The 56,017-nt window shown below is 71.4% G+C and carries 51 protein-coding genes (2 of these 51 only partly in view); 23 read left to right on the forward strand and 28 right to left on the reverse strand.

Annotated elements, in window-relative coordinates:
- On the reverse strand, positions 1–1,358 hold the 5' portion of the coding sequence (locus ABWO84_RS04615) for a M28 family peptidase (protein ID WP_353112998.1). Its footprint begins 64 nt before the window's first position; the window shows 1,358 of its 1,422 coding nt (coding positions 1–1,358); it begins with the start codon at positions 1,356–1,358; its stop codon lies off the left edge, out of view.
- Between the two features lie 87 nt (positions 1,359–1,445).
- On the opposite strand from ABWO84_RS04615, the gene ABWO84_RS04620 reads away from it, so the two are divergent.
- Entirely contained in the window at positions 1,446–2,432 is a 987-nt protein-coding gene (locus ABWO84_RS04620; protein ID WP_353113000.1) for an AsnC family transcriptional regulator, read from the forward strand.
- Between the two features lie 4 nt (positions 2,433–2,436).
- Here ABWO84_RS04620 and ABWO84_RS04625 read toward each other — a convergent pair whose 3' ends face one another.
- From ABWO84_RS04625 to ABWO84_RS04645, 5 genes are all read right to left on the reverse strand, one after another.
- Positions 2,437–3,753 carry an MFS transporter gene (locus tag ABWO84_RS04625; protein WP_353113002.1) on the reverse strand — a complete coding sequence of 439 codons (1,317 nt, stop codon included), beginning with the start codon at positions 3,751–3,753 and terminating at the stop codon, positions 2,437–2,439.
- Positions 3,754–3,915: 162 nt separating this feature from the next.
- Positions 3,916–4,503 carry a nitroreductase family protein gene (locus ABWO84_RS04630; RefSeq protein WP_353113004.1) on the reverse strand — a complete coding sequence of 196 codons (588 nt, stop codon included), beginning with the start codon at positions 4,501–4,503 and terminating at the stop codon, positions 3,916–3,918.
- A 145-nt stretch (positions 4,504–4,648) separates the two neighbouring features.
- Positions 4,649–5,764 carry an ABC transporter permease gene (locus ABWO84_RS04635; protein WP_353113006.1) on the reverse strand — a complete coding sequence of 372 codons (1,116 nt, stop codon included), beginning with the start codon at positions 5,762–5,764 and terminating at the stop codon, positions 4,649–4,651.
- Complete coding sequence (locus tag ABWO84_RS04640) at positions 5,761–6,657, reverse strand: ABC transporter ATP-binding protein (protein ID WP_353113008.1); 897 nt, start codon at positions 6,655–6,657, stop codon at positions 5,761–5,763. Before ABWO84_RS04640 ends, ABWO84_RS04635 begins: the two co-directional genes overlap by 4 nt.
- A 90-nt stretch (positions 6,658–6,747) precedes the next feature.
- Positions 6,748–7,935, reverse strand: a complete 1,188-nt coding sequence (locus ABWO84_RS04645; protein ID WP_353113010.1) for a benzoate/H(+) symporter BenE family transporter — start codon at positions 7,933–7,935, stop codon at positions 6,748–6,750.
- A 142-nt stretch (positions 7,936–8,077) separates the two neighbouring features.
- Between ABWO84_RS04645 and ABWO84_RS04650 the strand changes: the two genes are divergently transcribed.
- A complete protein-coding gene (locus tag ABWO84_RS04650; protein WP_353113012.1) occupies positions 8,078–8,644 on the forward strand; it encodes an NADPH-dependent FMN reductase in 567 nt (188 codons plus the stop codon).
- Between the two features lie 34 nt (positions 8,645–8,678).
- On the opposite strand, the gene ABWO84_RS04655 is transcribed toward ABWO84_RS04650, so the two are convergent.
- The 3 genes from ABWO84_RS04655 to ABWO84_RS04665 are packed head-to-tail and all read right to left on the reverse strand — an operon-like array spanning position 8,679 to position 12,568.
- On the reverse strand, positions 8,679–10,553 hold the full coding sequence (locus ABWO84_RS04655; RefSeq protein ID WP_353113014.1) for an endonuclease/exonuclease/phosphatase family protein: 1,875 nt from the start codon (positions 10,551–10,553) through the stop codon (positions 8,679–8,681).
- A gap of 54 nt (positions 10,554–10,607) precedes the next feature.
- Entirely contained in the window at positions 10,608–11,279 is a 672-nt protein-coding gene (locus ABWO84_RS04660) for a response regulator (protein ID WP_353113016.1), read from the reverse strand.
- On the reverse strand, positions 11,276–12,568 hold the full coding sequence (locus tag ABWO84_RS04665) for a sensor histidine kinase (protein WP_353113018.1): 1,293 nt from the start codon (positions 12,566–12,568) through the stop codon (positions 11,276–11,278). Before ABWO84_RS04665 ends, ABWO84_RS04660 begins: the two co-directional genes overlap by 4 nt.
- Before the next feature lie 191 nt (positions 12,569–12,759).
- Here ABWO84_RS04665 and ABWO84_RS04670 point away from each other — a divergent pair, with 191 nt between their 5' ends.
- From ABWO84_RS04670 to ABWO84_RS04685, 4 genes are all read left to right on the forward strand, one after another.
- The gene (locus ABWO84_RS04670) at positions 12,760–13,944 is read left to right on the forward strand and encodes an MFS transporter (protein ID WP_353113020.1); all 1,185 of its coding nucleotides are present in this window, start codon (positions 12,760–12,762) and stop codon (positions 13,942–13,944) included.
- Between the two features lie 88 nt (positions 13,945–14,032).
- Positions 14,033–14,482, forward strand: a complete 450-nt coding sequence (locus ABWO84_RS04675) for a VOC family protein (protein WP_353113022.1) — start codon at positions 14,033–14,035, stop codon at positions 14,480–14,482.
- Between the two features lies 1 nt (position 14,483).
- Entirely contained in the window at positions 14,484–15,203 is a 720-nt protein-coding gene (locus ABWO84_RS04680) for a winged helix-turn-helix transcriptional regulator (protein ID WP_353113024.1), read from the forward strand.
- Positions 15,204–15,247: 44 nt separating this feature from the next.
- Positions 15,248–15,871 (forward strand): dihydrofolate reductase family protein, encoded by a 624-nt coding sequence (locus tag ABWO84_RS04685; RefSeq protein WP_353113026.1) that lies wholly within the window; start codon positions 15,248–15,250, stop codon positions 15,869–15,871.
- A gap of 35 nt (positions 15,872–15,906) precedes the next feature.
- On the opposite strand, the gene ABWO84_RS04690 is transcribed toward ABWO84_RS04685, so the two are convergent.
- The 5 genes from ABWO84_RS04690 to ABWO84_RS04710 all read right to left on the reverse strand — a co-directional run bounded on the left by ABWO84_RS04690 (position 15,907) and on the right by ABWO84_RS04710 (position 20,960).
- Positions 15,907–16,725, reverse strand: a complete 819-nt coding sequence (locus ABWO84_RS04690) for a Cof-type HAD-IIB family hydrolase (RefSeq protein ID WP_353113028.1) — start codon at positions 16,723–16,725, stop codon at positions 15,907–15,909.
- A gap of 1 nt (position 16,726) precedes the next feature.
- Positions 16,727–17,572, reverse strand: a complete 846-nt coding sequence (locus ABWO84_RS04695) for an exodeoxyribonuclease III (RefSeq protein ID WP_353113030.1) — start codon at positions 17,570–17,572, stop codon at positions 16,727–16,729.
- An 80-nt stretch (positions 17,573–17,652) separates the two neighbouring features.
- Positions 17,653–19,839 (reverse strand): malate synthase G, encoded by a 2,187-nt coding sequence (locus ABWO84_RS04700; RefSeq protein WP_353113032.1) that lies wholly within the window; start codon positions 19,837–19,839, stop codon positions 17,653–17,655.
- The gene (locus tag ABWO84_RS04705) at positions 19,836–20,267 is read right to left on the reverse strand and encodes a GlcG/HbpS family heme-binding protein (RefSeq protein WP_353113034.1); all 432 of its coding nucleotides are present in this window, start codon (positions 20,265–20,267) and stop codon (positions 19,836–19,838) included. The genes ABWO84_RS04700 and ABWO84_RS04705 overlap by 4 nt, the downstream gene beginning before the upstream one ends.
- 156 nt (positions 20,268–20,423) lie before the next feature.
- A complete protein-coding gene (locus ABWO84_RS04710; RefSeq protein WP_353113036.1) occupies positions 20,424–20,960 on the reverse strand; it encodes a YbhB/YbcL family Raf kinase inhibitor-like protein in 537 nt (178 codons plus the stop codon).
- 115 nt (positions 20,961–21,075) lie between these two features.
- Here ABWO84_RS04710 and pyrE point away from each other — a divergent pair, with 115 nt between their 5' ends.
- Complete coding sequence (gene pyrE, locus ABWO84_RS04715; RefSeq protein ID WP_353113038.1) at positions 21,076–21,636, forward strand: orotate phosphoribosyltransferase; 561 nt, start codon at positions 21,076–21,078, stop codon at positions 21,634–21,636.
- Positions 21,633–22,535 (forward strand): ROK family protein, encoded by a 903-nt coding sequence (locus ABWO84_RS04720; RefSeq protein ID WP_353113040.1) that lies wholly within the window; start codon positions 21,633–21,635, stop codon positions 22,533–22,535. The genes pyrE and ABWO84_RS04720 overlap by 4 nt, the downstream gene beginning before the upstream one ends.
- A gap of 319 nt (positions 22,536–22,854) precedes the next feature.
- Here ABWO84_RS04720 and ABWO84_RS04725 read toward each other — a convergent pair whose 3' ends face one another.
- The 7 genes from ABWO84_RS04725 to ABWO84_RS04755 all read right to left on the reverse strand — a co-directional run bounded on the left by ABWO84_RS04725 (position 22,855) and on the right by ABWO84_RS04755 (position 27,621).
- A complete protein-coding gene (locus ABWO84_RS04725; RefSeq protein WP_353113042.1) occupies positions 22,855–23,037 on the reverse strand; it encodes a hypothetical protein in 183 nt (60 codons plus the stop codon).
- Positions 23,034–23,609 carry a YdeI/OmpD-associated family protein gene (locus tag ABWO84_RS04730; protein WP_353113044.1) on the reverse strand — a complete coding sequence of 192 codons (576 nt, stop codon included), beginning with the start codon at positions 23,607–23,609 and terminating at the stop codon, positions 23,034–23,036. The genes ABWO84_RS04725 and ABWO84_RS04730 overlap by 4 nt, the downstream gene beginning before the upstream one ends.
- Complete coding sequence (locus ABWO84_RS04735) at positions 23,609–24,388, reverse strand: HAD-IIA family hydrolase (protein WP_353113046.1); 780 nt, start codon at positions 24,386–24,388, stop codon at positions 23,609–23,611. Before ABWO84_RS04735 ends, ABWO84_RS04730 begins: the two co-directional genes overlap by 1 nt.
- 39 nt (positions 24,389–24,427) lie before the next feature.
- The gene (locus ABWO84_RS04740) at positions 24,428–25,219 is read right to left on the reverse strand and encodes an alpha/beta fold hydrolase (RefSeq protein WP_353113048.1); all 792 of its coding nucleotides are present in this window, start codon (positions 25,217–25,219) and stop codon (positions 24,428–24,430) included.
- 131 nt (positions 25,220–25,350) lie between these two features.
- On the reverse strand, positions 25,351–25,983 hold the full coding sequence (locus ABWO84_RS04745; RefSeq protein ID WP_353113209.1) for a metal-dependent transcriptional regulator: 633 nt from the start codon (positions 25,981–25,983) through the stop codon (positions 25,351–25,353).
- A 2-nt stretch (positions 25,984–25,985) separates the two neighbouring features.
- Complete coding sequence (locus tag ABWO84_RS04750) at positions 25,986–26,291, reverse strand: hypothetical protein (protein ID WP_353113050.1); 306 nt, start codon at positions 26,289–26,291, stop codon at positions 25,986–25,988.
- A 73-nt stretch (positions 26,292–26,364) separates the two neighbouring features.
- Positions 26,365–27,621, reverse strand: a complete 1,257-nt coding sequence (locus ABWO84_RS04755) for an Nramp family divalent metal transporter (RefSeq protein WP_353113052.1) — start codon at positions 27,619–27,621, stop codon at positions 26,365–26,367.
- 69 nt (positions 27,622–27,690) lie between these two features.
- Between ABWO84_RS04755 and ABWO84_RS04760 the strand changes: the two genes are divergently transcribed.
- The gene (locus ABWO84_RS04760) at positions 27,691–28,308 is read left to right on the forward strand and encodes a TrmH family RNA methyltransferase (RefSeq protein ID WP_353113053.1); all 618 of its coding nucleotides are present in this window, start codon (positions 27,691–27,693) and stop codon (positions 28,306–28,308) included.
- 124 nt (positions 28,309–28,432) lie between these two features.
- Here the strand turns inward: ABWO84_RS04760 and ABWO84_RS04765 are convergent, their stop codons facing one another.
- Entirely contained in the window at positions 28,433–29,752 is a 1,320-nt protein-coding gene (locus tag ABWO84_RS04765; RefSeq protein WP_353113055.1) for an MATE family efflux transporter, read from the reverse strand.
- Positions 29,753–29,826: 74 nt separating this feature from the next.
- On the opposite strand from ABWO84_RS04765, the gene ABWO84_RS04770 reads away from it, so the two are divergent.
- The 4 genes from ABWO84_RS04770 (at position 29,827) to ABWO84_RS04785 (ending at position 34,861) form a co-directional block, all read left to right on the forward strand.
- Positions 29,827–30,363, forward strand: coding sequence for a DnaJ family domain-containing protein (locus ABWO84_RS04770; RefSeq protein ID WP_353113057.1), 537 nt, complete (start codon positions 29,827–29,829; stop codon positions 30,361–30,363).
- A gap of 48 nt (positions 30,364–30,411) precedes the next feature.
- Positions 30,412–32,376, forward strand: coding sequence for a M13 family metallopeptidase (locus ABWO84_RS04775; RefSeq protein ID WP_353113059.1), 1,965 nt, complete (start codon positions 30,412–30,414; stop codon positions 32,374–32,376).
- Positions 32,377–32,493: 117 nt separating this feature from the next.
- Complete coding sequence (locus ABWO84_RS04780) at positions 32,494–33,426, forward strand: serine hydrolase (RefSeq protein ID WP_353113061.1); 933 nt, start codon at positions 32,494–32,496, stop codon at positions 33,424–33,426.
- A gap of 115 nt (positions 33,427–33,541) precedes the next feature.
- Positions 33,542–34,861 carry an alpha-hydroxy-acid oxidizing protein gene (locus ABWO84_RS04785; protein WP_353113063.1) on the forward strand — a complete coding sequence of 440 codons (1,320 nt, stop codon included), beginning with the start codon at positions 33,542–33,544 and terminating at the stop codon, positions 34,859–34,861.
- 58 nt (positions 34,862–34,919) lie between these two features.
- On the opposite strand, the gene ABWO84_RS04790 is transcribed toward ABWO84_RS04785, so the two are convergent.
- The 3 genes from ABWO84_RS04790 to ABWO84_RS04800 are packed head-to-tail and all read right to left on the reverse strand — an operon-like array spanning position 34,920 to position 37,349.
- Positions 34,920–35,579, reverse strand: a complete 660-nt coding sequence (locus ABWO84_RS04790; RefSeq protein ID WP_353113065.1) for a response regulator — start codon at positions 35,577–35,579, stop codon at positions 34,920–34,922.
- A complete protein-coding gene (locus ABWO84_RS04795) occupies positions 35,576–36,751 on the reverse strand; it encodes a sensor histidine kinase (protein ID WP_353113067.1) in 1,176 nt (391 codons plus the stop codon). Before ABWO84_RS04795 ends, ABWO84_RS04790 begins: the two co-directional genes overlap by 4 nt.
- A 55-nt stretch (positions 36,752–36,806) precedes the next feature.
- A complete protein-coding gene (locus ABWO84_RS04800; RefSeq protein ID WP_353113069.1) occupies positions 36,807–37,349 on the reverse strand; it encodes a hypothetical protein in 543 nt (180 codons plus the stop codon).
- A 115-nt stretch (positions 37,350–37,464) separates the two neighbouring features.
- On the opposite strand from ABWO84_RS04800, the gene ABWO84_RS04805 reads away from it, so the two are divergent.
- Positions 37,465–38,085 carry a hypothetical protein gene (locus ABWO84_RS04805; RefSeq protein WP_353113071.1) on the forward strand — a complete coding sequence of 207 codons (621 nt, stop codon included), beginning with the start codon at positions 37,465–37,467 and terminating at the stop codon, positions 38,083–38,085.
- A 26-nt stretch (positions 38,086–38,111) separates the two neighbouring features.
- Here the strand turns inward: ABWO84_RS04805 and ABWO84_RS04810 are convergent, their stop codons facing one another.
- Positions 38,112–39,575 carry a peptide MFS transporter gene (locus ABWO84_RS04810; protein ID WP_353113073.1) on the reverse strand — a complete coding sequence of 488 codons (1,464 nt, stop codon included), beginning with the start codon at positions 39,573–39,575 and terminating at the stop codon, positions 38,112–38,114.
- A 239-nt stretch (positions 39,576–39,814) separates the two neighbouring features.
- Here ABWO84_RS04810 and tyrS point away from each other — a divergent pair, with 239 nt between their 5' ends.
- The 4 genes from tyrS (at position 39,815) to ABWO84_RS04830 (ending at position 44,262) form a co-directional block, all read left to right on the forward strand.
- Positions 39,815–41,017 carry a tyrosine--tRNA ligase gene (tyrS, locus tag ABWO84_RS04815; RefSeq protein WP_353113075.1) on the forward strand — a complete coding sequence of 401 codons (1,203 nt, stop codon included), beginning with the start codon at positions 39,815–39,817 and terminating at the stop codon, positions 41,015–41,017.
- 78 nt (positions 41,018–41,095) lie between these two features.
- The gene (locus tag ABWO84_RS04820) at positions 41,096–42,481 is read left to right on the forward strand and encodes a glycine--tRNA ligase (RefSeq protein ID WP_353113211.1); all 1,386 of its coding nucleotides are present in this window, start codon (positions 41,096–41,098) and stop codon (positions 42,479–42,481) included.
- A 373-nt stretch (positions 42,482–42,854) separates the two neighbouring features.
- Entirely contained in the window at positions 42,855–43,496 is a 642-nt protein-coding gene (locus ABWO84_RS04825; protein WP_353113077.1) for a hypothetical protein, read from the forward strand.
- A gap of 4 nt (positions 43,497–43,500) precedes the next feature.
- Entirely contained in the window at positions 43,501–44,262 is a 762-nt protein-coding gene (locus tag ABWO84_RS04830) for a hypothetical protein (protein WP_353113079.1), read from the forward strand.
- 146 nt (positions 44,263–44,408) lie between these two features.
- Here the strand turns inward: ABWO84_RS04830 and ABWO84_RS04835 are convergent, their stop codons facing one another.
- Positions 44,409–47,402 (reverse strand): alpha-mannosidase, encoded by a 2,994-nt coding sequence (locus ABWO84_RS04835; protein ID WP_353113081.1) that lies wholly within the window; start codon positions 47,400–47,402, stop codon positions 44,409–44,411.
- A gap of 84 nt (positions 47,403–47,486) precedes the next feature.
- Here ABWO84_RS04835 and ABWO84_RS04840 point away from each other — a divergent pair, with 84 nt between their 5' ends.
- Positions 47,487–48,512 carry a LacI family DNA-binding transcriptional regulator gene (locus tag ABWO84_RS04840; protein ID WP_353113083.1) on the forward strand — a complete coding sequence of 342 codons (1,026 nt, stop codon included), beginning with the start codon at positions 47,487–47,489 and terminating at the stop codon, positions 48,510–48,512.
- Between the two features lie 266 nt (positions 48,513–48,778).
- A complete protein-coding gene (locus tag ABWO84_RS04845) occupies positions 48,779–51,460 on the forward strand; it encodes a family 20 glycosylhydrolase (protein WP_353113085.1) in 2,682 nt (893 codons plus the stop codon).
- Between the two features lie 74 nt (positions 51,461–51,534).
- Here the strand turns inward: ABWO84_RS04845 and ABWO84_RS04850 are convergent, their stop codons facing one another.
- On the reverse strand, positions 51,535–52,836 hold the full coding sequence (locus ABWO84_RS04850; RefSeq protein WP_353113087.1) for a glycoside hydrolase 5 family protein: 1,302 nt from the start codon (positions 52,834–52,836) through the stop codon (positions 51,535–51,537).
- A 136-nt stretch (positions 52,837–52,972) separates the two neighbouring features.
- Here ABWO84_RS04850 and ABWO84_RS04855 point away from each other — a divergent pair, with 136 nt between their 5' ends.
- The 3 genes in view from ABWO84_RS04855 to ABWO84_RS04865 are tightly spaced (at most 31 nt apart) and all read left to right on the forward strand, a layout consistent with a single transcriptional unit that may run on beyond the window.
- Entirely contained in the window at positions 52,973–54,262 is a 1,290-nt protein-coding gene (locus ABWO84_RS04855) for an extracellular solute-binding protein (RefSeq protein ID WP_353113089.1), read from the forward strand.
- A 31-nt stretch (positions 54,263–54,293) separates the two neighbouring features.
- Positions 54,294–55,241, forward strand: coding sequence for a carbohydrate ABC transporter permease (locus ABWO84_RS04860; protein WP_353113091.1), 948 nt, complete (start codon positions 54,294–54,296; stop codon positions 55,239–55,241).
- Positions 55,238–56,017, forward strand: the 5' portion of a protein-coding gene (locus ABWO84_RS04865) for a carbohydrate ABC transporter permease (RefSeq protein ID WP_353113093.1). It continues 129 nt past the right edge of the window; the window shows 780 of its 909 coding nt (coding positions 1–780); its start codon is at positions 55,238–55,240; its stop codon lies off the right edge, out of view. Before ABWO84_RS04860 ends, ABWO84_RS04865 begins: the two co-directional genes overlap by 4 nt.

Below are 56,017 nucleotides of genomic sequence, written 5' to 3' on the forward strand. Positions count from 1 at the left end.
CGACGCCGTTCCGCGTCGTCGATGACGTCGGCGAAGAAGCGGGCGACCGGGGCGAGCTGCTCCACGTCGATCCGGTCGATGGTGTCCGCATCGTCGTAGAGGTACAGCGGCCCGGAGATCAGGCTCACGGTGGGCACCCCGGCGACGAGCGTGAAGGAGGCGTCGGTGGGGATGCCGCCCGCGAAGAACTCGAGCGGCGCGGCGCCCATGAGCGTGGTGGAGTGCAGGGCGTTGCGACGGATCGCACGGGCGATCCGCACGGTGAACGCCGGGTTCACGTTCAGGAAGATGCCGCGGGGCTCGGTCTCCCCGGTCGACGCGAAGCCGCCGTCCGGTCCTTCCACCGCCCGCAGGCCGACGTGCTCGATGGTCGTGTTCAGCACGATGTTCCACGGAGAGTCCTCCGACAGCACGTACCGTCGGGCGAACTCCTGATGCGCCTGATAGCCGGTGAAGTGGGTGTCGAAGGTCACGAACAGCAGGGTCTTGTCGCGCCGGGCGCCGGCGGCCGCCGCCTTCCCGTAGTGCTCCGCGAGCGCGATCACCTCCGCGGTGCCCGACGCGTCCTCCACGGCGCCGGCGCCGATCGAGTCGTGGTGCGACTGCACCATGACGGTGTCGCTCCCCGCGCCGCGCAGCACGCCGATCACGGTGCGCGACACCACCTCCTCGCGGGCGATGTCGAGGGTCAGCGCAGCGTGCGGCTCCGCGGTGAGCGCTGCGCGCAGCCGCCGCCCGCCGTCGCGGGTGACCCACACGCCGGGCAGGGGGAAGAGCGTGCGGCGGTAGTACTCGTTGTGGTAGCCGAGAGAGTCCGGGTAGTCGCGCAGCACGCCGATCACGGCCAGCGCGCCCGCCGCGGCGGCATCGGTCATGGTGCGGGCGAGCGAGGTGACGTAGGGGTTGCGGCTGCGCAGCACGTCGCGACGCATCACCCGCCGTCCGGGGTCGTGCACGAAGAGGGTGAGCGGAAGGGTGTGCGCGAGCGTCATGTCGAAGGTGAGGTCGAACAGCACGATCGCGCCGCGCACGTCGTGCCCGCGCACCTTCCCCGACCCGATGTCCACGACCGGCGCCTCCACGCGGTGGCGCAGCGCGCCGGTCCACTCGTGCGAGGCGAGCCCGGAGTGCAGGATCGGCGAGCACGCGAACCCCTGGCCGCCGACGTCGAGGGAGTGCTCGCGGGCCTTCCACGCGTAGGACGGCACCTCGAGGATCTCGGTCTCCAGCCCGGCATCCGCGAAGCGCTGCTCGACGTACGCCGCAGCGGCGGCGCCGCCGGGGGTGCCGGTCGCGCGGGGGGAGAGCGCGATCAGGTCCTCGATCGTCGAGAGCATCGACGGCGCTGTCAGGGTCATCTCTCCAGGCTAGGAATCCATATGGCCATGTGTACATGATGCCGAGAATCCGGCATCTCTGATGTTCATGTGCCTAGGATTCGTCACATGGATGCCGCCGCCCGTCCTCTCGACGAGATCGATCTCGCCATCGTCCACGCCCTGCAGGTCGACGCGCGGGCGCCGTGGACCCGTGTGGCAGCCGTCGTCGGCATCGACGCGGCGACCGCCGTGCGGCACTGGAACTCCCTCCGCGAGGAGGGCCTCGCCTGGCTCACGGCCTGGCCGACCCCGCAGCGATGGTCGTCCACGACCGATCTCGGGGTGGTGCTCCTCGACGCCCGGCTCGGCGCGGACGCGCTCGCCGAGGTCATTCGGCGGCCGTGGGTGCTCAGCGTCGACGAGACATCGGCGGGCTACCTGGCGCTCGTCGCCGCCTCCGCCGGACTCGCGCAGCTCGGCGAACGGGTCCGCGCGCTCGCCGCTCTCGGCGCCGAGGTGCTGCGGATGGACGTCGCGGCCGAGATCGTCGCCGAGGACTCCACCTGGCGCCTGTCGGTGCTGTCCGCCGCCCAGCAGCGGATGCTGCGCGAAGGCGCTCCCCGCTCCGGCGGCGCGGCGAGGCCGATCAGGGGCGACGCGGTGTCGGATCTCGCCGCCGCGCTGGACGAGGATCCGCGGATGCCCGCCGCGACGCTCGCGCAGCGGATGGGGGTGTCGGAGGCGACCGCCCGCCGCGCCCTCGAACGGGCCACCGGCGCGGGGCTGCTCCGCTTCGGGTGCGATCTCGCCATGCCCGCGGCGGGCTTCCGGCGCGGGGCCGTGCTCTGGGGGCGCGGCGCCGATCCCGAGGGCGCTGCGGCCCGCGCGGCCCGTCTTCCGGAGGCCCATCGCGCCGGCATCCTCGTCGGTCCCTCGCCGCTGTTCGTCTGCGTGCGCGCCCGCTCCCTCACGGCGGTTCCGGCGATCGAGCGATCGTGGGGCGCCGACGTCGAGATCGTCGACCGCTGGGCGGTGCTGCGCGGCATCAAGCGCAACGGGCACGCGCTCGACGAGGCCGGCCGCTCGATCGCCCGGGTCGCGCCGTCGTGGTGAGCCGTCAGGCGGCGGCCGCGCGCAGCCGGTCGTCGAGGCGGTAGCGTCGCAGCGGCGCCAGGCTGAGGAGGCACAGCGCCGCCGGGATCGCGGACACCCCGATCACGATCGCCCACTGCGCACCCGCACTCTGCGGGACGGTGTTGCCGGTGGAGGCCGCGTAACCGCCGAGCGAGAGCACGAGCCCCAGCAGGGCGGGGCCGAGCGCGAGGCCGAGCAGCTCGAAACCCGACCACACCCCGGCGATCATGCCGATGCGGTTGACTCCGGTGCGCGCGGCGTCGTCGGCGGCGAGGTCGGGGAGCATCGCGAGGGGGAAGAGCTGTCCGCCGGCGTAGCCGACGCCCACCACGGCCGCGGCGACCAGCATCGGCACGGCCTCTCCGGTGCGCGCGGTCAGCAGGCCGAGGAGCCCGATCGTCATCACCACGGTGGCGACCGCGAAGCCGCTCCGCTTGCCGATGCGACGCGAGAGGCGCGACCATGCGGGGGTGAGCACGACGGCCGGGGCCACGAAGCAGACGAACGCGAGCGTCGCGATCGACGGGTCGTGCAGCACATGGCGTGCGACGTACACCACTCCGCCCAGCACCATGCCGATCGCGATCGCCTGCAGCACGAACGCCGCGATCAGCATGCGGGCGTCGGCCTGGCGCAGCACGATCGCGAGCTGCGCGAAGAGCCGTCCGCCGGCCTGCTCGGTGCGGGTGAGCGGCACCGAGCGCGTGCCCCACCAGGCGCCGAAGGTGCCGGCGAGGATCAGCAGCGCCATGGTCCCCGCCATCACGCGGTACCCGGCCACGCCGCCGAAGGCCTCGACGAGGGCGGGCGCCGCTGCGCCCGCGACGAGGATCGCGAGGGTGAACACGATCACGCGCCAGGTGATCATCCGCGTGCGCTCGGTGTAGTCGTCGGTGATCTCCGCCGACATCGCGAGATAGGGCACCTGGAAGAAGGCGTACACGGTCGCGGAGGCGAGGAAGGCGGCGAGCACCCAGAGCGCAGCCGCGACGGGCGGGGCGGTCGGGCCGAAGAACATCGCGGTGAAGGCGAGCGCGAGGAGGATGCCGGCGCGGAGGATGAAGGGCCGGCGGCGTCCGCGCGGATTGCGGGAGCGATCGCTGAGGCGTCCGGCGAGGGGGTTCAGGAAGAAGTCCCAGGCTTTCGGGGCGAACACGATCATGCCGGCGATCGCCGCCTGCACGCCGAGCAGGTCGGTGAGGAACGGCATCAGGATGAGTCCGGGAACCGTGCCGTACGTGCCCGAGGAGATGCCGCCGAGGGCATAGCCCAGCCGGGTGCGGCGTGACAACGCAGTCATGGGCCGATGCTAGAGGGAACAGCAAGTCGTGAGACCCCGGATGCCTGCGATCCGTCACTCTGGCTCTTCGCATCAGCGGCATTCGTCATCATTGCCGACCACGCCGCCGGTCGGGGAGACGACGATGCCGCGACGTCTCCGCCGCGGCATCGTCGCGCGGGGTCAGGCGCTCGCGATGACGGTCTCGGCGATCGGGCGACGAACGCGCGGGGCGACCTCGCGCTGCTGGAGCGGCTCGGGCAGCGCCTCGACGTCGCCGAGGTCGCCGAGGGCGATCACGGTCATCGGGGCGAAGCGCTCGCCCAGGCCCACGAGCTCCCGGATCTGCTCGGGCGCGAATCCGCTCATCTGGTGCACGACGAGACCGTCGTGGTGGGCCTGCACCGAGAGGTGCGCAGCGGCCTGGCCCAGGTCGTAGACGGCGTGGGTGATGGGGGTCCCGTCCTCGGCGGCGGTCTCGGCCACGGCGACGATGAGCACCGCCGCGTTGCCGGCCCACGCCTGGTTGAAGCCCATCAGCGCCGCATGGATGCCGTCGTGCAGGGCGGTGCCGCGACGCGCGACGATGAAGCGCCACGGCTGGGAGTTGTTGGCGGAGGGCGACCAGCGGGCGGCCTCGAGCGCCGAGGCGAGCTTCTCCTCGTCGATGGGGGTGGCCGCGTCGTAGGCGCGCGGGCTCCAGCGGTCGGCGAGGACGTCGAGCACGGGGTGCGCGGTGGGGGCGGTGCGGTCGAGGACGGGAGTGCTCATGCGCGAGCCTTTCTGATGGTGTCGGTTGCCCGGACACCGTCGTCCACGCGCTACCACCGGCACAACCCATGCGTGCGCATGGAAATTCCCGCATCCTCCGACTTTTTCTCCCCAGAGTCGGAGGATGCGGGAAGCGGATGCGGGTTCAGCCCTTGAGCGCCTCGGAGAGCTTCACCCGGGCGCCCATGCGCAGCAGCGAGTTCTCGTAGATCTTCGCGCCGATGAGGATCGCGCCGACGCAGCTGACCAGCAGGATGACGAGCGACACGAGCGGCTCCCACCACTGCGCCTCGCCGACGAACAGCCGCACCGGCATCCCGACCGGCGCCGAGAACGGCACGTACGAAAGGATCGTCATCACCACGGGGTTGTCGTTGAAGAAGATCACCAGGAAGTACGGCAGCATCACGAGGAACACGAGCGGCGTGGTCGTGGAGCCGATGTCCTCCTGGCGGGAGACCATCGCGGCCGCCGCCGAGTACAGCGCGGCCAGCAGCACGAAGCCGAAGAGGAAGAACACCGCGAACCAGATGATCGGTCCGCCGAGCCCTTCGAGCACGGTCGTCTGCCCCGTGACGGTGAGGCCGACCATGGCGATCGCCACGAGGGCGACGATCTGCGCCATGGCGAGTACCGTGTTGCCGAGCACCTTGCCGGCGAGCAGCGTGCGCGGTGAGATGGCCGAAAGCAGCAGCTCGACCACGCGGGTCTGCTTCTCCTCGACCACGCTCTGCGCGATCGTGCCGCCGAAGGTCGACGCCGCCATCAGGAACACGATCCCGAAGCCGATCGCCACCAGGTAGCGCAACAGGGGGTTCGTGGTGGGCGGGCTCAGCAGCTCCACCTTCGGCGCCTTGGACAGTGCGGAGACGAGACCCGACGGGGCATCCTCCATCGCGAGGACGACGAAGTCGAAGCCGTCGCCCTGGCCGGGCACGATGGCCGCCTTGACGTCGCCGTCGCGGACGAGCTTCTCCGCGGCGGAGCGGTCGGCGACGTCCGTCGGCGTGTAGCCGGGGAGGTTCTGCACGAGCGATGCGGTCTCGGCGGTGACGGCGATCTTGTCCGGTGCGGGCGACTTGGTGGTGAAGCCGCCGATGAGCACGCCGGCGAGCGCGATCAGCAGCAGGATGCCGGTCGAGATCATGAACGCCTTGCTGCGCAGCTTGGACGAGATCTCGCGCTCGGCGACGAGCCACACGCCGGCGGCGGGGCTCGTGGCGGACGGGGCCGCGACGACCGGGGGAGTCGGAGCGCTCACTGGATGACCTCCTTGAAGATCTGGGCGAGGGACGGATGCTGCGGAGCGAACGAGGTCACGGGTCCGCGTTCGATCGCCGCGCGGAGGACGCGCTGCGCGGTCTCGGGGCCGTCTGCGTCGAACTGCGCGGAGCCGCCCTCGAAGTCGACCACGGTCACACCGGGCTCTGATCGCAGCCAGCCCGCGTCTCCCGCGGTGACCAGCTCATAGCGGCTGCCCGCGTGCTGGGCGCGCAGCGCCTCGCGGGATCCCGTGGCACGGATGGTGCCCGCGGCGATGATGACCAGGTCGTCGCAGAGCCGCTCCACCACGTCGAGCTGATGCGAGGAGAACAGGATCGCGGTGCCCTGCGCGGCGCGCGACTGGAGCACCGAGGCCACGACGTCGACGGCGAGGGGGTCGAGGCCGGAGAACGGCTCGTCGAGGATCAGCACCTCCGGGTCGTGTACGAGCGCTGCGGCGATCTGCGCGCGCTGCTGGTTGCCGAGGGACAGCGACTCGATCGCGTCGCCGAGCCGTTCTCCGAGGCCGAGCTCGGTGAGCAGCGCGGTGGCGCGGGTGGTGGCGTCCGCCTTCTCGAAGCCGTGCAGCCGGGCGAGGTAGACCACCTGCTCGAGCACCTTCATCTTGGGGTAGAGGCCGCGCTCCTCGGGCATGTAGCCGAACCGGCGGCGGTCGGCGGCGGTCACCGGCGCGCCGTTCAGCGTGACGGAGCCCCCGTCGGAGGCGAGCACGCCGAGGATGATGCGCATGGTGGTCGTCTTGCCCGCGCCGTTGCCGCCGACGAATCCGGTCAGCCGTCCCGGGGCGACTCCGAAGCCGATGTCGTCGAGCACGCGCCGCGAGCCGTAGCTCTTGGTGACGCCGCTGAGAAGCAGGTTTCCTGAGGTCATGTCCTCAGGCTAGGGATGCCGGGTGCGGGCGGACATCCCCCGCACGGCGGATTGCCGGCGAGGGGTGGTCCGCCTCGCGCCGGAGAGGGGTCAGCGGCGGCCGAGGCGCAGCGCGGCGCGCACGGCCAGCCCGGCCACGAGCGCCCAGAACGCGGCGCTGATGCTGAGCAGCGACACCCCCGACGCGGCGGTGAGGAAGGTCACGACGGCGGGGATGCGCTCGGCGGGGTCGTCGATCGCCTGGTGTACCGCGGAACCGAACGCCGCGAACAGGGCGAGGCCGGCCACTGCCGGGATGACGCCCGCCGGAGCGAGCAGCACCAGGGTCGCGAACACCGCCGAGCACGCCCCGAGCGCGAGGTAGGAGAAGCCGGTGGAGACGCCGGCGACCCATCGCCGTCTCGGATCGGGGTCGGCGTCGGGCGCCGCGGCCAGCGCGGCGCTGATGGCGGCCAGGTTGATCGTGTGACCTCCGGCGGGGGCGCCGAGCGCCGTGCCCAGCCCGGTGACGAGCATCGCGGGCCGCCACGGCACCTCGTAGCCGAAGCTGCGCATGATGGCGATCCCCGGCACGTTCTGCGACGCCATGGTGACGATGAACAGCGGCAGCGCGATGCCGATCACCCCGCCGACCGTGAAGACCGGAGCGGTGAGCTCGACCCGGGGCAGCAACAGGGCGGGGTCGACGGTGGCGCCGCGCCGGAGGATGCCGACCACGACGACGACCGCGGCGGTCACGAAGGCGAGGGGCACGGCCCAGCGCGGCGCGAGTCGCGCGAAGACCAGCCAAGTGAGCACCACCGGCGCGACGCCCCAGGGGTTCGTCACCAGGCCGCTGATCGGCGCGAGGCAGAGCGGCAGCAGCACGCCGGCGAGCATCGCCTGGGCGATCGAGGGCGGAATCGAGGCGATCAGAGCGCCGAGCCGCGGCACCAGCGCGGTCAGCAGGATGAGCGCGGCGACCACGAGGAACGCGCCGACCGCTGCGCGCCATCCGCCCTCCACGGCGCTCGTCGCGGCGAGCAGCGCGGCGCCGGGGGTGGACCAGGCGACGGTGATCGGCATCCGGTAGCGCCAGGCCAGCACGATGCACGCGAGGCCCATCGTCACACTCGCCGCGAGCAGGCCGCTCGCGGCCTGGGCGGCGTCCGCGCCCACCGCGGAGAGCCCGGTGAGCACGACCGCGAACGAGCTGGTGAACCCGACGAGCGCGGTGACGACTCCCGCGATGACGGGACGTGACAGGGGAGCGGTCTCGGAGGCCGTGGAAGCGGTCATCGTGTTCCTCGGGGAGCGGGGGAGCGGATGCTACGAGGGTAGTGCTCCCGTAATGTATGCGTTGGAATAGGAATTGGAGAGGTGTCGTTGCACCGCTCAGGCCCGGCGCGAGCGCGCCGGGCGCGAACCGGAAGGAACCCCCGTGACCCACAGGATCGGCTACATCGTCGGCAGCATCTCGAGCACCTCGATCAACCGCCGTCTCGCGAGCGCCCTGGTGAAGCTCGCACCGGAAGGCGTGGAGCTCGTGGAGATCCCGATCTCCGGGCTCGGCTTCTACTCGCCCGACCACGACGCGGCCTACCCGCCCGAGGCGATCGCGTTCAAGAAGGCGATCGACGACGTCGACGGCGTGCTGATCGTCACCCCCGAGTACAGCCGCTCCATCCCCGGCGTGCTGAAGAACGCGCTCGACTGGGCGGCGCGCCCCTACGGTCAGGGATCGTTCAACGGCAAGCCGACCGCGATCATCGGCGGCTCGGGCGGCGGCGTCGGCACCGCGGCCGCGCAGCAGCACCTCCGCGCGATCCTGGGGCATTACAACGCCGTGACGATGGGGCAGCCCGAGGGGTTCATCCAGATCACCCCGGGCCTCATCGCCGATGACGGCACGGTCACCGTGCCGAGCACCGCGGAGTTCCTCGCCGGCTTCCTCCAGGCCTTCGACCTGATGATCTCCCGCGTGGAGGCCGCTCGTCGTCACGCCTGAGGCGCCGGCCCCTCTGTGGAGGAGGGCCGCGTCCTCAGCGCAGCGTGGTGACGATCATCAGGTGGTCGGAGAGCAGCGAGTCGACCACGTGCGCACCGGTGACGCGGAGTCCCGAGACGAACAGATGGTCGATCTGCTCGTCCGCGGGCCCGTCCGACGGCGAGGTGTAGGCGGGCCGGATGCCGGCGAGCGCATCCTCCGCGCCTGACGCGACCAGTGTGCGCCACGCCGTGGAGCCGGGCGTCGTGTTGAGGTCGCCGCCGCCGATCACCGGGCCGTCCGAGGTGCGCAGCGCGGTGGCGAAGACCTCCGCCGCGCGCCCCGTCGCGTCGAGCTCGTCCCCGTCCGGCTGGAAGTGCGTCGAGAGCACCCGCACCGGACTCCCCTTCCACTCCACGACGGCGGTCGTGATGCCCGCGCCGGTGAGCGCGTCGAAGCGCGGATACCGCACGGACGACCCGTCGCGCACCGGCAGGCTCGTCAGCACGGCGTCTCCCCAGACGGGGTCGGAGGCGGGGCCGAAGACCGCGGTCATGCCGAGCATCCGGGCGAGGATCGCGAGCTCGTCCTGACCGCCGTTGAGCAGCCATCCTCGGTCGACCTCGCTGAGCAGCACGACCTGCGCCCCCGAGCCCCTGATCTGCGCGGCGACCGCCGCGGGGTCGAAGCGCCCGTCGATGCCATAGCCCATCCGCAGGTTGTACGCGGCGACCGTCAGCTCCTCCTCGTTCGTCCGCGTGGACGTCTGCGGGATCGTGACCAGCGGGCCGAGGAGCGCGAGCACCGCCGCCGCGACCGCCGCGAGGCCGACGCCCGCGACCGCGCGGGCCCCGGAGTCGTCCATCCTGCGCTCGGAGGACCGCACCGCCGCATCCGTGCCGGCGCCGCGCGGGCGGGAGGCGAGCGTCCAGAGCGCGATCAGCGCGGAGGTCGCGACCAGCACCGCGTCGGCACGGTAGCCCATGTCGTAGCCCGCGTAGTAGGCGAAGAACAGCGCCGTCCACACGACCGCACCGCCGCCGGCGGCGACCGCCGTACGCCGCGCCGACGAGCCGGGGCCGGCGAAGAGCAGCAGCCGGGCCGCGGCGGAGGGACCGACGGCGAAGGCGAGCAGCGTCCACGGCGTGAGCGAGCCCGCGAACCCGTCGCGGTCGACCTCGACGAGCAGGGACACGGCGATCGACGCGACGAACAGCAGGGCGGATGCCCAGGGGCGGCGCCGCGGTGAGGGGAGCAGGGCGACCACGGCGGCCGCCCCGCAGCCGGCGACCGCCACTGCCGGCCCCCAGAACACGTCGACCGTCGATGCGCGACCGACGTTGCCGAGCGCGAGCAGGACGAGCAGGAGCACGGGAAGGAGCAGCAGAGCGGGGCGGGCCGCGATCGGCGCCGCCGGGGCGTCGGCGGCGCCGCGGACGGCGAACGCGAGCAGCGCTGCCTGTACGACGAGGAGGACGACGTCCCAGCCGTCGGCCCGCCAGACGGCGCCCCAGCCTCCGAGCATCGCGTGCGTCCCGGTGCTGAGCAGGAGCCCGAGGAACACGCTCGGCACCAGGGCGCGTCCGAGCGTCCCGGTGAGCAGGCAGAGCGCAGCGACCGCCAGGGCCACTCCGATCGAGCTGCCGTAGAGCTGCACATCGCCGCCGCCGGGGTTCATGCGCACGGCGATCCGCATCGCGAACGCGGCGACCAGCAACCACGCCGCCAGGCGGGGAGCCGGTCGGCGGATGCACGCCAGCAGCACGAGCGGCACGGCCATGACGGCGAGCGCAAAAGCGCCCATGACCTCGGGCGGCGTCTCGGCCGCCCGTCCGAAGAGGGTGATGAGCGATGGCGTCCACAGCCGCCACAGGTCGATGAGCAGCCAGGCGGCGACGATGCCGGTCAGGCCGAGGGAGAGCCTTCGCATGCCCCCGAGTCTGGCCTTCCCCGTGCGCCCGCGGGAGAGGACGCGCGGACGGTGCTAGGACAGGCCGTGCCGGTGGGCGAGCACCACGGCCTGCACCCGGTCCCGGGCGCCCAGCTTCTGCAGCACGCGCGACACATGCGTCTTCACGGTCGCCTCGCCGATGAACAGTGCTCCGGCGATCTCGGCATTGCTGCGGGCATCCGCCATGAGGGCCAGCACCTCGGCCTCCCGTTCGGTGAGCGGCTCCGCGAGCACGCCGGCGCCGCCGGGCGCGGAGGGTGAGGCGGATGCGGGCGCCGCGGTCCTCGCGAATCGGCTCAGCACCCGGCGGGTCACCTCCGGCGCCAGCATCCCGTCGCCCGACGCGAGGGCGCGCACGGCGGCGATCAGCTCCTCGGGGCCGGCGTTCTTCAGCAGGAAGCCGCTCGCACCGGCGTCCAGCGCCTCGAAGAGGTAGTCGTCGCGATCGAACGTCGTCACGATCGCCACGGCCGCCGCGACGTCGGGATCCGAGACGATGCGGCGGGTGGCCTCGAGCCCGTCCATGTCGGGCATCTGCACGTCCATGGTGATCACGTCGGGACGCAGCGCGAGCGCGGTATCGACCGCCTGTGCGCCGGTCGCGGCCTCGCCGACCACCTCGATGTCGGGCTGCGAGCCGAGGATCGTGCGGAAACCCGCACGCAGCATCGCGTGGTCGTCGACGAGCAGCACTCGGATCGTCATCGCATCCCCCTCGCCCGCGGCCGGGCGCTCTGCGCCGCGGGTGCGGCGGTCTCGGTGTGCAGCGGCACGGTCGCCCGCACCCGGAATCCTCCCTGCGGGCGCGGGGCGAGCTCGATCGTCCCCCCGGACGCCGCGATCCGCTCCCGCATCCCGAGCTGTCCGAGCCCGGGGCGCAGCGCGGTGACCGCGCGTCCGGTGTTGACGACCTCGAGCTCGACCGTGCCGCTTCCGTAGCGCACGCGCACGTCGGCGCGGGCACCGGGCCCGGCATGGCGGCGCGCGTTCGTGAGGGCCTCCTGCGCGACACGGTAGAGGTTCACGGCGATGATGCTCGGCACCGTGACCGGATCGCCGATCACGGTGTAGGCGGTGGAGAGGCCGGCGTCGGCGGACGACGACGCGAGCTGCTCGATGTCGTCGAGGGTGAAGGTCGATCCCGGCTCGTCGGTCTCGCCGCCCGGAGCGCGCAGGGTCTCGAGCAGCTGGCGGAAGTCGCCGATCGCCTCGCGGGCCGCGCCTTCGATGCCCTCGAGCATCCGCTTCGCCTGCGCGGGGTCGCTGTCGACGACGAGGCGCGCGGCGCCGGCCTGCACGCCCATCACGGAGACGTGGTGGGCGACCACGTCGTGCAGCTCGCGCGCGATGCGCACCCGGTCGAGCGCCACCGCCTGCGCGGCGTTGACCTCGCGCTCGGCCTCGAGGTCGGCGGTGCGCTGCTCGAGCACGGCCCGCTCCATCGCCGCGTTCCAGGCGCGGTCGCCGAAGTAGTAGGCGCCGCCGAAGTAGAGCCCGTTGAGCAGCAGCTGCAGCATCAGGTAGGCGAGATACGGCGAGAGCAGCCCGGCCGCGACGTCGGCCTTGTGCGCCTGGTCGATCACGTCGCGGTACATCACGATCAGCAGCCACACGAGCATCCCGACGATCACGCCGATCCGCACGAGGAACGCGCGGCGCCGGTCGTTCATCCATGCGCCGACGGTGTAGAGACCGGCGAACATGACGATGTTGCCCACGAAGAGCTCAGGGATGTGCAGCGTGACCGCGGTGAAGTACCCGAGGGCGAGCAGCACCGACACCGTGCCGGGGAAGCGTCGCCGGAAGGCGAGGGGGATCGCCATGAGGGTCACGTAGACCATCGCCGTCCAGAGGGGTCGCTGCTCGTCGCCGTAGAGCTGCGAGAGCGACGAGAGCCCCGAGCTGATCACGCCGCTGACGAGCGCGACCGCGGCGAGCAGCAGGTCGTTGCGACGATCGCGCTCGGTGGGCTCGCGGCGGAAGGGGACGGGCATGCCCTCCACCGTATTGCGGATGCCCCGGCCGGACATCCCCCACGTGGCGGATGGTCCGGGAAGGGCCCGGGGCGGGTGACGTTTCGCATCCGGTGCGACGTTCTGCATCCGGTTGCTCGAGGAGACGGATGCGGGATGTCGTTTTGGATGCGGAGTGTCCGGGGTTCCGGGGCCGGATGCGACAATCGAGCGTGCCCACCGCGCGTCCGCGTCTCGCTCCGTTGTATCTGGCCGGCTTCACCACGGCCTTCGGCGCCCACGGCATCGCCGCGGCGCTCGGCGCCGAGACCGAGGACATCGGGTGGACGCTGCTCGCCTTCGGCTTCACCCTCGCGCTCTACGACCTCGCCGAGGTGCTGCTCAAGCCGGTGTTCGGCGTGCTCAGCGATCGGATCGGGGTCCGGCCCGTGATCGTCGGCGGTCTGCTGGCCTTCGCGGCCTTCTCCCTCATCGGCGCCCTCGTCCCCGGGATGGCGGGCATCGTCGTCGCGAGGTTCGGGCAGGGCGCCGCGGCATCCGCGTTCTCTCCGGCATCGTCGGCCGCCGTCGCGCGACTCGCCGGTGAAGGCTCGCGGGGGAGGTACTTCGGCCGCTACGGATCGTGGAAGAGCCTCGGCTACGCGCTGGGACCGCTGCTCGGCGCCCTGCTCGTCGTCGCGGGCGGGATGCCGGCGCTCTTCTGGGCGCTCGCCGCGCTGGGGATCGCCGCTGCCCTCTGGGTCGCGGTTGCCGTGCCCGCCGTGCCCGTGCTCCCGCGCAAGAGGGTCACGCTGCTCGACCTCGGACGCGAGCTCGTCGCCCCCGGCTTCCTCGTGCCGACCCTCGTGCTCGCCGCGACCACCGGGGCCCTCGCGGTCGCCGTCGGCTTCCTTCCCCTGCTCGCTCGCCAGGCCGGTCTCGGCACGGTCGGCAGCATGGCGATCGTGACCGTGCTCGCCGTGGTGTCCAGTGTGGTGCAGCCGCTCATCGGTGCGGCGCACGATCGGGGACGGCTGAGCGTTCGCGCCGGGGCGTTCGGCGGCCTGGGCCTGATCGCCGTCGGGATCGCGCTCGCCGCAGCCGTCGCCGGCGTCGCCCTCGCAGGCCCTCTGCTGCCGGCGATCCTGCTCGTCGTCACGGCGACGCTGGTGGGTGCCGGCGTGGGGATCGCGACGCCGCTCGCGTTCTCGCACCTCGCCGCCTCGACCCCCGCGGATCGGATGGGGCGCACGATGGGGAGCGCGGAGCTCGGTCGTGAGCTCGGCGACGCCGGCGGCCCGCTCGTGGCGGGGGCGATCGGGGCGGCGTCCTTCGCCGCGTTCGGCCTCGCCGTCGTCGCGGCGCTCACGGCCGGTGCTGGGGTGCTCGCCGTACTCGGCCTCCGCCGCTCGCGTTGAGACTTGCTATTGACAAGCAAGGTTGTTTTTAGCAAGTATGGTCGCATCGGGACCGGAGGAAGCGTCCCACCACGACACGGGAGTCATCATGACCAAGATCTTCGTCAACCTGCAGACCACCGACCTCGAGCGCAGCAAGGCGTTCTACACCGCGCTGGGATGTGGCATCAGCCCCGAGTTCACGGATGAGAACGCCGCCTGCATCGTGTGGAGCGAGGACATCTACTTCATGGTGCTGATGCGCGACTTCTTCGCGACCTTCACCGAGAAGACGGTCGTCGACCCGCGCGAGGGCGCGCAGGCGCTCATCGCCCTGAGCCGCGAGTCCCGCGAGGACGTCGACGACGTGCTCGCCAAGGGGCTCGCATCGGGCGGCACCGAGCCGGGCGAGCCGCAGGACTACGGCTTCATGTACTCCCGCGACCTGGAGGACCCCGACGGCAACATCCTCGAGTTCCTCTACATGACCCCCGAGGCGGTCGAGAAGGGCCCCGCGGCGTACATGGCCGAGCAGGGCGGCGCGCCGGCGACGGCCTGACATGGCGGCGCGGAGCTACGGCCAGTACTGCGGCGTCACCACCGCGGTCGAGCTGATCGGGGAACGGTGGGCGCTGCTCATCGTCCGTGATCTCCTCGTCGGACCGCGGCGGTACACCGACCTCAAACAGGGCCTTCCGCGCATCCCCACCAACATCCTGTCCACCCGCCTCAAGGAGCTGCAGGAGGGTGGGGTCGTACGCCGCGTGCCGCTCATGGGCTGCGGGCTGGTGTACGAGCTCACCCCCTACGGGCGGGCTCTCGAGCCGGTCGTCCTGGCGCTCGGGCGCTGGGGGTTCCAGACGATGGGCGACCCCTCGCCCGACGACGTGGTCACCCCCGACTCGCTGACGATGGCGCTCCGCACGTCGTTCCAGCCGGATGCCGCGGAGCACCTCGACATCGAGCTCCACGTCGGCGACGTCGCACTGCGCGTGCAGGTCGCCGAGCGCACGCTGCGCATCGCGCAGCTGGCGCCCCCCGCACCCCCGGTCGGCGGCGCCCTGCCCGCCGGGGATCCGGATGCCGTGATCGTCGCAGGTCCCGGCATCCGTCATCTCATCGGCGGCGAGGTGTCGCCGCAGGAGGCGATCGCCCAGGACCTCGTCGCCGTCGTGCGCGGCGACGAGTCCGTGCTCGACGTCTTCGCCCGTACGTTCCACATCGCGCCGCTCATCCCGGTCGGCGCGACCCCGCAGTCCCGCTCCGAGGCGTCGGGTTAGCCCCGGCATCCGGATGCGGGCAGGCCTTCTCGAAGGAGAACATCATGGCCGGACGCATCATCATCGATCTCTTCACGACCCTCGACGGCGTCGCCCAGGCGCCCGGCGGGCAGGAGGAGGACACCAGCGGCGGCTTCCGCTTCGGCGGGTGGCAGGCGGGTGTCGCCAGCGAGTCGGTGGGCGGTGAGGTGATGGAGGGCATGTCGACGCTCGACGCCCTGCTGCTGGGCCGGCGCACCTACGACATCTTCGCCGGCTACTGGCCGCAGCACACGACCGGTCCCGAGGGGGCGATCGGACAGCTCTTCAACCGCGTGCCGAAGTACGTCGCCTCCCGCGACGCGGGCATCGCACTCGACTGGGAGGGCAGCAGCCGCGTCGGTGACGACCTCGCCGCGGAGATCGCCCGCCTGCGGGAGACGCACCGCGACGTGCACGTGATCGGCAGCGTCGATTTCGTGCAGACCCTCCTCGCCGAGCAGCTCTTCGATGAGTTGCAGCTCTGGGTCTACCCCATCGTGCTGGGCCAGGGGAAGCGGGTCTTCCCGGAGGGTGCGACCCCCGCGAACCTCCGGCTGCTCCGCTCGGCGCAGGGCGACAACGGCACGATCAGTCTGCGGTACGCGCCGCTGCCCGGTGAGCCGGAGACCGGGACCGTCGGAAGCTGAACGAACGGGCCGGCAGCGACGCCGGCCCCGCCGGGTCAGGCGTCGCCGTGCAGCATCCGCTCGATGACGCGGGCCACGCCGTCGTCGGCGTTGGAGTCGGCGACCTCGTCGGCGGCGTCGCGCACCACGTCGATCGCGTTCGCGACGGCCACCCCGCGGCCGGCCCAGGCCAGCAGCTCCAGGTCGTTCAGCGCGTCGCCGAAGGCGAGCACCTCGTGCTGCGCGATGCCGAGGCGCGCGCAGAGCTGCGCGACGCCGGTGGCCTTCGTCACGCCCGCGGCCATCACCTCGACGAACGGCGCTCCCGACATCGTGGCCTCGAAGCCCTCGAGCCCGAGGGACTGCAGGGCGGAGAAGACGTCGGGGACGGGGACGGAGGGGTGCCGGATCACGAGCTTCAGGCTCGGGGCGGCGAGCACGGTGTCGAGCGGCACGCCGCCCATGGTCCCGGGATCGCGCTTGTGATCGCTCAGCCGTGCCACGGCGGCATAGCCGTGCTGCGCCACGAATCCCTCGCCCGCGTTCCGCACGCTGGCGAAGAGCAGATCGGGGACCACGGCGTTCAGCGCCTCGGCGAGCGTGCGCTGCACCGCCACCGGGATCTCCTCGGCGAACAGCTGCTCGCCGGTCGTCAGGTGCACGCCGTACGCGCCGTTGCCGCACAGCGCCCACTGCGTGAAGCCGGCGTCGCCGGCGATGGCCCGGAGCCCGATCGGCTGACGGGCGGTCACCGGGACGACGGCGATCCCGGCTTCCCGCGCGGCATCGAGGGCCGCCCTGGTGCGCGCGGTCACCGCGCCGGCGTCGTCGAGGAGCGTGCCGTCGAGGTCGGTCGCGATGAGACGGATCGTCATGTCAGGAGAAGATCATCGGCATGTCGTCATCGTCCGCGGCCGCGCCGAAGTCGAGGTCGACCACGACGGGCACGTGGTCGCTCGGCTGCTCCCCTTTGCGCTCGTCGCGCTGGATCGACGCACCGGTCACCGCATCGGCGAGCGGCTTCGATCCGAGGATGAAGTCGATGCGGATGCCCTCGTTGCGGGGGAACTTGAGGCGCTGGTAGTCCCAGTAGGTGTACCCCTCCGGCAGCAGAGGGCGCACCACGTCGCTGACGCCCGCCGACTCGAGGGCGAAGAACGCCTCGCGCTCGAGGGGGGAGACGTGCGTGGAGCGGCCGACGACGATGTCGGGGTCGCCGTTGTCGGCGTCGAAGGGGATGATGTTGAAGTCGCCGACCAGTGCCAGGGGGAGTGCGGGGCTCGCGGCGGTCTCGGCCGCGGTCGCCTGCCGCAGCGCCTCGAGCCAGTGCAGCTTGTACCGGTAGTGCGGATCGTCGAGCGCTCGCCCGTTCGGCACGTAGAGACTCCACACCCGCACGCCGCCGACCGTCGCGCCGAGGGCGCGGGCCTCGAGGGGCGCGTCGGGCCCCTCATGGCCCTTCGCGAAACCGGGCATCCCGGCGAACGCGGTCGACACGTCGGTGATCGGCTCGCGGCTGGCGATCGCCACCCCGTTCCACTGGTTCAGGCCGTGCGCCTCGACGTGATAGCCGGCACGCTCGAACGGCTCATAGGGGAACTGCTCGGGCTTGCACTTGATCTCCTGCAGCGCGAGCACGTCGACGTCCTCCCGCACGGCGAAGTCGACGGCGCGGTCGACGCGGGCGCGGATCGAGTTGATGTTCCAGGTGGCCAAGCGCATGCGTCCAGCCTATTGGGGGCCTCCGACCTCCCCGGTCGTCGAGCGCGCCCAGCGGGTCGGAACGGCCGCGCCGGACTCCCTCAACGACCGGCGCGAGCGGCCTGCTCCGCCTTCTTCTCGCGGCGGAGCCCGTGCAGCAGAGGCTCGGTGTATCCGCTCGGCTGGGACGCGCCCTCGACGATCAAGCGCCGCGCGGCGGTGAACGCGATTCCCGGCTCCTCGCCGTCGGCGAACGCGAGGGCCTCGTAGTGCGGGTCGCCGGCGTTCTGCTCGTCGACCACGACGGCGAGGCGTCGCAGGCTCTCGTCGATCTGCTCCTCGGTGATCACGCCGTGCGTCAGCCAGTTGGCCAGCAGCTGGCTCGAGATGCGCAGCGTCGCACGGTCCTCCATGAGTCCGACGCCGTGGATGTCCGGAACCTTCGAGACCCCGATGCCCTGATCGATCCAGCGCACCACGTAGCCGAGGATCGACTGCACGTTGTTGTCGATCTCGTTCGCGACGACCTCGGGGGTGAGGTCGCCCTCGCCGGCGAGCGGCGGCGTGAGCAGCACGTCGAGGGAGTCTTCGCCGACCGGAGGCAGCGTCGCCCGCACGGCGAAGGGGTCGACCTGGTGGTAGTGCAGGGCGTGCAGCGTGGCGGCGGTGGGCGAGGGGACCCAGGCGGTGGACGCCCCCGACCGCACGTGCGCGATCTTCTTCTCGAGCATGTCGTGCATGAGGTCGGGCTCCGCCCACATGCCCTTGCCGATCTGCGCCCGTCCGTCGAGGCCGGCGGCGAGGCCGATCGCGACGTTGCGGTCCTCATAGGCCTTCATGAACGGCTGCGCCTTGATCGCCGCCTTCGGCAGGAAGGGGCCGGCGTGCAGGGAGGTGTGGATCTCGTCGCCGGTGCGGTCGAGGAACCCGGTGTTGATGAACACCACGCGGTCGGAGGCCGCGGCGATCGAGGCGGCGAGGTTCGCCGAGGTGCGGCGCTCCTCGTCCATGATGCCGATCTTCATGGTGCGCGCGGGCAGGCCGAGCAGCTGCTCGGCGCGAGCGAACAGCTCGGCGGCGAAGGCGACCTCTTCCGGTCCGTGCATCTTCGGCTTCACGATGTACATCGATCCGGTGCGGGAGTTCCTGCCCGCGGTCGGCCCCTCCAGCTCGGGGAGGGAGCCGAGCGCGGTCATGATCGCGTCGAGCACGCCCTCGAACACCGGGGCGCCGTCGCGATCGAGCACGGCGTCGGTGCGCATGAGGTGGCCGACGTTGCGGATGAACAGGACGGCGCGCCCGGGGAGGGTGATCTCGCCTCCGTCGGCGGTGCGGTAGGTGCGATCCGGATTCAGGGAGCGCAGGAACGTGTGTCCGTCCTTCGTGACCGACTCCGTGAGGGTGCCGTCCATGAAACCGCGCCAGTTGCGGTAGCCGAGGGCCTTGTCCTCGCCGTCGACCGCGGCGACGGAGTCTTCGAGGTCGAGGATGGTGGTGATCGCGGACTCCAGGACGATGTCCTGCACGCCCGCGGCATCCGTCCGGCCGATCGTGCCATCGTGGTCGATCGCGATCTCGGCGTGCAGGCCGTTGTGACGCAGCAGCACAGCGGCCGGGGCATCCGACTCTCCGGTGAAGCCGGTGAAGGCGTCGGGATCGACGAGGCGCCGAACGCCGCCGTCGGTGTCGATCGCGAGGCCCTCCGCGTCGACGCGATAGCCGGTGGCGTGGCGATGCGAGGCGCCGTCGAGCGGCGCGATCTCGTCGAGCAGCTCGCGACCCCGCGCGACCACCGCGGCGGCTCGGGTGAGGTTGAACGCGGAACCCGGCGCGAGCTCGCCGCCGCGGTCGATGGCGTCGGTGCCGTAGAGCGCGTCGTAGAGCGAGCCCCAGCGGGCGTTGGCGGCGTTGATCGCGAAACGGGCGTTCAGCAGGGGGACGACGAGCTGCGGGCCGGCGGTGGTGGCGATCTCGGGATCGACGTCCTCGGACGACACGGCGACCTTCGCCGGGGCCGGCGCCAGGTAGCCGATGCCGGTCAGCAGGGCACGGTAGGCGTCGCGGTCGGGAGCCCCGGGGTTCGCGCGGTGGAACTCGTCGATGCGCTGCTGGATCTCCTCGCGTCGCTGCAGCAGCGCGGCGTTGCGCGGTCCGAGCTCGTGGAAGATCGCACTCGCCCCGGTCCAGAACGCGTCGACGTCGCGCCCGGCGGCGGCGAGGGACGACTCGGCGAACTCGACGATCGGCGCAGACACCGAGAGGTCGGCACGGGAGAGGTACGAGGTCATGATTCCATTCCTTCTCCCCGGGCGCCCAGGCGCCGCAGGGTCTCGAGTGCGATCTCGGCGTCCTGCGCCGGGCTGCCGCCCGCCACACCGAGTCCGCCGACGTGGTCGTCGCCGAAGAGGATCGGCACGCCTCCGTCGATCGTGGTGAGCGCGCCGCCGGTGCCGAGGGCGAGCGCGGTGGCGAGAGGCTCCGGGATCCGTCCCGTGCGGCGGCGAGTGGACGCGGATGTCGCGGCCTTGCGGCGGCTGGTCTCCGCGCTGTGCGGAGTGGCGCCGTCGGCCATGCCGTAGGCGATGAGGGTCATCGAGGGGTCTGCGACCGAGACGACGGCTTTCACGCCGACGGCCTCGCCCACCTCCATCGCGATCGACACCGCGCGCGCGGCCGTCTCGTACGTGATGGCGACGGTCTGGCGGTGGGTCGGCATCGACGTCTCCTCGGTCAAACGATTCAGTCCGGTATTAATTCATATTGCGAATATCTAATCTCGCATAGTGGAACTATATGACAACACTGCCGGACCTGTCCACACGCACGGCGGAACACCGCCGCAGCCGGGGCGCGGCGGTTCCGACGGGATCCGTCAGTGCTCGGCGGGATCGGCGGTGCCGATGAGCACGCCGCGGGCCAGCGTGTGGAAGTGGCGGTGGAACCCGAGGGTCCCCGGCGTCTCGTCCCCGTCGAGGTCGAGCGCGTCGACGTCGAGCGCGTCGACCACGAAGAAGTAGCGGTGCACGCCGGTGCCCGCGGGTGGGGCGGCGCCGATATAGCGCGGCAGCCGCGCCTCGTTCGGCATCACCTTCGCTCCGGCGGGGAGGCTCGCCGCCGAACCGTCGATCTGGCCGATCCCGGTCAGATCCGCCGGAAGGTCGAACGCGGCCCAGTGCCAGAAGCCGGAGCCCGTCGGGGCGTCCGGATCGAAGCAGGAGATCGCGAGGCTCTTCGTGCCCGTGGGCGGGGCGGACCACGTCAGCCGGGGAGTCAGATCCGCGCCGCCGCGACCCTCCGACCAGGCGGTCAGGGGCAGCGCACCGCCGGCCTCGAAGTCGGGGCTGGTCAGCTGCAGCGCGGGAACCGGACGGAGCTCGGCGAGAGCGGCGTAGGGGTCGTACGAGAACACGGATCCTCCTTCGGGACGGTCATCGGCCACGATAGGCGGATGCCGGCGGCGAATCCAGAGCCGGTGCCGTCACGCGCCGGGTGCGACCGGAGGCGGGCGCTCTAAGCTGGTCTCCGTGACCGACCTCGCCGCAGACCGCCAGCACCTGCTCGACCTGATCACCGCCGAGGCGGTGTTCCACGGAGACTTCACGCTCTCGAGCGGCAAGAAGGCGACGTACTACGTCGACATGCGCAAGCTGACCCTCGACCATCGCGCCGCACCGGCCATCGGGCGGATCATGCTCGACCTCATCGGCGACCTCGATGTCGCCGCCGCAGGAGGGCTGACGCTCGGCGCCGACCCGATCGCGAACTCCGTCATGCACGCGTCCGCGGCATCCGCGCGCCCGCTCGACGCGTTCGTCGTGCGCAAGGAGCCCAAGGACCACGGCCGGGGACGTCAGGTCGAAGGGGCGGACGTCGCGGGCAAGCGCGTCGTCGTCCTCGAGGACACCTCCACCACCGGCCAGTCCGCGCTGAAGGCCGTCGAGGTGCTGCGCCGTGAGGGCGCCGAGGTGGTCGCCGTCGCGGTGATCGTCGACCGCAAGACCGGGGCGCAGGCCGCGATCGAGGCGGAGGGGCTGCAGTGGCTGGCCGCCTTCGATCTCGACGACCTCGGACTCGACCCGCAGTGACCCGCTACGCGCTCGCCGTCGACGTCGGCGGCACCAAGCTCGAGGCGGCCCTCGTGTCGGAGGAGGGCGTGCTCGTGGACGGCAGTCGCACCCGCCGCCCCACCGGCCGGGACGCCGACGCCGCGACCCTGCGCACGTCGATCGAGGAGGCCGTCGCGCACGCCCTCGCCGCGCTCCCCGCGGGGGCCGAGCTGGTCGGCTCCGGGATCGGCAGCGCCGGACCGGTCGACCGCGAAGCCGGCGAGATCATGCCGGTCAACATGCCCCTGGCCCGTGGCTTCCCCCTCGCCCGTACCGTGCAGGATGCCGCATCCCGTGCGCTCGGGCGGGAGGTGCGCACGGTGCTCGGACACGACGGGGGAGCGCTCGCGCTCGCCGAATCGTGGCTCGGGGCGACCCGCGGCGCCCGCGCCTCCCTGTCGATCGTGGTGTCGACCGGGGTCGGCGGAGGGTTCGTGCTCGGCGGCGCATATGCGCCGGGCGCGAGCGGCAACGCCGGGCACCTCGGACAGGTGCGCCGCGAGGGCGGTCTGACGCTCGAGGAGATCGCCTCGGGGCCGGCGAGTGCCGCCTGGGCGCAGTCGCAGGGCTGGCAGGGCAGGACCGGAGAGGACCTCGCCCGCGACGCCGCGGCGGGATCGGGCATCGCCCGTGCGGCGATCGAGCGGTCGGCGACGGCCGTGGGCGAGGCGCTCGCCGACGCCGCGACCCTCGTCGACCTGGACATGGTCGCGATCGGCGGCGGATTCTCCCGGGTGTCGGAGGACTACATCGACCTCGTGCAGCGGGCCTTGACGGCCTCCGCCGTGCACGGATACTCGCAGCGCACCCGCGTGGTGCGCTCGGGCCTCGGCGACGAGGGCCCGCTCATCGGCGCCGCCGCCTTCGTGCTCCGGTAGGCGTGCTCGGAGTTCGGACGGCACCGGACGGATTGCATCCGGTGTGACGGATTGCATCCGGGTAAGTCCGATTCCGGGTGTGGTTCGTGACGGTGAGTGCGGATCGTCCGGACCCCGAGGCCGGCACTGGACGGATTGCATCCGGTGTGACGGATTGCATCCGGGTAAGTCCGATTCCGGGTGTGGTTCGTGACGGTGAGTGCGGATCGTCCGGACCCCGAGGCCGGCACCGGACGGATGGCATCCGGTGTCACGTTCTGCACTCGGGCAAGTCCGATTCCGGGTGCGGTTCGTGACGGTGAGTGCAGACCGTCCGGGGTTACTGACCGCGGGGGTCGCGGGGATCGTGTTGACGCGGACGGTCGTCGTCCTCCCAGGGGCCCTCGTACCAGGCGCCCTTCCCGTCGCGCTTCGGCTTGCGCAGCAGCTGCACGGCGATGACGGTGAGGGTCGTCAGGCCGATCGCGATCATCACCAGGAACAGCAGGTCCTGCTGGCTCATGCGGGTCGTCTCCCTTCCGCGGCATCCGCCACGATCTTCGCAATGCGTCCGGCGCGGGTCTCCGCGCGCTTCGCCATCGCGATCTGCGTGAGACCCATCTTGCGCGATGAAGCAGGGAACGCGTCCCAGCCGGCCCGTGCGGCGGGCGAGGCGTCGAGGGCCGCGGTCAGGTCGTCGGGCTCGATCCCCGCCTCGGGGCCGTCGAGCACCGACCAGGAACCGTTCGCCTTCGCGACCTCGATCGCGCGGAGCCCGGCGGCCTCGAGCAGCCCCTCGGCCTCGAGCAGCGCGATGCGCGCCTTGTTCGTCGCCGCCCAACCGCTCGACGCGCGGCGCGGAGCGAACCACAGGCCGCCGATCCGCTCGTCGAAGCTGCGCACCGGACCGTCGATCCATCCGAAGCACAGCGCCTGGAGGATCGCCTCCTCGTAGCCGACGTGCACGTCGTCGTTCCCGGGTCGAGGCCGCACGAGCCACGCGCCGGTGGACGTTCCGTGGTTCTCGGACAGCCACGAGCGCCACGCCGCGGCATCCGCGGCGATCACCCGTTCGCCCTCGTCGAGCGCTCCCATCAGCCCTCCGGCACGAGGTCGGCGACCGAGCCGACCACCTCGTCCGGGCGGAACGGGTACTTCTCGATCTCCGCGCGGTCGCTGATCCCGGTCATCACGAGCACGGTGTGCAGACCGGCCTCGATGCCCGCGACGATGTCGGTGTCCATCCGGTCGCCGATCATGCCGGTCTTCTTGGAGTGCGCGCCGATCTTGTTCAGGGCCGAGCGGAACATCATCGGATTGGGCTTGCCCACCACGTAGGGCTCCTTGCCGGTCGCCTTCGTGATGAGGGCGGCGATCGCGCCGGTGGCGGGCAGGGGACCGTCGGCGCTCGGGCCGGTGGCGTCGGGGTTGGTCACGATGAACCGCGCCCCGCCGTTGATGAGCCGGATCGCCTTGGTGATCGCCTCGAAGGAGTAGTTGCGGGTCTCGCCGACCACGACGAAGTCGGGTGCGGTCTCGGTCATGATGAACCCCGCGTCGTGCAGGGCGGTGAGGATGCCGGCCTCGCCGACCACGAACGCGGATCCGCCGGGCACCTGCTGCCGGAGGAACTCCGCGGTGGCGAGCGCAGAGGTCCAGATCCGCTCTTCGGGGACGTGTAGCCCGCTCGCCCGGAGCCGCGCGGACAGGTCGCGCGCGGTGAAGATCGAGTTGTTCGTCAGCACGAGGTAGGGCGTTCCCGACGCCTCCCAGCCGGCGAGCAGCTCGGAGGCCCCGGGGATGGCGTCGTTCTCATGGACGAGCACGCCGTCCATGTCGGTGAGCCAGCATTCGATGTCCGAGCGTTCTGCCATGGGTCCAGCGTAGTGAGCGGGGGCGAACGGCTGGTGCGCTCAGCGGTGGGTGGCGAAGAAGGCGGCGGCGCGGGCCGGCCAGGTGCGCACCTGCTCCACGTCCTCGGCGACGACGGCCTCCGAGTCGCGAAGGAGCTCCGACAGCCGCTCCGTGGTGGACACCGGATGCCCGGGGTCGGTGGCCCAGGCCAGCAGCAGCGCCGGCACGTCGATCTGCGCGACGAGCCCCGCATCGGGCATGTCGCTCTTCCCGGCCCCGCGGAACACCGAGGGCAGCAGCGCGGGATCGAGTGTCGGGGGTCCGGGCACCCAGACATCGGCGAAGATCGGCGGGGGAGGCGTGGAGGCGGCCAACGCGGCGAACTCCTCGGCCGGGAGCGACTCGGCCGCGACGGCGGTCTGCTCGTACATCGCCCCCTGAGCGACACGGGTCTCCCAGGCGGTCGGCGGTGCGGCCAGCGCGACCGCACGGAACCGCTCGGGGCGTCGGGTGAGCGCATGGATGATCGTGGCGGTGCCCATCGAGGTCCCGATCGCGTACACGGGCTCCTCGGGCGAGAGGTCGTCGACGAGCGCGAGCAGATCGGTCGCGAGGTTCGGCCAGAGATAGTCCTCCGGCACGGGGCGTCCGGTCGAGCGTCCGTGCCCCCGCGCGTCGTACGACACCACGCGGAACCCGGCGTCGGCGAGCTCGTCCCACAGGGCGAGCTTCCCCTCTCTCTCGACCTCGCGACTCGCGCTCAGCCCGTGCGCGACGACGACGGTCGGCCCTTCGCCGACGGAGGAGTATGCGAGGGTCGCGCCCTCGACCTCGAATGTCCGATCTGTCATGAGGTCAGCGTACGCGCGGCCGGGGACAGTCGTCCGCGGAGCGCGGAAACGCGTCCCGCAAGGCCCGCGGAGATGCGTTTCCGCGCACATACCGGGCCGGGCGCGCCGGGCCCGGTCCGGGCCGGGGAAGCTCAGGCGGTCAGCCAGATCGCGGCGAGGGCTCCGGACGGGAGCGAGAGCGGGGCGCCGTCGAGCAGCACGCCGTCGACGGAGACCGTCAGCGTGCGGCCGACGTCCACGCCGAGCGACTCCAGCGCCCGCAGCAGCTCGGGGTCGCGGTCGTCCACGCGCAGCACCCTGCCGGAATGGCCGGGGGCCGCATCCGCCAGCAGCACGAAGGGCTCGCGATCGATCGCGCCCGAGGCGTCCGGGATCGCGTCGCCGTGCGGATCGAACCGCGGGCGTCCGAGCCGGGCGTCGATCCCTTCGAGCAGCCGGTCGCTGATGGTGTGCTCCAGCACCTCGGCCTCGTCGTGCACCTCATCCCAGGCGTAGTCGAACTCCTGCACCAGCCAGGTCTCGATCAGCCGGTGGCGGCGCAGCATCGCGAGGGCGCGCTCGCGTCCGGCATCCGTCAGGCGCACGGCTCCATAGGGGACGTGCGACACGAGACCCGCGGCGGAGAGCTTCTTCACCATCTCGGTCACGCTCGACGGCGCGATGCCGAGCTTCGCGGCGAGCTGCGACGGCGTGATCGGCGCGTCCTGCCACTCGGTGTGCGCGTAGACCGTCTTGAGGTAGTCGTCGGCGGCGGGGGAGGCCATGGTCATCGCCCCAGGGTGGTGAGCACGATGAAGGCGCCCTGGCCCGCGAAGAAGCAGATCGGGAAGCCGGCGAGGGCGGCGAGCAGGGAGAGACGTCCGTCGTAGTCCTCGACCTCGCGCGTGCCGATCGCGCGGGCGCGGAACGCGAAGACGAGCGTCAGGACGCCGAGGGCGAGCTGCACCCACGGGCCGCCCCAGGGCAGCAGCCGCGGCCAGATGAGCAGCACGACGCCGAGCACCGCGGTGCCGAGCGCGATCCAGGTGCACAGACGCACGCGGCGGCGGGCATCGGAATCGTCACGGGCCATGCTCCGAGCCTACCCGTGGCGTGCGCGCGACCGGTTCCGGCGACGGGCGCCCGCGAACCGGTCGCGCGGATCGTCACCCTCCGGTGGCCACGAGCCAGAGGAGCATCGCGTTGAGTGCGATCAGCAGCACGGCGCAGACGATCCCGAGCACGGTGGTCGCCCGACGGTTGGCGTGCTCGCCGAGCGTCTTCTTCTGCGCGGTGAGGGCCACGAGCGGGATCAGGGCGAACGGGATGCCGAAGGACAGCACCACCTGGCTGAGGATCAGCGCGAACGTCGGGTCGATGCCGATGGCGAGGATCGCGAGGGCGGGGATCAGCGTCACCAGGCGGCGGGTGATCAGCGGCACCCGCACCGACAGCAGCCCGTGCATGATCTCCGCGCCGGCGTAGGCGCCGACCGACGTCGAGGCGAGTCCGGACGCGAGCAGCGCGACGGCGAAGAGCACCCCGATCACCGGGCCGAGCGCCGCGGTCAGGGCGGCGTGGGCGCCCTCCAGCGTGTCGGTGCCCTCGACCCCCGGGAGGTTGGCGGCCGCGAGCAGCAGCATCGCGAGGTTCACCGATCCGGCGACGGCCATCGCGATCGTGACGTCCCACCGGGTGGCCGTCAGCAGGCGGCGGATGCCGGAGCCCTTCGCCCCGGGCTCACCCCGCCTCTCGGGGGAGTCGCCGAAGCGGTCGCGGGCGAGTGCGGAGTGCGCGTAGATCGCATGGGGCATGATCGTCGCGCCGAGGATGGATGCGGCGAGCAGCACCGATCCGGAATCGGCGAACCTCGGCAGCAGGCCTCCGGCGACCGCGGCGGGATCGGGCGGGGCGATGAAGAGGCCGGCGACGAAGCCGATCGTGATGACGGCCATGAGCCCGATCACCACGAACTCGAAGTGGCGTGGACCGCGTCGCGACTGCACGGCGAGCAGCAGCATCGACACGACTCCGGTGATCACGCCGCCGAGCAGCAGCGGGATGCCGAAGAGCAGCTGGAGGGCGACCGCGCCGCCGATGATCTCCGCGAGGTCTGTGGCGACGGCGACGAGCTCCGCCTGCAGCCAGTACCCCCTGCGGGCCCATGTCCCCGTCATGCGCTCGCCGAGGATCTCCGGGAGGCTGCGGCCCGTGACGACCCCGAGCTTGGCCGAGAGGTACTGGATCAGCCACGCCATCACGTTGCCGGCGACCACCACCCACACCAGCAGATAGCCGTACTCGGCTCCGGCGGACATGTTGCTCGCGACGTTGCCCGGGTCGAGGTACGCGACGCCGGCGACGAGCGCGGGCCCGAGCAGCCAGACTCCGCGCATCCTGGTCGGTGAAGTGGTTTTAGGCATGCCGAAATCATAGTGAGTTTTCGGTGTACCTAAAAATTGCTCCCGGCGAGTCCCGGATACGCTGGCCGAGTGAACGACGAGACCCCGGAGCGCACCACGCACGGCGTCGGCCCGTACGAGGGCGAGTGGCCGGAGGGCGGGTGGTACGACCCCGAGCTCCTCGCGAACGGCGACACCCGCAACGTGATCGACCGCTACCGCTACTGGCGGATGGAAGCGATCGTCGCCGACCTCGATGAGCGGCGGCATCCGTTCCACGTCGCGATCGAGAACTGGCAGCACGACATGAACATCGGCTCGATCGTGCGCAGCGCCAACGCCTTCCTGGCCGACACGGTGCACATCATCGGCCGGCGCCGCTGGAACAGACGGGGTGCCATGGTCACCGACCGCTATCAGCACGTCGTTCACCATGAGGACGTCGCCGCCTTCGCCGCCTGGGCCGCGGACGCCGGGCTTCCGATCGTCGCGGTCGACAACGTGGGGGAGGCCGTGCCGGTGGACCGCGCCGAGCTCCCCGAGAGGTGTGTCCTGCTCTTCGGGCAGGAGGGGCCCGGGCTGTCGGAGGAGGCGCTCGCCGCCGCGTCGGCGCACATCGAGATCACCCAGTACGGATCGACCAGGTCGATCAACGCGAGCGCCGCCGCGGCCGTCGTCATGTACGAGTGGTGTCGCCGGTACGCGTGACCCCGCCCTTCTGCATCGTCTCCGTCTCCGTCTATTCGTCGCAAAGTGCCGTTATTCGACCCGAATAACGGCACTTTGCGACGAATAGACGGCTCGGGGTGCGGGGTCGGCTCGGGGTGCGGGCTCAGGCCGCGGCGTGCATCCAGCGATCGGAGCGCACCCGCCAGCCGAGCGTGAGGAGCCGGGCGACCAGGTACACGCCGAAGAACGCCACGGCGAGCCAGGTCAGTCCGGCCGCCCCGCCGACGCCCGTCGCCGAGATGATCCAGAGCACGGGGAGGAACGGCACGAGGTTCAGCACGCCGACGACCGCGAGGTAGCGGGCGTCGCCCGCGCCCATCAGCACCCCGTCGAGCACGAACACGATCCCTGCGATCGGCTGCGCCGCGGCGAGCACCAGCAGCGCGGGCTGCACGAGCGCCGCGACCTCCGCATCGCCGGTGAACACCAGCCCCAGCACGCCGGACGCGGCCGCGACGAGCGCGCCGACCACGACCCCGAACCAGGCGCCCCACGCCACCGTGCGGCGCAGCACCCGGACCACCTGGCGCTCGTCGCCCGCACCGAGCCCCTTGCCGATGAGCGCTTGCGCGGCGATCGCCAGCGCGTCGAGGGCGAAGGCCGCCGTGGAGAAGATCGTGTAGACGATCTGCCACCCGGCGAGCTCGGCGGTGCCGATGCCCGTCGCGATGCCCACCGTCGCCAGCAGCGCCACGCGGAGGCTGACCGTGCGCAGGAACAGCCACCCGCCCGACCTCGCCGTGCCGCGGATCCCGTCCCGCTGCGCGCGGAGGGAGGCCCCGTGCCGCCGGGCGAGCCGGCGGACGACGAGCACATAGGCGCCGACCATCCCCCACTGCGCGACGACGGTGCCGAATGCCGAGCCCGCGATGCCCCAGCCGAGCCCGTAGATGAAGAGCAGGTTCAGCAGGGCGTTCGCGCCGAAGCCGAGCCCGGCGATCCACAGCGGTGTGACGGTGTCCTGCATCCCGCGCAGCAGGCCGGTCGCGGCGAACACGATGAGCATGGCAGGCAGGCCCCACATCGAGATCGTCAGATAGGTGCGCGCCTCGGTCGCCACCGCGTCGGATGCGCCGAACAGGGACACCGTCCACGGCGCGGTCACCACTCCGATCACCGCGAGCACGGCCCCGAGCGCGAGGGCCAGCCACATCCCGTCGATCCCGACCGAGACCGCGTCGCCGGGCTTGCCCGCCCCGAAGCGCCGCGCGACCGCGGGCGTGGTCGAGTAGGCGAGGAACACCATGAGCCCGACGATCGTCTGCAGCACCGCTCCGGCGATGCCGAGGCCCGCGAGCGGGGCCGTGCCGAGGTGTCCGACCAGCGCGCCGTCCACGATGAGGAACAGCGGCTCGGCGATCAGCGCGCCGAGCGCGGGCACCGAGAGCCGCAGGATCTCGCGGTTCAGGGACGGGGTGGACACCCGATGAGCCTAGGGCCTCGTGCCGACATCCCGCGGCGGCGCCGGGCGTAGGGTGGGAGGACGGAGGTGCCGAGATGCCCGACCCGGAAGACGCGAGAGAGGCGGAGGCCGCGGAGCAGCGGTCCGCGCCGAGCGTGCTGAACGCGCAGAACAAGGCCGAGATCGTCGAGGCGGCGATCCAGGTCGCGATCCGTCGCGGCGAGTTCGACGACCTGCCCGGCGCCGGCAAGCCGATCGAGGGGCTCGGGACGCACCACGACCCGGACTGGTGGATCCGCCGGAAGATCGAGACCGAGAACCTCACGGGACTCGGCCCGCCGGCGATCATGCTGCGCAACGAGGATCGCACCCTCGAGAGGGAGCTCGACCGACTGCCCCGCGAGGAGGATGTGCGCGAGGCGCTCGAGGACTTCAACCGCCGGGTGGTCGACGCCCGCCGGCAGCTCCTCGGCGGGCCGCCGGTCGTCACGAGGACCCGTGACGTGGACGCCGAGGTGCGCGCCTGGCGCGAGCGGCGTCGCGGCCCTGCCGCCCCGGACGCCGCGGGAACGGAGCCGGAGCCCTCGGACGCGCCGTCCGAGGAGCGCCGGCGCTGGTGGCGCCGCGCCTGAGCGCATCCGGGCCCCCGGTCCGAGACCCGTCGGCATAGGCTGTGGTGCATGACTGACGCTCTGCCCTCAGGCCTCGCCGTTTCCGAGTTCAGCTCCGGCATCCGCCCCCAGGACGACCTGTACCGCCATGTCAACGGCGCCTGGCTCGACCGCACCGAGATCCCCGACGACAAGGCGCGATGGGGCTCCTTCCATCAGCTCGCCGAGCAGGCCGAGAAGGACGTCCGCGCGATCATCGTGGAGTCCCAGGACGCCGCGGAGGGCACCCTCGCCCGCAAGGTCGGCGACCTCTACACGAGCTTCATGGACGAGGCGCGCATCGCCGCGGCGGGCGTCACCCCGCTCGCCGAGCTGCTCGCCGACGTCGAGCGGATCGACGGCATCCCGGCGTTCCTGGCCACCGTCGGCCGGTTCGACCGGGAGGGCGTCGCCGCGCTGCTCGGCGTCTTCGTCGAGCCCGACCCCGGCAACCCCGAGCGCTACGTGCCGTTCCTCGTGCAGGCCGGGATCTCCCTGCCGGACGAGAGCTACTACCGGCTCGAGAGCTTCGAGAAGACCCGCGACGCCTACCGCGCCCACCTCGAGCGGCTGCTCGGGCTCGCCGGCGTCGCCGACGTCGCGGGCACCGTCGAGCGCTCGATCTCCCTCGAGCACGAGATCGCCGCGAGCCACTGGGACAACGTCGAGTCCCGCGACGCCGTGAAGACCTACAACCTGAAGACCTGGGACGAGCTGCAGCAGCTCGTGGGCGTCGACCTCTCGCCGTGGCGCGACGCGGTGGCGCCCTCCGCTCCCGACGCGTTCGCCGACGTGGTCGTCTATCAGCCCAGCTTCGTCGAGGGCCTCGGCGCCCTGCTCGTCGAGGACCGCCTCGACGACTGGAAGGCCTGGCTGCGGGCCAAGGTCGTGCACGGGCTCGCCCCGTACCTCACCGACGACCTGGTGCAGGAGAACTTCGCGTTCTACGGCACCGAGCTCAGCGGGGTCCCGTCGATCCGCGAGCGCTGGAAGCGCGCCGTCTCGCTCGTCGAGGGATCGCTGGGCGACGCGGTCGGCAAGATCTACGTCGAGCGGCACTTCCCGCCGGCGGCGAAGGCCGCGATGGACGAGCTCGTCGGGAACCTCATCGAGGCGTATCGCCAGAGCATCACGACGCTCGAGTGGATGAGCCCCGAGACCCGTGAGCGTGCGCTCGCGAAGCTCGCCACGTTCCGCCCGAAGATCGGACACCCCGAGACCTGGCGCGACTACGAGGGCGTCGAGATCTCGGCATCCGACCTCATCGGCAACGTCCGGCGCGCGACGATCTTCGAGCACGACCGCCAGATCGGGAAGGTCGGGCAGCCGATCGACCGCGACGAGTGGTTCATGCCGCCCCAGATGGTCAACGCGTACTACAACCCGCTGATGAACGAGATCGTCTTCCCCGCCGCGATCCTGCAGTATCCGTTCTTCGACGCCGGACGCGACGCCGCGGCGAACTACGGCGGCATCGGCTCGGTGATCGGGCACGAGATCGGCCACGGCTTCGACGATCAGGGCAGCCGCTACGACGGCGACGGACGTCTGCAGGACTGGTGGACGGATGCCGACCGCGCGGCCTTCGAGGAGCGCACCAAGGCGCTGATCGCGCAGTACGACGCCCTGGTCCCGCTCGGGCTGTCCGAGGAGAACCACGTCAACGGGGCGCTGACGATCGGCGAGAACATCGGCGACCTGGGCGGCCTCGGCATCGCACTCAAGGCCTACGAGCTGTCGCTCCAGGGCGAGGACGCGCCCGAGATCGACGGGTACACGGGAGTCCAGCGGCTGCTGCTGTCCTGGGCGCAGGTCTGGCAGCAGAAGAGCCGTGAGGCGGAGACCATCCGCCTGCTGACCATCGACCCGCACTCGCCGAACGAGTTCCGCTGCAACCAGATCGTGCGCAACATCGGCGCGTTCTACGACGCGTTCGACGTCGCCGAGGGCGATGCCCTGTTCCTCCCTGCCGCAGAGCGCGTCACCATCTGGTGACCCGCACAGGCGGCTGACGGGCGCCGGGGTTACGATATCCCCGGCGCCCGGAGGCGTCCCCCCGCGTCTCCGTACACCGATCTCCTCCTCAACTCCCCCTTGGTGGAAGGAATCAGCGTGGGCTCGAACTCATCGGTCCCTGAGCCCGTCGAAGGGCCGCCCGCGACTCTGCGACGTTCACAGCGCAGCAGCCGCCGGCTGCCGCGCCGCGCGGCCGTCGGACGAAGGTCCTTCACCGCGACGCTGCGCGCGCTGGAGGAGCTGGCCGACGCCGGCGCCCAGGTGTCCGTGCACGTCGCCGACCTCGACACCGGTGAGGCGGTGCTGCGCGGCGACGACCACGTCACGCTCCCGATCGCGGGCCTGGGCGTGGTCCCGCTGCTGATCGAGGTGGCCGCCGGCATCGAGGACGGCACGCTGGATCCGCTCGAGATCGTCGATCGCGCGGACCTCGACCAGGTGTCGACCTCCGGTCTGTGGCGGCACCTGCGGGCTCCGGCACTGCCTGTCGCGGACCTGGCGGTGCTCGCGGCGACGGCCGGTGACCCGAACGCGGTGAACGCGCTGCTCGAACGGGTCGGACACGAGCGGGTGCGTGCGCGGATCGCGGCGCTCGGCATGTCCCAGACCGCTCTGCTCGACCGTTTCCGGGACAGCCGGGGCCCGGACGACGCCCCGCAGGTGGCCGTCGGCACCACCCGGGAGCTCGCCGAGCTGTTCGCGGCGCTCGTGAACTCCGCGGTGATCGACGCCGCCGTCAGCGCGCAGGTGTCTGAGTGGCTCAGCCTCAATCACGACCTCAGCCTCGTGGCGGCGTCGACGGGGCTCGATCCGTTCGCGCACGAGCAGGACGCCCACGGCCTGCTCTTCATCAACAAGACCGGTCGCGATCGCGGGGTGCGCGTGGAGGCCGGGGTGCTCGGCGGTCCGCGTGCGGGGGTGGTCTACGCCCTGACGGCGTGCTTCGACGACCTCTCGATCAGTCACCGGCTGCGCGTGCACGACGCCTTCCGCGTGCTCGGCGTGGAGCTGATGGAATACGCCCACTGACGCCGCTTTCCGCGCCGCTTCCCCGCCGCTGGCGTGTGAAAACGTCGCGGGGGAGGTCCCCGGGGATGCGTCCCCGCGCTCTCGCCGGCGCGCGGGGCGGGGATAGGGTGAGGGCATGAGCAGCGTCGCTCCGAACGATCCGGCGGCTGCGCGGGGGATCTCGCGTCGCACGCAGTCCGACGTCTACCGCGCGGGGATCAGCGGTGCGCGCCCGGCGGTGCCCGTGCTGCCCGCCGCGCTCGAGTCCGCGGCCGCGAAGGCCATGAGCGCCGAGGCGTACGCCTATGTCGCCGGCGGTGCGGGCAGTGGCGCGACCATGGCCCAGAACCGCGCGGCGTTCGCCCGGTGGCAGGTGTGGCCGCGGCCCCTGCGCGACGTGTCCTCCCGTGACCTCTCCGTCGACTTCCTCGGGCGCGCCCGCCCCTCGCCGCTGCTGCTCGCCCCGCTCGGGGTGATGGAGATGGTGCATCCGGAGGCCGACCTCGCCGTGGCCCGCGCGGCGGCGGCGATGGGGGTGCCCTGCACGCTCAGCAACCAGGCGTCCTTTCCGATGGAGCGCATCGCGCAGTCGGCCCCCGGCGCTCCCCGCCTGTTCCAGCTCTACTGGTCGTCCTCCGACGAGCTCAACGCGTCGCTGCTGGCGCGCGCCGAGGCGTCCGGCTGTGAGGCCGTCGTCATCACCCTCGACACACACCTGCTCGGCTGGCGGACGCAGGACCTCGATCTCGCGTTCCTCCCCTTCACCCGGGGAATGGGCATCGCGCAGTACACCTCGGACCCCGTGTTCCAACAGCTCGTGCGGGAGCGCGCGGCGGGGGCCTCCGGGGAGCCGTCGAAGGTCCGGGTGACCGCGAAGACCATCGCCGCAGGAGTGTCGATCGCGCGCAGCGGCGCGGCGGTCACCGGCTCGCGGAGTCTGCGCGGCAATCTGCGTTCTCCGCTGCCGCGCACGGCGGTCGAGACCTTCCTCGACGTGTTCTCCACCCCCGCCCTCACCTGGGGCGACCTGACCAGGGCGCGGGAGTGGACGTCGCTGCCGATCATCCTGAAGGGGATCGTCCACCCCGACGACGCGGAGCGGGCCGTGGACGCGGGCGCGGACGGCATCTGGATCTCGAACCACGGGGGACGGCAGATCGACCGCTCGGTCGCCACCCTCGACGTGCTGCCCGAGATCGCGGAGCGCGTGGCCGGGCGGACTCCGATCGTGTTCGACTCCGGCGTGCGCAGCGGCGCCGATGCGGCCGTCGCGCTCGCGCTCGGGGCGACGACCGTCGCGCTCGGGCGCCCCGTGGCCTACGGGCTCGCGGTCGCGGGGGAGGAAGGGGTGCGCGAGGTGATCCGCAACGTGCTCGCCGAACTGGACATCACGCTCGGGCTGGCCGGGCTCACTGCGGTGCGCGACCTGTCGCGCGACGTCCTGCGCGCCGCCTGAGCCGGTCGGGAGCGCGGAAGGAGCCTGCCGGGCTGCGGTTTCGCTCACCGCAGTGCCCTCAGCGCAGGAGCGCGATCGCCTCGGCCCGCGTCGCCGCTCCGAGCTTCGCGAACAGCGCGTTGATGTGCGACTTCACGGTCGCCGTCGAGACGTAGAGCTCGCGCGCGATGTCCGCGTTCGCGGCATCCCGCGCCACCAGCACGGCCACCTCCGCCTCCCGCCGGGTCAGCGCCGGGAAGCGCTCGCGCAGCGCGCCGATCGGATCGGCGGGGGCACGGTGCACGAGGCGGTCCATCAGACGACGCCCGACCGCTTCGCCGAGCACCTGCTGTCCCTCGGCGACCGCCCGGATCGCCGCCGCGAGCTGCGTCCGTCCCGCGTCCTTGGTGAGGTAGCCGCGGGCGCCCGCGCGGAGCGCGTCGGTGATCGATGCCTCGTCGTCGAAGGTCGTGAGCACCAGTACCGCGGTGGCGGGGAAGTCCCGGACGATCCGCTCCGTCGCCTCGACGCCGCTCGTCCCGGGCATCCGCAGGTCCATCAGCGCCACGTCGGGACGATGCATCCCCACCGCCCGCACGGCCTGCTCACCATCGGCGGCCTCCGCGACCACCTCGATGTCAGGCACGAGTCCGAGCACCGTGACGAGACCGTCGCGGACGATGTCCTGGTCGTCGGCGACGACGATCCGGATGATCCTCTCCGCCGGCTCCGCACTCATCCGATCACCGCCCCGGCCCGCACGACGAAGGAGCCGTCGGCGGTCCCGGCGTGCGCCTCACCGCCGGGCAGCGCCGAGAACCGCTGGCGCATGCCGTCGAGACCCCGCCCCGACCCGGACGCCGACAGCGCGGACGCGGCGCCGAGCGGATTCGACACCCGCAGCGACAGCACCCCGTCGCGGGCCGTCATCGTCAGCCGCACCGGCCGGCCGGAGGCGTGCTTGCGCGCGTTCGTGAGCGCCTCGGCGGCCGCTCCGCGGAACGCGTCGACGAGGGCGGGTGCGGCCGGGCCCTCGAGCTCGTCCACCTCGGCCTCGACGTCCACGCCCAGATCGCGTTCGGTCGCGACCAGGCGCCGCACCTGGTCGGCGAGGTCGGCGAGGTCGAGGCTGCGGGTTCCGTCGAGAACGCCCACCGCGACCCGGGCGTCGCGCAGTCCGTCCGCCGCGAGCCGCCGTGCCGTGCGTGCGCGGGTCGCGGCGTCCTCGGCGCGCCCCGCCTCGGCGAGGGCCTCCACGGCGTCGAGCTGCAGCACCAGACCTCCGAGGGTGTGCGCGAGCACGTCGTGCAGGTCGCGGGCGATCCGTGCCCTCTCGTCGCGGGCCGCCGATGCCGCGAGCGCGCGGTGCGCCTCGACGAGCTCGAGCGCGGTGCGCCGTTCGCGCTCCTGGGCGAGGCGCGTCTGCCGTCGCGCGAGGCCGAGCATCACCGACGCCCCGAGCGCCGCGAGCGAGAGCAGGAGCCGCAGGGGGGAGGCCTCGAGGAGGGCGGGGATCGCCGTGCAGACCAGCGCGGCGGCGGTGACGACGATCCCCGCGGCCAGGGGAGCGGCGGTGGCGCCGAACGCGGTCACCACCGCGACGACCATCGGCACGAGGGCGAGGCCGCTCGTGGCCGCCGAGGAGGCCGCGCCGCCGAGCGCCATCACCCCCAGGGTGATCCAGCGCAGCGGTGCGGGGGCGCGCTCGGGCATCGCGGTGAGCGCGGCCCACGACAGCAGGGCCGCCGCCGCGACGACGACGGCCCAGAGGGGGAGGGACCGGGCGCTGCCCCAGAGGGAGACGGCGGTGACCGCGAGCCCCACGGCCGAGACCAGTCGCGCGGTGCCGGACGGCCCCGGCTGATGGGCCGAGGCCGGGGAGAGACCCGATGCGGCGGGCGCGGTCGTCATGGGGACATCATGCCGCACGGCCCCGGCCGGGCGGCGGACGCGGGCGAGCGTCGGGTCACGCGACGCGCGCCCTCTGCGGCATCCGGGCGTTCACGCGGGCGAGGATCACCCCGGTGCGCACCAGTCGGTTCACGCCGACGAGCAGGAGGATCGCCGCCGGGGCGGTCACCGCTGCGATGCCCATCGAGGCGAAGAGCACGCCGAGCCCCACGCGCAGCGCGATCATCCCGAGCCACAGCACCATTCCCCAGGCGCCGTTGCGCGCCTCGAACGTCGGCGCCTCGCGATCGGCGCGGCGACCCGCCGCATGGGCGGCGAGGGCCTGACCGCTCACCGGACGCAGCTTCGCCGTGAACCCGATGCCCGCGCCGACGGCGGCGCCGATCACCAGCTCGAGCACGAGCACGCCCAGCTCCGGGCCGGTGGGGATGAGCGTCGGGCGGCCGTTCACCATCATGATCGCCCCGACGGCGAGCAGCACGATCGGGCCGCGCCAGGCGCGTCCCGGGCTCATCGGGGTCCAGGTGGTCTGTCGGATGCTCAGCCAGACGATCGCCGCGAGGGCGATGACGATGGTGAGGATGGTCTGCGGGGTCATGGTCTCTCCTTGTGCGAAGCGTCTGTTCCACTGTCGCTCCCGGGCGCGTGGCGCGGAGGCGGATGCGGGTGGAGATCGGGTGGAGAAGCGGGTGGAGAGCGGACAGACTGGCGGGATGAGCGACGACTTCGAGCAGCATCCCGCCGACACCGCCTGGCACCGCTGGGCGCCGATCGGGCAGACCCTCGATGCGAGCGGCGTGCCGGACAGCGGCCCGGCGCCGAGCATCGCGGCTTTCGAGCTGCGGCCCCTCGCGCCGATGCTCGTGCCCGAGAAGCCGCGGCAGGGCGAGCTCGACCCCGCGGAGTGCGGGATCTGCCGCCCCTCGGAGAACACGATCTGGCACGACGACGAGTGGCAGGTCGCCTCCGGGTTCGAAGGAGGCGTCGGCCTGCCCTTCGTCGGGGCGGTCGCGCCGCGCCGTCATGTGCGGCTGGAGGACGCGCCGATCGAGGTGCTCGCGGGGCTCGGGCCGGTGCTGCAGCGGCTGTCCGAGGCGACGAAGACGATCCCCGCGGTCGCGCGCTGCCACTTCTCGCGGTGGAACGACGGTTCGGCGCACCTGCACATCTGGGCCTACGCCCGGCCGGCGGGGATGATGCAGGGGCGCGGCGCGATCCTGCCCTTCTGGGAGCAGTGCCTGCCGGCGTCGCCCGACGAGATGGCGGCGGAGAACATCGAGACCGTCGCGCGGGTGCTCGCGGCGGGCGGCGGCACGGCCTTCCCGCATCGCTGAGGCGCGTCCTCCGGGTCAGTGCAACCTCAGCGCACGCCCTTCATGAGAGCGAGCACGGGCTTCACCAGCAGGAGCAGCCCGATGCCGATCACGATCGCGATCCCGCCGAGCACCGTGAAGTAGGGGATCTCGTCCTCGGGGTCGTAGAACTGCACCAGCCACCCCGACACCGCGCTGCCGAGGGAGATCGACAGGAAGAACAGCGCGACCATCTGCGTGCGGAACGCCTTCGGCGCCAGCTTCGTCGTCACCGAGAGCCCCACCGGCGAGAGGAGGAGCTCGGCGACGGTGAAGAGGAAGAGGATGCCGACGATCGCGAGCAGCGGCGTGGAGTTCGGGCCGCCGCCGGCGAAGGGCAGGAACAGGAGGAAGGCGCCGCCCATGACGATGGCGCCGAGGGCGAACTTGACCGGGGTCGACGGCTGGCGGCGGCCGAGCGCGGTCCAGATCGCGGCGAAGGCGCCCGACAGCACGATGATGAACACCGGGTTGATCGACTGCACCCAGGACACCGGCATCTCGAGACCGAAGATGTGCCGGTCGAGGCGCTTGTCGGAGTAGACGGTCAGCACCGTGAACTGCTGCTGGTAGAGCGACCAGAAGGCGACGCTGGTGATGAAGAGCGGGAGGAAGGCCCAGACCCGCGACCGCTCCTCGCGATCGATCCGGCGGCTGGAGAGGATCACGGCGAAGTAGGCGATCGTCGCCGTGAGGGCGCAGACGATGACGAGCGTCGAGAGGTTGTCGGCGCGGATCACGCCGATGAGCACGAGCACGACGACGAGCGCGATCGCCGCCACCGCCACGAGCCCGACGAGCGGATAGCGTGCGGCGGGCAGCGGGTTGGGCACTCGGCGGGCCTCCGCCGGGAGGCGGCGCCGGCCGAAGGAGTACTGCACGAGCCCGAGGGTCATGCCGACCGCGGCGACGCCGAAGCCGAAGTGGAAGCCGAGGGTCTCCGGGAACAGGCCGGTGAGGATCGGTCCGAGGAAACCGCCGAGGTTGATGCCCAGGTAGAACAGGGAGAAGCCGGCGTCGCGGCGCTCGTCCTCCGGGGAGTAGAGCGTGCCCACCACGGAGGTGGCGTTGGCCTTGAGCCCGCCGGAGCCCAGCGCGACGAGGATCAGGCCGACCCCCACGCCCCAGGCGCCGGGCAGCAGCGCGAGTGCGAGGTGGCCGGCGACGATGACGATGGCGCTGCCGAAGAGCGTGCGCTCCGAGCCCAGCAGCCGGTCGGCGACCCAGGCGCCGAGGATCGTCGACAGGTACACCGAGCCGCCATAGGCGCCGACGATGCCTCCGGCGACGGCCTCGGGGAGCCCCAGTCCGCCTCGGGTGACCGAGTAGTAGAGGTAGATGAGCAGGATGCCCTGCATGCCGTAGAAGCTGAAGCGCTCCCACATCTCGACGCCGAAGACGTGGACGAGCGACCAGGGCTGTCCGAAGAAACGTCGCTCGGTTCCGGCGTCGGTCTGCTGCGGAGTGCCCATCATTCGACCGTATCCCCTGCCGCGGGGGCCGTGCCAACGCGTCCCGCGGATGGGGGTAGCATGTGCGGATGATCATCGCGTCCCTGTATGCCGGCGGCTCTGGTTCGAGCCGCCCGCGTCGGAGACGCTGAACGACTGACCCAGAGCCCTGAGGTGAGGACCATCCGGTCCTCACCTTTTTCGTTCGCCGGAGAACGGGGCCCGGGTGTCTCGTCCTCCGCCCGCACAGGAGAGAGACCATGGCCACTCCGGAACAGATCCTCGATCACCTCGGACGCACGACGGACGACGTCCTCGGGGCGGACGACCTCGTCGCGCGGCTGCGCTCGGGGCGGCCGCTGCGCGTCAAGTTCGGCGTCGACTGCACGGCCCCCGACCTGCACCTCGGCCACGCGGTGAACCTGTGGATGATGCGATACCTGCAGGACCTCGGCCACACGGTGCTGTTCCTGCTCGGCGACACCACCACCCGCATCGGCGACCCCACCGGGCGCAGCAGCACCAGGCCGGCGCTCTCGCCCGCGCAGATCGACGCCAACGCGGCGTCGTTCCTCACCCAGGTCGGCAGCGTGCTGCGCACCGATGAGGGCGCGCTCGAGGTGCGGCGCAACTCCGAGTGGTACGACCGGATGGCCATCACCGACCTGCTCGGCGAGCTCAGCGCGGTCACGCTCGCCCAGCTGCGCGCCCGTGACATGTTCCAGAGCCGCGATGCGAAGGCGCAGGAGATCGCGATGCACGAGCTGATCTACCCCGTGCTGCAGGGCTACGACAGCGTCGCACTGCGTTCCGACGTGACGATCGTCGGATCGGATCAGCTGTTCAATGAGGCGATGGCGCGGCAGATGCAGTCGCGGCACGGGCAGGTGCCGCAGACCGTCATCACGAGCACGATCACGCCGGGCCTCGACGGCGGGGCGAAGCAGTCGAAGTCGCTGGGCAACTACGTGGGGCTCGCGCAGTCCCCGGAGGAGAAGCTCGGCCGGCTGATGACCCTCCGCGACGATCTCGTGGAGACCTGGGCGCGCGTCTACACCGACCTGCCGCTCGCGCGCGCGGCGGAGCTGGGCGCGGCCGCGCGAGGCGGGGGCGCGGGCGCCCGCGACGCCAAGCTCGCGCTCGCCGAGAGCGTCGTCAGCCGCTACCACGGCGCGGAGGAGGCGGCGCGCGCCCGCGATGCCTTCCTGGCGGTGTTCTCGCAGCGCGGCGTGCCCGACGACATCCCGGAGGTGCGGCTGAGCCCCGGGGGCGCGCTGCTCGACGCGGTGCTCGCCGCGCGGCCGGAGCTGTCGCGCTCCGCCGCCCGCCGCCTCATCTCCGGCGGGGCCGTGCGGATCGACGGTGCCGCCCGCACCGATCCTGCCGCGTCCCTCGACGCAGGAGGGGGCGAGGTGCTGCAGGCGGGGAGGCGCCGCTGGTTCCGCATCGGCATCCTCGGCTGATCGGTGGCGCGGATAGGATTGAGGGTGCCCGCGATCGCGGGCTTCCTCACTCCGCAGCATCCGACCATTGGAGCCACCGTGGCCGAACAGTCCCGTCTTGACAAGGTCATCGCCCTCGCCCGCCACCGCGGGTTCGTGTTCCAAGCGGGTGAGATCTACGGCGGGTCCCGGTCGGCCTGGGACTACGGTCCCCTCGGCACCGAGCTCAAGGAGAACATCCGTCGGCAGTGGTGGCAGACCTTCGTCCGCGGCCGGGGCGACATGGTCGGCCTCGACTCGTCGATCATCCTGCCCAAGCGGGTGTGGGAGGCCTCCGGCCACGTCGCGACCTTCACCGACCCCCTGGTCGAGTGCCTCAGCTGCCACAAGCGCTTCCGCGCCGACAACCTCATCGAGGACTTCGAGGCGCGCAAGGGCCGCAAGGCCGAGAACGGTCTCGCCGACGTGCCCTGCCCGAACTGCGGCAACAAGGGCCAGTACACCGAGCCGAAGGCGTTCTCCGGCCTGGTGAAGACCTACCTCGGCGTCGTGGACGACGAGTCGGGCCTGCACTACATGCGCCCCGAGACCGCGCAGGGCATCTTCGTGAACTTCTCGAACGTGCTCACCGCCAGCCGCAAGAAGCCGCCGTTCGGCATCGGCCAGGTCGGCAAGGCCTTCCGCAACGAGATCACCCCCGGCAACTTCATCTTCCGCACCCGCGAGTTCGAGCAGATGGAGATCGAGTACTTCACCCCGCCGGCCGAGGCGCAGCAGTGGTTCGAGCACTGGGTCGAGGCATGCTGGGACTGGTTCATCGACCTGGGCATCGATGCAGAGAACATCCGACGGTTCGACGTGCCCGAGGACGACAGGGCGCACTACTCGGCGGGCACGATCGACGTCGAGTACCGCTTCGGCTTCCCGGGCAAGGAGTGGGGCGAGCTCATGGGCATCGCCAACCGCACCGATTACGACCTGTCGAGCCACTCCGAGGCGTCCGGGCAGAGCCTGACCTACTTCGACCAGGCCTCCGGCGAGCGGTACACGCCGTACGTGATCGAGCCCTCGTTCGGCCTCACCCGCGCGATGATGGCCTTCCTCGTCGACGCCTATCGTGAGGAGGAGGTGCCGAACGCGAAGGGCGGCACCGACACCCGCACGGTGCTCAAGCTCGACCCGCGTCTCGCCCCGGTGAAGGTGGCCGTGCTGCCGCTGAGCCGCAACGAGAACCTCTCGCCGCTCGCGCGCGAGGTGGCGGACGGGCTGCGCGGACAGTGGACGGTCGACTTCGACGACGCCGGCGCGATCGGCCGCCGCTACCGCCGTCAGGACGAGGTCGGCACGCCGTTCTGCGTGACCGTCGACTTCGACTCGCTCGACGACCGCGCCGTCACGGTGCGCGACCGGGACACGATGGCGCAGGAGCGCGTGCCGCTCGACGCGCTGCACGGCTACCTCGCGGAGCGTCTCCGGGGCGCCTGAGACGGATCGGCCGTCCGCCGCGGCGGGGGCTACTTCTTCTCGGTGGGCGTCGGCGAGGGGGATTCCTTCGCCGACGCCTTCGCCTTCTCCGGTGCGGTGCCGCGGATGAGCTCGGCGGGCCGTGCGGAGGACTTTTGCGTCATCGTCGAGGAACTTCGCGGAGGGCTTCGGCGACTCGGTCACCGTGTCCTGGTAGGCCTAGGGCCGCGCCGGCCGTGACCGCCTCGGCGTCGGGGCCCGCCGTGCAGGCGGTCAGCAGGGCGGGTGCGACGAACAGCGTCGCCCATCCGGCCAGTGCTCTCCTCATCGGGACCCCCGGCGATGGAACGAGCAGAGTTCCGGATGCGGCGGAGCACACCGGTATCGTATGGGCATGGTCGACGTGGATCCCGCCGGGCGCCCGGAGCAGGCGCAGCGGGTCACGTGGATCGCGGGCGGCGCGCTGCTGCTCGCGTCGGTGCTGTCCTCCGGATTTCTGCAGGCGGCCTGGATCCCCTCGCTCGGCGCGCTCCCGATGGCTCTCTTCGCGGTGGCCGCGGCGCTGTTCGCGATCGGTGTCGGGCGGGCGGGGAGCATCACGGCACGGAAGCCCCTCGGAACCGCCGCGCTGATCCTCTGCGGCGTCTGGCCGCTGATCGCATGGCTCCTGATCGATCCGCTGCTCCTGCGGTGGGCGCCCGACGGAGGGTGGCCGCTGCAGGCGACGCCGGTGCTCGGGCTGATGATCTCGATCGTCGCCGTCGCACAGATCGCCCGGGCGGGGGTCGTGCCCGCGCCGTGGCATCTGGCGCCCGCGTGGGCGCTCGGGACCGTCGCGCTCCGGTACGCGCTGATGTTCGCGCCGCTCGGAGGAGCGTTCGGCAACGACCAGGAGGCGCTGCTCGCGTTCATCGCGGCGCTCGGGATGGTCGACGCCGTCGCGCTCTGCTTCCTCGGCGTGGTCGCGATCGTGCTCGGTGCCCGCAGCGCGCGCCCCGACGCGGTGCCGGTGTTCGGATCGCAGCCTCTATCGTGAAGGCGTGACCGAACCTTCGGAGCCCCCCGACGAGCCCCCCGGGCCGGTGCCGATCGACCCCGCCGCCGCGAGGGCGATCATGCGGGTCTCGGCGATCGTGTCGCTGCTGTCGATCACCGCCGCGTGGCTGCTCGTCTCGGTCGACCCCCGCGCGAACGACGGGTTCTCCGGCATCTTCATGCTGGTCGGCATTCCGGCGCTCTGCATCGCCGTGATGCTGACGGTCTTCGGATTCTTCGCCGTCCGGGGCGCCGAGACCGGCGGGCGGTGGCTGTGGTGGCCGCTGCTCGTGATGCCGCTCGGGGTGCTGGGCGCGCTCGCCGTGCTCGTGTTGCGCGTGCCGGACTACTTCATCGGCGACGACTCTCCGTGGGCCCTGCTCGCGATGCCGGTCTTCGTCGTGATCGGAATGCTGCTCGGCCCGCTGATCTGGTTCTTCACGCTCTTCCCGATCGCGCAGCTCATCCGCGGCGGGATCGCGATGTCGCGCGGAGAGGCGAAGGCGACCGTGCTGATCCTCCCGCTCGTGCTGCTCGCACTCGGCGTGCTGGTGCTCGTCGGCGCGGGGGCGGTGGACACGGGGCTCAGCGGCCGGCTCGCGTACCCGGCGCTGATCGCCGCGTTCTTCGGGCTTCCGGGCGACTATGAGGTGGTCTGGGAGCCGGGGCTGTGGATCGTGCGGGGCATCGTGCTCGCGATCGTGCCGCTCTTCGCGGTGCCGGCGGTGGTCGCCCGCCTCCGCCGCCCTGCCGATCCGCCGGCCTGACCCTCCGCCCCGTTCGCCCCGTTCGCCCCGGCCGTGCTCCAGCGCGTCTATTCGTCACAAAGTGCCGTTATCCGACCCGGATAACGGCACTTTGTGACGAATAGACGGTGTTTCCGCGGGCCCTGGAAGCCCGAGGCCTCCGTGCCTCAGCCGCGGGCGATCCGGAGGGTGCGCACCTCGAAGGGGCGCAGTGCGAGGGCGCCGCCCGTGCGCGGATCGGCGAGCTCGTCCTCGATCAGGCTCACCTCGCGGATGCCCTCGTGCGGGAAGCCCACCGACAGCTCACCGGTCGCGCGACGCCCGAGCGCCTCGTAGACGCGCACGATCACGTCGCCGGAGCGGTCGTCGGCGAGCTTGACCGACGACACGACGATGCCCTCGCCCTCGACGGACACGAGCGGCTCCACCTCGTGCGCACCGCGCACCAGCGTCGGCATCGCGTTCAGCCGGATCCCCTCCGCGGTCGCGATGGCGGCGTCCGCCCCGATGACGAACCCCACGGTGATCTCGTGCGGGCCGTGGTCGGTCTCGGGGTCGGGGAACCGCGGCGCCCGCAGCATCGACAGGCGCACGGTGGTCGTGACGTCGTCGCCGTCGGAGTCCCGGCTGGTGTCGTAGCCGTAGATCGAGTCGTTGACGAGCGCGGCGCCGAAGCCGTCCTCCTCGACGAGCACGAAGCGGTGCATCGACGTCTCGAACTTCGCCGCCTCCCAGCTGGTGTTCACATGGGTGACGCGCCGCTGGAAGCCGAACTGCGTCTCGGCCGCGGTCTCGCGGGCGAAGACGTCGAGCGGGAAGGCGAGCTTGAGCAGCTTCTCCGACTCGTGCCAGTCGATCTCGTTGTGCAGCAGCACGGTGCGCGACCCCGGGGCGAGGTCGATGGTCTGCCGCAGACGGGACTGCGAGAACTCGCGCTCGACGACGATGCGGGCCGTGCCGTCTTCGAGCGATGCCGTGACCGAGGTCGCCGCGGAGAGGTCGTCGACGCTGTTGCGGTAGTACTTGTCGATGTCCCAGGCGTCCCACATGTTCGGGAAGTCCTGGTGCAGCTGGAACAGGTTGGCGGGCGCGTCCGCGGGGATCGCCTCCCGGCCGCTCGCCCGGTCGACCGCGGAGGTGATGAGCCCCTCGGCGGAGACGACGATCGAGACGAGGTCGTTCTCCAGACGATGTCCTCCCTCGTGCGCGGTGAGCGAGACGGGATGCTGCTCGGCGTCGTCCTCCGCGGCGGAGGCGCCGAGGGGGGAGCGCCCGTCGACCGAGGTTGGCGTGAAGCGCAGTATCCGCTCGCCCTCGCCGGCGAGCGCGGCGCGCGCCGACGTCGCGAGCGCACGGGCGTCCTCGACGACCTGCGAGAGCACGGCGACCGCCTCGCGGTGCACCCAGGCGATCGAGGTGCCGGGAAGGATGTCGTGGAACTCGTGCAGCAGCACCGCCCGCCACAGACGGTCGAGCTCGTCGTGCGGGTAGGCGGCGCCGAGTCGCACGGCCGCGGTGGACGCCCACAGCTCGGCCTCGATGAGCGCCTGCTCCGCCCAGCGGTGCGTCGCCTTCGTGGAGTGCTGGCTGGTGAGGGTCCCGCGGTGCAGTTCGAGGTAGAGCTCGCCCACCCACACGGCGGGCTCTGCGAGCTCGGCCCTCGCCTCGGCGAAGAAGTCGTCGGGATGCTTCCACTCCACCTTCGCGCTGCCCTCGAGATCGGAGAGGCGCCGTGCGCGTCCGGTCATCTCGCGGGTGGTCCCGCCGCCGCCGTCGCCCCAGCCGACCGGGGCGAGGGAGGTGGATGCGACGCGGTTCTCCTTGAACTGCCGGGAGGCCTTCGCCACCTCCATCCCGCTCAGCTGGGAGTTGTAGGTGTCCATCGGCGGGAAGTGCGTGAACATCCGCGAGCCGTCGATCCCCTCCCAGTCGAAGGTGTGGTGCGGGAAGACGTTGCGCTGGTTCCAGGAGATCTTCTGGGTGAAGAACCACTCGAAGCCCGCGCGGCGCATGAGCTGGGGGAGCGCGGGTGAGTATCCGAAGCTGTCCGGCAGCCAGACGCCCTTCGAACGGATGCCGAACTCCCGCTCGAAGAACCGCTGCCCGTGCGAGAACTGGCGAACCAGCGATTCGCCGGTCGGCATCACCGTGTCGGACTCCACCCACATGCCGCCCAGCGGCAGGAAACGTCCGGCGGCGACCGCGTCCTTGATGCGGGCGTAGACCTCGGGGCGGTGCTCCTTCATCCAGGCGTACTGCTGCGCGCTGGACATGCCGTAGAGGAACTCGGGCTGCTCGTCGATGAGGGTCGTCATCGACGACGTCGTGCGGGCGACCTTGCGGACCGTCTCGCGCACGGGCCACAGCCAGGCCGAGTCGATGTGCGCGTGCCCGATCGCCGCGATGCGGTGCGCGCTGGCATCGGCGGGGGAGGCGAGCACCTCGGCGAGGCGGGCGCGGGCGTCCGCGGCCGTCTCGGCGATGCGCTGGAGGTCGAGCACGTCGAGCGCGTCGTCGAGTGCCTGCAGCACCCGCATGCGGCGGGGCGAGGTCTCGGGCAGCTCGGCCTGCAGCTCGAGGAGCACGTCGAGGTCGAGCGAGAGCTCGAAGACCTCGGGCTCGAACACCGCGAGGTCCATGTGGCGCACACGGTACAGCGGGTCGGGCGACGAGGTGAGCACGTCGCCCTCCTGTGTGGGGAGGAAGGGGTGGTAGTCGAGCAGCACCGGGTTGGAGGCACCCTCGAGGTAGAACTCGACCGCGCCTCCCGCCTCGGCCTCCACCGGGAGCCACTGGTTGCGCGGGTTGAGGCTCTTCACCGGGGTGCCGTCGGCGCGGTAGGCGAGGGCCTCGCACTGGAAGCCGGTCATGTTGACGTCGAAGCCGAGGTCGACGAGCGCCTCGACCTTGCGGCCCGCCCACTCGGCGGGCACGGTGCCCCGCACCCGGAACCAGGTGGTGCCCCAGGCCGGACCCCACTGCTCGCCGGCGCGGAAGGGCGCGTAGTCGAGCGCGATGCCCTCGGCGGGGGCGATCGGCTCCCCGGGCAGCTCGTGCGCGGCGATCTCCAGCGGCACGCGGGCGGAGTGGATCGCGGGGGTCACCCGCTCGGTCAGCACGCGCTTCACGCGTCCCACGGTCAGGGAGGTCTCTTCGTGCACGGCGGCGCTCCTTCGCAGTGTCAGAATGGGGAAAACGTCCAAGCGGGGCAACGGACGACTAAAACGATCTAGTACGGTGAGTCTATGTCACGGGCCAAGCGTGTCACGATCGCGGACATCGCGCGACTGGCGGGGGTCTCCCCCGGAGCGGTGTCCTTCGCGCTCAACGGCAGGCCCGGCGTGAGCGATCAGACCCGGCAGCGCATCCTCGAGATCGCCGATCGGCACCAGTGGCAGCCGAGCTCGGCCGCGCGTGCTCTCGTCGGCTCGCGCGCGGGCGTCGTCGGCTTCGCGGTGAACCGTCCCGCACGCACGCTGGGCACCGAGGCGTTCTTCACCGACCTCATCGCCGGCGCGCAGTCGTCGCTCGCCGCTCGTCGCATCGGCCTGCAGCTCGTGGTGGTCCCCACCATCGAGGAGGAGATCGCGACCTACCGTCGCTGGCGCAGTGCGAACCAGGTCGACGGCGTGATCGTGCTCGACCCCCGCGACGAAGACCCCCGCTTCGAGGCGCTGAGGGAGCTGCCGCTGTCGGCCGTCGTGATCGGCAGCCAGGAGTCGGCGGACGACGATCCGGCATCCATCTGGCTCGACGACGCCGACGCCGCGCATACGCTGTTCGACTATCTGGCCGGTCTCGGCCATCGCCGGATCGTCTACGTGTCCGGTCCCGGGGAGTTCCAGCACACCCGCATCCGCAGCGAGGTGCTGGCGGGGTTGGCCTCCCGCGGGGTCGTCGGCGAGACCGTGGTGACCGACTTCTCCCCGGCGCAGGCGTCCGCCGCATTGCGCACGCTCCTCAGCCGCGCCGAGCGGCCGACCGCCATCGTCTTCGACAACGACGTGATGACCATCGCGGGCCTCCGCGTCGCCCAGGAGATGGGCGTGGCCGTGCCCGCGGAGCTGTCGCTCGCCTCGTTCGACGACTCGATCGTGGCCGATCTGGTGCACCCCTCGATCACCTGCCTCACGCGCGACACGTTCGGACTGGGCGAGCGCGCCGCCGAGTTCCTGCTCGACCAGGTGGATGCCCCGGAGGTGCTTCCCGACCGGGCGGGGCCCCGTCCGGTGCTCACCGTGCGTGAGAGCACCGCGCGACCCGGTGCCTGAGTCCTCGTCGGAGCCGGCGCGTTCAGCGATGGACGAGCTGCGCCGCAGAGGGGCCGAGGCGCACCGACTCGAGACGTGATCGTCGCGGGCATCGCAGGCCTTCCCGGAAGCTCGTCGCTGTAGCGATTTATTGCGGTGAAGGCCCGCACAGCTCAGTGATTGACGAGGAAACTCGTTCCCACTATGCTCCGAACTGAAACGCTTTAGTATCCGCACATCGCCGTGCAGCCTCTCAGCGGCATCGCGGCCACGATCAGGAGAGAAAGATGCGACGAGCAAGATCCCGGCGCCTCGCCGCCACGCTGGTGGCCTTCGGCGTCGCCATTTCGATAGGGCTGCCCCTGCAGCTGCCATCGGCGGCGACGGCAGCGGACGGCCCCGTCATCACCGATCCCGGTTTCGAGAGCGGAACCTGGGCGGCGCAGACCCAGCATGCCCATGCGGAGATCGTGCAGGGCGGCGCCAACGGGTCGAAGCACTCCGTGCGCATCGGGCTCGACTACGAGGGCGACTCCCCGGTTCCGGTCGGCGGAAACCTCCCCACTCGTGGTGCAGGCACCAGCCGCGGATCCGTGAACCAGCAGATCACGAACGTCAAGCCCGACACCGAGTACGAGTTCTCCGTGTGGATCAAGGGCAAGGGCATCCGGTGGGGCGTCTTCGACCTCGAATCGAAGGGCTACTACACCGGAAGCACTGCGGGAGGCGAGCTCTCGATGTACGCCGGCGTCGACTCGGCCGGGGGCGGGACACAGTGGGAGAAGAAGACGTCGTCGATCGTCACCGGCCCCCGTACGACCGAGTTGAACGGCTTCTGCATCCTCACGGACATGACCGGCCCCGGTTGGTGTGACGAGTTCTCGCTCACCGAGATCGGGCCCCGTGCGGCGGCATGGACGCCCGAGGCCGCATGGACGGAGCGGCCATCCGCGCAGGAGAAGTTCCCCGTGACCGTGCCGGAGGTGCAGCAGTTCCGTCCCTCGGGCGCAGGGGAGTGGAAGCCCCGGGGCGTCACGCGGTTCGTCGTGGACGAGGCCCACAGGGCCGAGATCGGCGACGAGGTGCAGCTCGCCGCAGCGCAGTTCGTCGAGAAGGGTGTCGCGCCCGGGCTGAAGGTCGCGTTCGGTAAGGTCTCCGACGTCCCCGCCGACGGGGTGTTCTTCACGCTCGGCTCGCCTGACCTCTCCGCGGCTCCCGCCAAGGCCAGGGAGCTCTCCGACCAGGCGTACTCCCTTGCGATCACCGATCACGGCGCCAGGGTCACCGGCGGGGGCGAGGCCGGTGCGCTCTACGGGGCGATGACGCTCCTCCAGGGGCTCCAGGGCGGATCGGTGCCGACGGGCGAGGTCATCGACTGGACCGATCAGGAGCTCCGCGGACTGCAGGTCGACTCCGCTCGGCGCTACTACAGCCTCGAGTGGTTCGAGACCCAGGTGCGCGAGCTGTCCTACCTCAAGATGAACACGCTCGCTGTGCGCGTGAAGGACAACGAGGGGCTCCGCGTCGAGAGCGACGTCCTTCCCCGGCTCGTCGACCGCAGTCCGGACGGCGGGTCGTGGACCAAGGCGCAGGTGGCCGAGTTCGTCAAGATCGCGAAGAAGTACCACGTTCAGGTGATCCCCGAGGTCGACGTGCCCGAGCACTCCGACATGGATCGTCGCGTCTACCCGGAGTACTTCACCGGCAAGGTCTGGGACTTCACACGGGCTGACGTGCGCGACGTGCTTGAACGATTCATCCGCGAGACGGGTGAGACGTTCGACTCCGAGTACGTGCACATCGGCGCTGACGAAGTGACCGATCGCCAGACCATCACGCCCGCGGTCACGGCGTGGATGGCGGCGGAGGGATACCCCGACTCCGGCTTCCTCGAAGGCCTGACCCACTTCGCGAACCTCATGAACGCCGGGCTCAAGGCGGACGGGCGCAAGACCATGCTCTGGAACGACGAGATGAACCTGCGCACCCGGGTGCCGCTCGACAAGGACATCTCGATCGTCTACTGGGCGAACCTGGGATCGAGCAGCTATGCCGATCAGTTCGCCGACGCCGACTACCCGATCGTGGGATCGTCCTCCGACCTGTACCACGACATCTGGCCCCCGCTGTCGAGCGGGCAGTACAAGAAGGAGACGATCAACGGCCCGCCGCTGCAGACCATGCTCGACTACTACGGCAACCCCTGGGTGTATCCCACTGCGTCGTTCGGGAGCATTCCGGCCACCCGCCCGCTGACGACCGATGCGCAGAAGGCGCAGAGCCTCGGCCAGCTCTTCCCGATCTGGGACGATGCGATGGGATGGCCGCCGGAGCAGCTGGTGTCGAAGAGCCTGTTCCCCCGGCTGCGCATCCACGCGCAGACCGTGTGGAACTCGCCGCGATCGATCACCTCCTATCCGACGCTCGATCCCTATCTGCGGTTCTACGGGGAAGCGGCGTTCTCCGACGGGGACGCGAAGTACTCCGTGTCGACGGCCGCGGTGCTCCGCCCCGTGGACGGATTCGCCGCGGAGGTCCCGGAGGGGCAGAGGCTCGCCGTCGCCGCGACCGCGGTCGCGACCGACGGCACGACGACTCGTCTGGAGGGCGCAGAGGTCGTGGTGACCAGCGACAACGCCGCCGATGAGGTGTCCGGAGGGGACGTGGTCTTCCACGGCACCGGCCCGCGCGTGCTCACCGTGCACTCCGCCGGGGACCCGACGATGACGCCGGTCGCCTATGACCTGACGGTCACTCGGGGCGGCGTGACCCCGACCCCGACTCCGACCCCGACTCCCACGTCGACGTCCGACCCCTCGGGAGGGGGCGCCGGAGGTGATCTCGCCACCACCGGCGGGGTCGCGCCGTGGGCGTTCGCGGTCGGCGGTGTGCTGCTGGCAGGAGCAGGAGCGACCCTCGCCGGGTTGTCCGGACGGAAGCGACGGAACGTCGCAACGGGTGGGGAGTAGGACGGACGGAGAGGTGGTCGGGGTCAGATCCCGGCCACCTCTCGTTCGCTCCGCCCGGAGGCGCCGCCGTGGTCCTAGCCGACGACGGTGTTCTGCGACAGGTAGGACCGCGCCGCGGACAGGTCGGGGCGCACGAGCTCGCTGATGCCGCGTGCGGACAGGGCGGCCGGATCCGCCGCGGCCTGCGAGGTGACGAAGGTCGCGTCCATGCCGTCGGCGCACGCGGCGAGCCAGGCCTCGAAGACCGGGCCGCCCGGCGCCAGGGCGCCGCGGCTGACCGGGGTGTCGTCCTCGTCGACCTCGATGACGATCCCGAGGGGACGCTTCGGCGCCTCGCGGCGCGCCCGCAGCTCGGGGATGATCTCGGCGAAGCGTCGGCCGATCGGCTTCGCCGTCGCCTCCTGGTCGATGAGACCCAGGGAGTACTCCAGCTCGGGGAAGTCGGCGAGCGCGCGGCTGACGTCGTGCGAGCACCACCAGGTGATCCCCCAGAGGTTCTCGGTGCGCGCCGCGTGACGCACGGTCGCCTCGAGGAAGTCGGGCATCTCGGCAGGCTCGAGACAGTTCGACGGCGCGCCGACCTCCTGCAACCAGGTCATCCGCTGCGGGTCGACGGCGAACGCGCGGGAGAGCTCGATCATGTACTCCGCGTGGCGGTCGGAGGCCGTCGAGCGGCCGCCGTAGCGCTGCGCGGTGCCGTTGAAGATCCAGGAGTGCACCGTGGTCATCGCGCCGAGGCGGGCGGCGAGCGCGGGGGTGAAGCCGTGCCCGTCGAGGTACCAGGCCACGTCGTACTCGCTGTGGACATGGGGCTGCGCCGGGGCGCTGCGGTCGGCGGCGTCGAGCAGGGTCGTGATCCAGTTCGACGCCTCGGCGGTGGTCACGGGCCACGGCGAGGGGTGCACGGCGGCGGAGAACTGGTTGGTCTCGTTGCCGGTGGTGAAGCCGAGGAAGTTCCCGGCGTCGCCGAGCGCCGCGCCCAGCCGCTCGATCAGCGCCACCTGCCCGCTCAGCGCCTCGGGGTGCGTGAACATGTTCTTGTCGTGCCAGGTGAAGAGCCAGCTCGGGATGAAGTCGAAGCTCGAGAGGTGCCCCTGGATGACGTCGACACTGGCGTCGAGGCCGAACTCGGCGGCGACGTCGACGACCGCCCGCACGTCGTCGACGGCCCGGTCGCGGATGAGCGTGCGGTTGGGCTGCAGCACGGTCCAGAGCGGGAAGACCCGCACGTGGTCGAGGCCCAGCTCGGCGAGGCCCGCGAAGTCGCGGCGCACGTCGTCGAGATCCAGCGACAGCCAGGAGTGCATCCAATCCGTCGCAGGGGTGTAGTTCGCGCCGAAGCGCAGCGGCGCGCCAGGCGTGATAGTCGCGGGCATCGCGAGCCTCTCTCAGCGGGGACGGGTGGTGCTGGACGACGTGGCGTCCGTGTGTAATGCTATGGTCACTATATCGCTTTAGTAATGGATGCGAACCTTCGGGGACGCACCAGGGCTCATTCGAAGGAGAACGTCCATGAAGATCCGATCGATTCTCGCGCTGGGGGTCGCCGCGACGACGGCCCTCGCCCTGACGGCGTGCACCGGCGGCGGCGGAGCGCCCGACGGCGGCACGGGCAACGGGGACATCAGCGGAGAGGTCACGTTCCAGACCTGGTCGCTGAAGAACGACAAGTTCACGCCCTACTTCGAAGGCGTCGTGAAGGCGTTCGAGAAGGAGCACCCCGGCGTGACCGTGAAGTGGGTCGACCAGCCCTCCGACGGATACGAGGACAAGGTGCTGCAGCAGGCCGAGTCCGGTGAGCTGCCCGACGTCATCAACCTGCCCCCCGAGTACGCCTACGCCCTGGCAGACGCCGGTCAGCTGCAGGACCTGAAGAAGAGTTCCAAGGTGCTCGGCGACTACGTCGATGGCGGTGTCGCGGCCTACACCTATGACGGGATCGACGGCTCGTTCGGCTTCCCCTGGTACCTCGGCACCGAGCTGAACTACTGGAACTCGGACCTGCTCGCGAAGGGCGGTGCGACCGCGCCGCCGAAGACGATCGACGAGACCCTCGACCTCGCGGAGACCCTCGCGGGCAAGGGCGTCCAGACGATCTCCGACGTCCCCAGCCCCAAGTCGCTGCAGATCATGGTCTCCGACCAGGGTGGCACCCTCGACGTGTACAAGGACGGGAAGTTCGTCTTCAACACGCCCGAGGCTGTGAAGATCGTCGAGCGCTACGCCGAGCTGTACAAGGCGGGCGCGATCACCCCCGAGGCCCTGCAGAACGCGGGCACCGCGAACGCGAACATCAACAACTTCAACAAGGGCACGGTCGCCTGGGCGACGGCGGGTCCGAACTACATCGACAAGGATCTCGCCGTCAACGCGCCGAACCTGCTGCCCAAGGTGCAGGTGAGCAGTGGATTCGGCAACCCGCCGCTGTTCGTGCAGGGCATCAGCGTCTCGGCGAAGGCGAAGAACCCCGCCGCCGCGCTCGCCTTCGCGGAGTTCGTGACGAACACCGAGAACCAGATCGCCTTCGTGAAGCTCGCCGCAGGGTTCTTCCCCGGCACCAAGGCCGCCAACTCCGATCCGGCCGCCTTCGCCGCGAGCACGGAGATCGAGACGCAGAAGAAGGCGAACGAGCTCGCCGCCGCGCAGATGGACAAGGCGCGGATGATGGGCGCCCCGCAGTTCACCGAGGCGATGGAGACCTACGCGAAGCAGCAGATCGCGCTCGCGGTCAAGGGCGACATCTCCGCGAAGGACGCCCTCGACAAGGCCGTGCAGTACGCCGAGCAGAACGTCGTGAAGTAAGCGGACGCGGCGCGGCGAAGGGGAGAGCGACATGAGAAGACAGCGCTGGTACACGCCGTACCTGCTCGTGCTGCCCGGCGTGATCTGGGTGTTCGTGTTCGCGCTGTGGCCGTTCCTGAACACGATCGTGCTCGCGTTCACGGACGCCCGCCCCCTTCGCCCCGTCGAGTTCGTCGGGCTGGAGAACTTCGCGCGGCTGTTCAGCGACGACCGCTTCGTCTACGCGTTGACGACCTCGCTCGTCTACGTGGTCGTGTGCGTGCCGCTGCTCACCTTCCTGCCGCTGCTGCTCGCACTGCTCGTGCACCGGAAGATCCCGGCGATCGGGTTCTTCCGCACCACGTTCTACTTCCCCGTGATCGCCTCCGCCGTGGTGGTGGCGATCGTGTGGGAGTTCCTCTTCTCCGGGAGCGGGACGATCAACCAGGCGCTGCAGTTCTTCGGCTTCGCCGACCGCCCGGTGGAGTTCCTCTCCGACCGCTGGCTGCTGATCGGCTGCGCGATCGGGCTCACGGTGTGGAAGGGGCTCGGCTACTACATGGTCGTCTACCTCGCCGCCCTCGGGAACGTGGGCCGTGAGCTGCACGAGGCGGCTGCGATGGACGGCGCCGGCGCCTGGCGCCGCTTCTGGTCGGTCACCGTGCCCGGCGTGCGCGGCCCGATGATGCTGGTGTCGGTGCTGGTGTGCGTCGCCGCGATGCGCGTCTTCACCGAGCTCTACGTGCTCTCGAACGGCTCGGGCGGCCCGGGCGGGCGGGCGATGAGCATGGTCATGCTGATCCAGTCGATGGGCAAGGGGCTGAACGGCCAGGTCGGATACGCCTCGGCGATCTCCCTCGTGCTCTTCCTGCTCACCCTTCTCCCGCTCGCCGTGGTCGGCATCGCGAACAACGGGGACATGATCCGCGAGGCGCTGGGCAACCGCCGCGCCCGCCGCGCGGTCCGTGCGGCGCAGCGTTCGGGGAGGTCGGCCGCATGACCGCGACGACGCGGGCGACGGCGTCCGCTCCGCGCAACAAGGAGCGCGCCTACCGCACCAACGGATCGGCCGACATCATGAAGCCGTCCCTCGCCGGGCTCGTCGGCAAGTACGCGCTGCTCGTCGTGATCCTCGCGATCATGGTGTTCCCGTTCCTCTGGCAGCTGTCCACCTCGTTCAAGGGCGCGGCCGAGGACATCTACGGATTCCCGCCGGCGCTGCTCCCGCAGGCGCCGACGATCGACAACTACGCCGAGGTGTTCCGCACCATCCCGGTGCTCGACTACGCCTGGCACTCCCTGCTCGTCGGCGTGGGCACCGTGCTCACCAACATGGTCTTCGCCACGCTGGGCGGATACGCGCTCGGATGCCTGAAGTTCCGCGGCAAGGGCATCGTGATGGCGATCTTCTTCTCCACGCTGCTGCTGCCGGGTGAGGTCACGCTGACCAGCCAGTACCTCACGGTCAAGTCCCTCGGCCTCGCCAACACCCTCTGGGGCGTGTTCCTGCCGGGGGCGATCGCGGCGATCAACGTGCTGCTCATGGCCGCCGCCTGCCGGATGATCCCGTCGGACACCCTCGACGCGGCGACGATCGACGGGGCGAACACCATGCAGCGCCTTCGGCACATCGTCTGGCCGAACGTGCGGGGCATGGTCTCGGTCGTCGCCCTGTTCGCCTTCATCGGGGCCTGGGACGACTTCCTCTGGCCGCTGGTCGTGCTGTCCGACCCGGCGAAGTACACCCTCACGGTCGGCATGCAGTACCTCAGTTCG

The sequence above is a fragment of the Microbacterium sp. genome (assembly GCF_040394595.1).
Classification (GTDB): domain Bacteria; phylum Actinomycetota; class Actinomycetes; order Actinomycetales; family Microbacteriaceae; genus Microbacterium.

What these genes read in the sequence shown, in the direction of transcription:
- ABWO84_RS04620 (WP_353113000.1), top strand. Translation starts at nt 1,446, where the DNA reads ATGGATGCCGCCGCCCGTCCTCTCGACGAGATCGATCTCGCCATCGTC.
- ABWO84_RS04625 (WP_353113002.1), bottom strand. Translation starts at nt 3,753, where the DNA reads ATGACTGCGTTGTCACGCCGCACCCGGCTGGGCTATGCCCTCGGCGGC.
- ABWO84_RS04630 (WP_353113004.1), bottom strand. Translation starts at nt 4,503, where the DNA reads ATGAGCACTCCCGTCCTCGACCGCACCGCCCCCACCGCGCACCCCGTG.
- ABWO84_RS04640 (WP_353113008.1), bottom strand. Translation starts at nt 6,657, where the DNA reads ATGACCTCAGGAAACCTGCTTCTCAGCGGCGTCACCAAGAGCTACGGC.
- ABWO84_RS04645 (WP_353113010.1), bottom strand. Translation starts at nt 7,935, where the DNA reads ATGACCGCTTCCACGGCCTCCGAGACCGCTCCCCTGTCACGTCCCGTC.
- ABWO84_RS04655 (WP_353113014.1), bottom strand. Translation starts at nt 10,553, where the DNA reads ATGCGAAGGCTCTCCCTCGGCCTGACCGGCATCGTCGCCGCCTGGCTG.
- ABWO84_RS04660 (WP_353113016.1), bottom strand. Translation starts at nt 11,279, where the DNA reads ATGACGATCCGAGTGCTGCTCGTCGACGACCACGCGATGCTGCGTGCG.
- ABWO84_RS04665 (WP_353113018.1), bottom strand. Translation starts at nt 12,568, where the DNA reads ATGCCCGTCCCCTTCCGCCGCGAGCCCACCGAGCGCGATCGTCGCAAC.
- ABWO84_RS04675 (WP_353113022.1), top strand. Translation starts at nt 14,033, where the DNA reads ATGACCAAGATCTTCGTCAACCTGCAGACCACCGACCTCGAGCGCAGC.
- ABWO84_RS04680 (WP_353113024.1), top strand. Translation starts at nt 14,484, where the DNA reads ATGGCGGCGCGGAGCTACGGCCAGTACTGCGGCGTCACCACCGCGGTC.
- ABWO84_RS04685 (WP_353113026.1), top strand. Translation starts at nt 15,248, where the DNA reads ATGGCCGGACGCATCATCATCGATCTCTTCACGACCCTCGACGGCGTC.
- ABWO84_RS04690 (WP_353113028.1), bottom strand. Translation starts at nt 16,725, where the DNA reads ATGACGATCCGTCTCATCGCGACCGACCTCGACGGCACGCTCCTCGAC.
- ABWO84_RS04695 (WP_353113030.1), bottom strand. Translation starts at nt 17,572, where the DNA reads ATGCGCTTGGCCACCTGGAACATCAACTCGATCCGCGCCCGCGTCGAC.
- ABWO84_RS04700 (WP_353113032.1), bottom strand. Translation starts at nt 19,839, where the DNA reads ATGACCTCGTACCTCTCCCGTGCCGACCTCTCGGTGTCTGCGCCGATC.
- ABWO84_RS04705 (WP_353113034.1), bottom strand. Translation starts at nt 20,267, where the DNA reads ATGCCGACCCACCGCCAGACCGTCGCCATCACGTACGAGACGGCCGCG.
- ABWO84_RS04725 (WP_353113042.1), bottom strand. Translation starts at nt 23,037, where the DNA reads ATGAGCCAGCAGGACCTGCTGTTCCTGGTGATGATCGCGATCGGCCTG.
- ABWO84_RS04730 (WP_353113044.1), bottom strand. Translation starts at nt 23,609, where the DNA reads ATGGGAGCGCTCGACGAGGGCGAACGGGTGATCGCCGCGGATGCCGCG.
- ABWO84_RS04735 (WP_353113046.1), bottom strand. Translation starts at nt 24,388, where the DNA reads ATGGCAGAACGCTCGGACATCGAATGCTGGCTCACCGACATGGACGGC.
- ABWO84_RS04740 (WP_353113048.1), bottom strand. Translation starts at nt 25,219, where the DNA reads ATGACAGATCGGACATTCGAGGTCGAGGGCGCGACCCTCGCATACTCC.
- ABWO84_RS04745 (WP_353113209.1), bottom strand. Translation starts at nt 25,983, where the DNA reads ATGGCCTCCCCCGCCGCCGACGACTACCTCAAGACGGTCTACGCGCAC.
- ABWO84_RS04750 (WP_353113050.1), bottom strand. Translation starts at nt 26,291, where the DNA reads ATGGCCCGTGACGATTCCGATGCCCGCCGCCGCGTGCGTCTGTGCACC.
- ABWO84_RS04755 (WP_353113052.1), bottom strand. Translation starts at nt 27,621, where the DNA reads ATGCCTAAAACCACTTCACCGACCAGGATGCGCGGAGTCTGGCTGCTC.
- ABWO84_RS04770 (WP_353113057.1), top strand. Translation starts at nt 29,827, where the DNA reads ATGCCCGACCCGGAAGACGCGAGAGAGGCGGAGGCCGCGGAGCAGCGG.
- ABWO84_RS04775 (WP_353113059.1), top strand. Translation starts at nt 30,412, where the DNA reads ATGACTGACGCTCTGCCCTCAGGCCTCGCCGTTTCCGAGTTCAGCTCC.
- ABWO84_RS04785 (WP_353113063.1), top strand. Translation starts at nt 33,542, where the DNA reads ATGAGCAGCGTCGCTCCGAACGATCCGGCGGCTGCGCGGGGGATCTCG.
- ABWO84_RS04790 (WP_353113065.1), bottom strand. Translation starts at nt 35,579, where the DNA reads ATGAGTGCGGAGCCGGCGGAGAGGATCATCCGGATCGTCGTCGCCGAC.
- ABWO84_RS04795 (WP_353113067.1), bottom strand. Translation starts at nt 36,751, where the DNA reads ATGACGACCGCGCCCGCCGCATCGGGTCTCTCCCCGGCCTCGGCCCAT.
- ABWO84_RS04800 (WP_353113069.1), bottom strand. Translation starts at nt 37,349, where the DNA reads ATGACCCCGCAGACCATCCTCACCATCGTCATCGCCCTCGCGGCGATC.
- ABWO84_RS04805 (WP_353113071.1), top strand. Translation starts at nt 37,465, where the DNA reads ATGAGCGACGACTTCGAGCAGCATCCCGCCGACACCGCCTGGCACCGC.
- ABWO84_RS04810 (WP_353113073.1), bottom strand. Translation starts at nt 39,575, where the DNA reads ATGGGCACTCCGCAGCAGACCGACGCCGGAACCGAGCGACGTTTCTTC.
- tyrS (WP_353113075.1), top strand. Translation starts at nt 39,815, where the DNA reads ATGGCCACTCCGGAACAGATCCTCGATCACCTCGGACGCACGACGGAC.
- ABWO84_RS04825 (WP_353113077.1), top strand. Translation starts at nt 42,855, where the DNA reads ATGGTCGACGTGGATCCCGCCGGGCGCCCGGAGCAGGCGCAGCGGGTC.
- ABWO84_RS04840 (WP_353113083.1), top strand. Translation starts at nt 47,487, where the DNA reads ATGTCACGGGCCAAGCGTGTCACGATCGCGGACATCGCGCGACTGGCG.
- ABWO84_RS04845 (WP_353113085.1), top strand. Translation starts at nt 48,779, where the DNA reads ATGCGACGAGCAAGATCCCGGCGCCTCGCCGCCACGCTGGTGGCCTTC.
- ABWO84_RS04850 (WP_353113087.1), bottom strand. Translation starts at nt 52,836, where the DNA reads ATGCCCGCGACTATCACGCCTGGCGCGCCGCTGCGCTTCGGCGCGAAC.
- ABWO84_RS04855 (WP_353113089.1), top strand. Translation starts at nt 52,973, where the DNA reads ATGAAGATCCGATCGATTCTCGCGCTGGGGGTCGCCGCGACGACGGCC.
- ABWO84_RS04860 (WP_353113091.1), top strand. Translation starts at nt 54,294, where the DNA reads ATGAGAAGACAGCGCTGGTACACGCCGTACCTGCTCGTGCTGCCCGGC.